At 70.8% G+C, this 55,762-nt stretch carries 54 protein-coding genes (2 of these 54 running past the window's edge); 23 read left to right on the top strand and 31 right to left on the bottom strand.

The genetic code is table 11. The annotated features are described in order from the left end of the window. Positions 1-239: the 5' end (the start) of an aminotransferase class V-fold PLP-dependent enzyme gene (locus tag AUV07_RS14125; RefSeq protein WP_062637085.1), read on the bottom strand. It extends 997 nt beyond the left edge of the window; the window shows 239 of its 1,236 coding nt (coding positions 1-239); the start codon lies at positions 237-239; the stop codon falls past the left edge of the window. A gap of 166 nt (positions 240-405) precedes the next feature. Between AUV07_RS14125 and AUV07_RS14120 the strand changes: the two genes are divergently transcribed. After that, positions 406-1,083, top strand: coding sequence for a FadR/GntR family transcriptional regulator (locus tag AUV07_RS14120; protein WP_062637084.1), 678 nt, complete (start codon positions 406-408; stop codon positions 1,081-1,083). 104 nt (positions 1,084-1,187) lie between these two features. Here the strand turns inward: AUV07_RS14120 and AUV07_RS14115 are convergent, their stop codons facing one another. The 5 genes from AUV07_RS14115 to AUV07_RS14095 are packed head-to-tail and all read right to left on the bottom strand — an operon-like array spanning position 1,188 to position 5,000. Beyond that, positions 1,188-1,703 carry a glycine cleavage system protein R gene (locus tag AUV07_RS14115; protein WP_062637081.1) on the bottom strand — a complete coding sequence of 172 codons (516 nt, stop codon included), beginning with the start codon at positions 1,701-1,703 and terminating at the stop codon, positions 1,188-1,190. Positions 1,704-1,723: 20 nt separating this feature from the next. Then, on the bottom strand, positions 1,724-2,782 hold the full coding sequence (locus AUV07_RS14110; protein ID WP_062637079.1) for a PLP-dependent cysteine synthase family protein: 1,059 nt from the start codon (positions 2,780-2,782) through the stop codon (positions 1,724-1,726). Between the two features lie 24 nt (positions 2,783-2,806). Further along, positions 2,807-3,619, bottom strand: a complete 813-nt coding sequence (locus tag AUV07_RS14105; RefSeq protein ID WP_025105364.1) for a GntR family transcriptional regulator — start codon at positions 3,617-3,619, stop codon at positions 2,807-2,809. Next, the gene (gene rbsD, locus AUV07_RS14100) at positions 3,619-4,023 is read right to left on the bottom strand and encodes a D-ribose pyranase (RefSeq protein ID WP_062637077.1); all 405 of its coding nucleotides are present in this window, start codon (positions 4,021-4,023) and stop codon (positions 3,619-3,621) included. The genes AUV07_RS14105 and rbsD overlap by 1 nt, the downstream gene beginning before the upstream one ends. A gap of 14 nt (positions 4,024-4,037) precedes the next feature. After that, positions 4,038-5,000 (bottom strand): ribokinase, encoded by a 963-nt coding sequence (locus AUV07_RS14095; RefSeq protein WP_062637075.1) that lies wholly within the window; start codon positions 4,998-5,000, stop codon positions 4,038-4,040. A 118-nt stretch (positions 5,001-5,118) separates the two neighbouring features. On the opposite strand from AUV07_RS14095, the gene AUV07_RS14090 reads away from it, so the two are divergent. Next, positions 5,119-5,781, top strand: a complete 663-nt coding sequence (locus AUV07_RS14090; protein WP_062637073.1) for a transaldolase family protein — start codon at positions 5,119-5,121, stop codon at positions 5,779-5,781. 4 nt (positions 5,782-5,785) lie between these two features. On the opposite strand, the gene AUV07_RS14085 is transcribed toward AUV07_RS14090, so the two are convergent. Continuing rightward, positions 5,786-6,463, bottom strand: a complete 678-nt coding sequence (locus AUV07_RS14085) for a FadR/GntR family transcriptional regulator (RefSeq protein WP_025105368.1) — start codon at positions 6,461-6,463, stop codon at positions 5,786-5,788. A gap of 47 nt (positions 6,464-6,510) precedes the next feature. On the opposite strand from AUV07_RS14085, the gene AUV07_RS14080 reads away from it, so the two are divergent. Then, positions 6,511-7,410, top strand: a complete 900-nt coding sequence (locus AUV07_RS14080) for an amidohydrolase family protein (protein WP_082802977.1) — start codon at positions 6,511-6,513, stop codon at positions 7,408-7,410. Between the two features lie 427 nt (positions 7,411-7,837). Here the strand turns inward: AUV07_RS14080 and AUV07_RS14075 are convergent, their stop codons facing one another. Together AUV07_RS14075 and AUV07_RS14070 are read right to left on the bottom strand one after the other, a co-directional pair. Next, complete coding sequence (locus AUV07_RS14075; RefSeq protein WP_062637071.1) at positions 7,838-8,635, bottom strand: SDR family NAD(P)-dependent oxidoreductase; 798 nt, start codon at positions 8,633-8,635, stop codon at positions 7,838-7,840. Beyond that, positions 8,632-9,492 carry a fumarylacetoacetate hydrolase family protein gene (locus tag AUV07_RS14070; protein ID WP_062637069.1) on the bottom strand — a complete coding sequence of 287 codons (861 nt, stop codon included), beginning with the start codon at positions 9,490-9,492 and terminating at the stop codon, positions 8,632-8,634. The genes AUV07_RS14075 and AUV07_RS14070 overlap by 4 nt, the downstream gene beginning before the upstream one ends. Before the next feature lie 123 nt (positions 9,493-9,615). Between AUV07_RS14070 and AUV07_RS14065 the strand changes: the two genes are divergently transcribed. Genes AUV07_RS14065 through AUV07_RS14055 form a run of 3 tightly spaced genes read left to right on the top strand, consistent with a single transcriptional unit; the run spans position 9,616 to position 12,311 of the window. Further along, positions 9,616-10,911: an L-fuconate dehydratase gene (locus tag AUV07_RS14065; RefSeq protein WP_062637224.1), complete on the top strand. Its 1,296-nt coding sequence runs from the start codon at positions 9,616-9,618 to the stop codon at positions 10,909-10,911. Continuing rightward, positions 10,898-11,866, top strand: coding sequence for an aldo/keto reductase (locus tag AUV07_RS14060; protein WP_062637067.1), 969 nt, complete (start codon positions 10,898-10,900; stop codon positions 11,864-11,866). Before AUV07_RS14065 ends, AUV07_RS14060 begins: the two co-directional genes overlap by 14 nt. Positions 11,867-11,891: 25 nt before the next feature. Next, positions 11,892-12,311, top strand: a complete 420-nt coding sequence (locus AUV07_RS14055; RefSeq protein ID WP_025105374.1) for an RbsD/FucU family protein — start codon at positions 11,892-11,894, stop codon at positions 12,309-12,311. A gap of 9 nt (positions 12,312-12,320) precedes the next feature. Here the strand turns inward: AUV07_RS14055 and AUV07_RS14050 are convergent, their stop codons facing one another. Next, a complete protein-coding gene (locus AUV07_RS14050) occupies positions 12,321-13,322 on the bottom strand; it encodes a LacI family DNA-binding transcriptional regulator (RefSeq protein ID WP_062637065.1) in 1,002 nt (333 codons plus the stop codon). Between the two features lie 186 nt (positions 13,323-13,508). On the opposite strand from AUV07_RS14050, the gene AUV07_RS14045 reads away from it, so the two are divergent. The 4 genes from AUV07_RS14045 to AUV07_RS14030 all read left to right on the top strand — a co-directional run bounded on the left by AUV07_RS14045 (position 13,509) and on the right by AUV07_RS14030 (position 18,230). Further along, positions 13,509-14,378 carry a sugar phosphate isomerase/epimerase family protein gene (locus tag AUV07_RS14045; RefSeq protein ID WP_062637063.1) on the top strand — a complete coding sequence of 290 codons (870 nt, stop codon included), beginning with the start codon at positions 13,509-13,511 and terminating at the stop codon, positions 14,376-14,378. A gap of 179 nt (positions 14,379-14,557) precedes the next feature. Further along, positions 14,558-16,060, top strand: a complete 1,503-nt coding sequence (locus AUV07_RS14040) for a sugar ABC transporter ATP-binding protein (protein ID WP_025105377.1) — start codon at positions 14,558-14,560, stop codon at positions 16,058-16,060. Further along, positions 16,060-17,094 carry an ABC transporter permease gene (locus AUV07_RS14035; protein ID WP_025105378.1) on the top strand — a complete coding sequence of 345 codons (1,035 nt, stop codon included), beginning with the start codon at positions 16,060-16,062 and terminating at the stop codon, positions 17,092-17,094. The genes AUV07_RS14040 and AUV07_RS14035 overlap by 1 nt, the downstream gene beginning before the upstream one ends. Before the next feature lie 134 nt (positions 17,095-17,228). Beyond that, positions 17,229-18,230 (top strand): ABC transporter substrate-binding protein, encoded by a 1,002-nt coding sequence (locus AUV07_RS14030; RefSeq protein ID WP_025105379.1) that lies wholly within the window; start codon positions 17,229-17,231, stop codon positions 18,228-18,230. A 537-nt stretch (positions 18,231-18,767) separates the two neighbouring features. On the opposite strand, the gene AUV07_RS14025 is transcribed toward AUV07_RS14030, so the two are convergent. From AUV07_RS14025 to AUV07_RS13995, 7 genes are all read right to left on the bottom strand, one after another. Continuing rightward, positions 18,768-19,064, bottom strand: coding sequence for a putative quinol monooxygenase (locus AUV07_RS14025; protein WP_025105380.1), 297 nt, complete (start codon positions 19,062-19,064; stop codon positions 18,768-18,770). Positions 19,065-19,087: 23 nt separating this feature from the next. Beyond that, positions 19,088-20,056: a phosphotriesterase family protein gene (locus AUV07_RS14020; RefSeq protein ID WP_062637061.1), complete on the bottom strand. Its 969-nt coding sequence runs from the start codon at positions 20,054-20,056 to the stop codon at positions 19,088-19,090. Then, on the bottom strand, positions 20,056-21,006 hold the full coding sequence (locus AUV07_RS14015; RefSeq protein ID WP_062637059.1) for a shikimate dehydrogenase family protein: 951 nt from the start codon (positions 21,004-21,006) through the stop codon (positions 20,056-20,058). The genes AUV07_RS14020 and AUV07_RS14015 overlap by 1 nt, the downstream gene beginning before the upstream one ends. Continuing rightward, positions 21,003-21,980, bottom strand: a complete 978-nt coding sequence (locus AUV07_RS14010; protein ID WP_231868280.1) for a phosphoglycerate dehydrogenase — start codon at positions 21,978-21,980, stop codon at positions 21,003-21,005. The genes AUV07_RS14015 and AUV07_RS14010 overlap by 4 nt, the downstream gene beginning before the upstream one ends. Further along, positions 21,980-23,470: a xylulokinase gene (gene xylB, locus AUV07_RS14005; RefSeq protein WP_062637057.1), complete on the bottom strand. Its 1,491-nt coding sequence runs from the start codon at positions 23,468-23,470 to the stop codon at positions 21,980-21,982. The genes AUV07_RS14010 and xylB overlap by 1 nt, the downstream gene beginning before the upstream one ends. A 9-nt stretch (positions 23,471-23,479) precedes the next feature. Beyond that, a complete protein-coding gene (locus AUV07_RS14000; protein WP_025105385.1) occupies positions 23,480-24,055 on the bottom strand; it encodes a glucose-6-phosphate isomerase family protein in 576 nt (191 codons plus the stop codon). Positions 24,056-24,178: 123 nt separating this feature from the next. Beyond that, on the bottom strand, positions 24,179-25,153 hold the full coding sequence (locus tag AUV07_RS13995; protein WP_062637055.1) for an acetylxylan esterase: 975 nt from the start codon (positions 25,151-25,153) through the stop codon (positions 24,179-24,181). A gap of 80 nt (positions 25,154-25,233) precedes the next feature. On the opposite strand from AUV07_RS13995, the gene AUV07_RS13990 reads away from it, so the two are divergent. Next, positions 25,234-26,043, top strand: a complete 810-nt coding sequence (locus tag AUV07_RS13990) for a DeoR/GlpR family DNA-binding transcription regulator (RefSeq protein ID WP_062637053.1) — start codon at positions 25,234-25,236, stop codon at positions 26,041-26,043. 11 nt (positions 26,044-26,054) lie between these two features. On the opposite strand, the gene AUV07_RS13985 is transcribed toward AUV07_RS13990, so the two are convergent. From AUV07_RS13985 to AUV07_RS13960, 6 genes are all read right to left on the bottom strand, one after another. Then, positions 26,055-26,942 carry a LacI family DNA-binding transcriptional regulator gene (locus tag AUV07_RS13985; protein ID WP_231868279.1) on the bottom strand — a complete coding sequence of 296 codons (888 nt, stop codon included), beginning with the start codon at positions 26,940-26,942 and terminating at the stop codon, positions 26,055-26,057. A 68-nt stretch (positions 26,943-27,010) separates the two neighbouring features. Beyond that, positions 27,011-29,272 (bottom strand): FAD-dependent oxidoreductase, encoded by a 2,262-nt coding sequence (locus AUV07_RS13980; protein ID WP_062637051.1) that lies wholly within the window; start codon positions 29,270-29,272, stop codon positions 27,011-27,013. A gap of 37 nt (positions 29,273-29,309) precedes the next feature. Beyond that, positions 29,310-31,115, bottom strand: a complete 1,806-nt coding sequence (locus tag AUV07_RS13975) for a BNR-4 repeat-containing protein (RefSeq protein ID WP_062637049.1) — start codon at positions 31,113-31,115, stop codon at positions 29,310-29,312. A gap of 11 nt (positions 31,116-31,126) precedes the next feature. Then, the gene (locus AUV07_RS13970; RefSeq protein ID WP_062637048.1) at positions 31,127-32,452 is read right to left on the bottom strand and encodes an extracellular solute-binding protein; all 1,326 of its coding nucleotides are present in this window, start codon (positions 32,450-32,452) and stop codon (positions 31,127-31,129) included. A 50-nt stretch (positions 32,453-32,502) separates the two neighbouring features. After that, positions 32,503-33,408: a carbohydrate ABC transporter permease gene (locus AUV07_RS13965; protein ID WP_025105392.1), complete on the bottom strand. Its 906-nt coding sequence runs from the start codon at positions 33,406-33,408 to the stop codon at positions 32,503-32,505. After that, complete coding sequence (locus AUV07_RS13960) at positions 33,405-34,259, bottom strand: carbohydrate ABC transporter permease (RefSeq protein WP_174235390.1); 855 nt, start codon at positions 34,257-34,259, stop codon at positions 33,405-33,407. The genes AUV07_RS13965 and AUV07_RS13960 overlap by 4 nt, the downstream gene beginning before the upstream one ends. Positions 34,260-34,505: 246 nt before the next feature. On the opposite strand from AUV07_RS13960, the gene AUV07_RS17675 reads away from it, so the two are divergent. From AUV07_RS17675 to AUV07_RS13925, 7 genes are all read left to right on the top strand, one after another. Then, positions 34,506-34,949, top strand: coding sequence for a hypothetical protein (locus AUV07_RS17675; RefSeq protein WP_062637046.1), 444 nt, complete (start codon positions 34,506-34,508; stop codon positions 34,947-34,949). A gap of 262 nt (positions 34,950-35,211) precedes the next feature. Further along, positions 35,212-35,967 carry a DUF2599 domain-containing protein gene (locus AUV07_RS13950; RefSeq protein ID WP_157524086.1) on the top strand — a complete coding sequence of 252 codons (756 nt, stop codon included), beginning with the start codon at positions 35,212-35,214 and terminating at the stop codon, positions 35,965-35,967. Between the two features lie 55 nt (positions 35,968-36,022). Continuing rightward, entirely contained in the window at positions 36,023-36,343 is a 321-nt protein-coding gene (locus tag AUV07_RS13945; protein ID WP_082802974.1) for a PadR family transcriptional regulator, read from the top strand. A 50-nt stretch (positions 36,344-36,393) separates the two neighbouring features. Beyond that, positions 36,394-37,023, top strand: a complete 630-nt coding sequence (locus AUV07_RS13940; protein ID WP_157524084.1) for a hypothetical protein — start codon at positions 36,394-36,396, stop codon at positions 37,021-37,023. Between the two features lie 139 nt (positions 37,024-37,162). Beyond that, entirely contained in the window at positions 37,163-41,236 is a 4,074-nt protein-coding gene (locus AUV07_RS13935) for an Ig-like domain-containing protein (RefSeq protein ID WP_062637040.1), read from the top strand. Next, positions 41,227-41,832, top strand: coding sequence for an SGNH/GDSL hydrolase family protein (locus AUV07_RS13930; RefSeq protein WP_062637039.1), 606 nt, complete (start codon positions 41,227-41,229; stop codon positions 41,830-41,832). Before AUV07_RS13935 ends, AUV07_RS13930 begins: the two co-directional genes overlap by 10 nt. A 19-nt stretch (positions 41,833-41,851) precedes the next feature. After that, positions 41,852-42,502, top strand: coding sequence for a GntR family transcriptional regulator (locus AUV07_RS13925; protein WP_060922931.1), 651 nt, complete (start codon positions 41,852-41,854; stop codon positions 42,500-42,502). Positions 42,503-42,693: 191 nt separating this feature from the next. Here the strand turns inward: AUV07_RS13925 and AUV07_RS13920 are convergent, their stop codons facing one another. The 8 genes from AUV07_RS13920 to AUV07_RS13885 form a co-directional block, all read right to left on the bottom strand. Then, positions 42,694-43,503, bottom strand: a complete 810-nt coding sequence (locus tag AUV07_RS13920; RefSeq protein ID WP_062637036.1) for an amidohydrolase family protein — start codon at positions 43,501-43,503, stop codon at positions 42,694-42,696. 21 nt (positions 43,504-43,524) lie between these two features. Then, a complete protein-coding gene (locus tag AUV07_RS13915; protein WP_062637035.1) occupies positions 43,525-44,469 on the bottom strand; it encodes an aldo/keto reductase in 945 nt (314 codons plus the stop codon). Continuing rightward, on the bottom strand, positions 44,439-45,221 hold the full coding sequence (locus AUV07_RS13910; protein ID WP_062637033.1) for a dimethylmenaquinone methyltransferase: 783 nt from the start codon (positions 45,219-45,221) through the stop codon (positions 44,439-44,441). Before AUV07_RS13910 ends, AUV07_RS13915 begins: the two co-directional genes overlap by 31 nt. Beyond that, positions 45,218-47,134, bottom strand: a complete 1,917-nt coding sequence (locus AUV07_RS13905; RefSeq protein WP_062637030.1) for a hypothetical protein — start codon at positions 47,132-47,134, stop codon at positions 45,218-45,220. The genes AUV07_RS13910 and AUV07_RS13905 overlap by 4 nt, the downstream gene beginning before the upstream one ends. Continuing rightward, positions 47,131-47,985, bottom strand: coding sequence for a carbohydrate ABC transporter permease (locus tag AUV07_RS13900; RefSeq protein WP_017204137.1), 855 nt, complete (start codon positions 47,983-47,985; stop codon positions 47,131-47,133). Before AUV07_RS13900 ends, AUV07_RS13905 begins: the two co-directional genes overlap by 4 nt. Continuing rightward, entirely contained in the window at positions 47,985-48,968 is a 984-nt protein-coding gene (locus AUV07_RS13895) for a carbohydrate ABC transporter permease (protein ID WP_231868278.1), read from the bottom strand. Before AUV07_RS13895 ends, AUV07_RS13900 begins: the two co-directional genes overlap by 1 nt. A gap of 99 nt (positions 48,969-49,067) precedes the next feature. Further along, positions 49,068-50,336 (bottom strand): ABC transporter substrate-binding protein, encoded by a 1,269-nt coding sequence (locus AUV07_RS13890; protein ID WP_062637025.1) that lies wholly within the window; start codon positions 50,334-50,336, stop codon positions 49,068-49,070. A gap of 140 nt (positions 50,337-50,476) precedes the next feature. Beyond that, on the bottom strand, positions 50,477-51,013 hold the full coding sequence (locus AUV07_RS13885; RefSeq protein ID WP_062637024.1) for a CGNR zinc finger domain-containing protein: 537 nt from the start codon (positions 51,011-51,013) through the stop codon (positions 50,477-50,479). Positions 51,014-51,051: 38 nt separating this feature from the next. Between AUV07_RS13885 and AUV07_RS13880 the strand changes: the two genes are divergently transcribed. From AUV07_RS13880 to AUV07_RS13860, 5 genes are all read left to right on the top strand, one after another. Beyond that, positions 51,052-51,996, top strand: a complete 945-nt coding sequence (locus AUV07_RS13880) for an EamA family transporter (protein WP_062637022.1) — start codon at positions 51,052-51,054, stop codon at positions 51,994-51,996. Between the two features lie 192 nt (positions 51,997-52,188). Continuing rightward, on the top strand, positions 52,189-52,854 hold the full coding sequence (locus AUV07_RS13875) for a GntR family transcriptional regulator (protein WP_082802973.1): 666 nt from the start codon (positions 52,189-52,191) through the stop codon (positions 52,852-52,854). Next, positions 52,851-54,377 (top strand): MmgE/PrpD family protein, encoded by a 1,527-nt coding sequence (locus tag AUV07_RS13870; RefSeq protein ID WP_062637020.1) that lies wholly within the window; start codon positions 52,851-52,853, stop codon positions 54,375-54,377. Before AUV07_RS13875 ends, AUV07_RS13870 begins: the two co-directional genes overlap by 4 nt. Before the next feature lie 143 nt (positions 54,378-54,520). Next, a complete protein-coding gene (gene prpB / locus AUV07_RS13865; protein ID WP_062637018.1) occupies positions 54,521-55,429 on the top strand; it encodes a methylisocitrate lyase in 909 nt (302 codons plus the stop codon). A gap of 77 nt (positions 55,430-55,506) precedes the next feature. Further along, positions 55,507-55,762: the 5' end (the start) of a bifunctional 2-methylcitrate synthase/citrate synthase gene (locus AUV07_RS13860; protein WP_062637016.1), read on the top strand. 878 nt of this gene lie beyond the right edge of the window; 256 of the gene's 1,134 nt are visible here — the first part of the coding sequence; the start codon lies at positions 55,507-55,509; the stop codon falls past the right edge of the window.

The raw sequence follows: 55,762 nt of genomic DNA, 5'->3' as shown, positions 1-55,762 counted from the left end.
ACGAACGGAGCCGTCCGCTGCCTCGCCTCCTGCACGCGCTCCGCGATCCGAGGGAACCACTCCACGGGGCTCAGGTCGGCACGGCGGCGCAGGGCGTCCTGGTGGGCGACCACCACCGACGGCACCGCCCCGAACGACCCGTGGTTCAGGTGGATCACGGTCGGGTCGAGGGGCCAGGCGTCGCGCGCCCGCAGGCCGGAGTTCAGCGTGAGCGGAGCGGGGAACTGCGGAGCGGGCATCGGACCTCATCGGTGAGTGGGGGCGAGTTGTTGCACAACTTTGCCACACGCCTTCGCTTTTGGCTACGAAACCGAGAAGATGAAACATAGTTGTCATACGAGTTTGCGACGCCCGGGGCGTCCGACAGACTTCACGAGGGGTGGGGGAGTGGCAGAGAGGATGACGATGAGCGCACTCGACACGGCGCTGCACGGCCTGCGGGCTCTCATCGCCGACGGTGCCCTGCGCCCCGGCGATCGGCTGCCGAGCGAGGGGGAGCTGTGCGAACGGCTCGGTGTCTCGCGCGGGTCGCTGCGCGAAGCCATCCGGACCCTCGCCGCACTGGGCGTGCTGGAGACGCGGCACGGTTCCGGCAGCTACGTCAGCGAGCTCCGCGCGGCCGACCTCATCGGCAGTCTCTCTCTCACGGTCGGATTGCTGCCGATGGCCGGGGTGCTGGAGCTGACGGAGCTCCGACGGGTGCTCGAGCCCCATGCGGCGGCGCTCGCCGCGGCCCGGATCGACGAGGACACGGTCGCTGCGCTCGACGTGGTGCTCACGGAGATCGAGTCGACGACGGATTTCGAGGCGCAGTCCCGCCTCGACCACGAGTTCCACATGGCCATCTCGTCGGTCGCGGGCAACGAGGCCCTGACGAGCCTGATCGACGTGCTGCGTTCCCGCTCCCGTGCCTACCGGATCTCCGACCCGGAGGATGCCGCGGAGCTCAAGATCCACTCCGACGCCGGCCACCGCGCGATCCTCCGCGGCCTCGCCGCCGCGGATCCGGTCGCTGCCTCGGCCGCCGCGTCCGCTCACGTCGCCTACACCGAGTACTGGGTGCGGCGGTACTCCGGCCTCTGACTCCTGGTTTCCCGGCCGAGCCACCCTCTTTCGTGCGCCCCGGCCCTATTCGGCCGTCCGGAAGGGGGTGGGCGGCACCGAAGGGGGCGGGATGGCGAACGGGGTCAGCCGAGGTTGATGTCGACCTGGATCTCGGACGCGAGGCGCTCCAGGTCGGCACGCAGGGCGTCGAGGTCGACCGTCGGCGGGACCTTCGCGATCACCGAGGCCTCGAACAGCCGCCCGCCGGCCATCGCGGCCTCCCGGGTCTCGGTCGTGAGCTCCTCGATGCTCAGGGCATGCGCGTTCAGCACCGCCGAGACCTCGCGCACGATGCCGGGGCGGTCGTTGCCGAGCACCTGCATCACGAGCAGCTGCTCCTCGTCCTCGGACGGCCCTGGCGTGCCGGTGAGCACCGAGAGCGTGAGCAGCCCCTGCCCCTGGATCCCCCGGAGCGCGGTCTCGAGCTCCCCCGTGCGCTCCGTCGGCACGGACACCTCGATGACACCCGCGAACGTGCCGGCGAGCTCGGCGAGGGAGCTGTTCTCCCAGTTGCCGCCATGGGCATCGACGACATCGGCGACGGCGGCCACGAGGCCCGGACGATCGGCACCCGCGACAGTGAGGATGAGTGTGGTCATGGGGTCAGCGTAACCCGGGATCAGTCCGCCCAGACCCCGGTCTCCAGGAACCGCTCCAATCGCGCACGGTGCGGGGCGAGGTCCCACCCCTGCTGCGCGACCCACTCGTCCGAGTAGTACGTGCCGGCGTACCGCACACCGCTGTCGCAGATCAGGGTCACGACGCTGCCGGTCTCGCCCGCGGCACGCATCCGGGCGATGAGCTGGAACGCGCCGTAGAGGTTCGTGCCGGTGGAGCCGCCCGCCCAGTGCAGGGTGCGCTCGCGGAGGAGCCGGATCGCGGCGATGGAGCCCGCGTCCGGGACCTGGATCATCTCGTCGATCACGGACGGCACGAACGAGGCCTCCACCCGCGGACGCCCGATGCCCTCGATGCGACTCGGGCGTCCGGCCGGCGGGTCGACCGTGCCCGCCCAGCCGTCGTAGAAGGCCGAGCCCTCGGGGTCAACGACCGCGATCCGGGTGTCATGGCGGCGGTACTTCACGTACCGGCCGAACGTGGCGCTGGTGCCGCCGGTGCCGGCGCCCGTGACGATCCAGCGCGGGATCGGATGCCGCTCCTGGGCGAGCTGACCGAACACACTGTCGGCGATGTTGTTGTTGCCGCGCCAGTCGGTCGCACGCTCCGCGTAGGTGAACTGGTCGAGGTAGTGCCCGGTGCAGTCCGCCGCCAGGCGCTGCGCCTCGGGTGACATGTCCTCCGCGCGATCCACGAAATGGCAGGTGCCGCCGTAGAACTCGATGAGGTCGATCTTCTCCTGCACCGTTGATCGGGGCACGACCGTGATGAACTTCAGCCCCAGCATCCGGGCGAAGTAGGCCTCCGACACCGCGGTCGACCCGCTCGACGACTCCACGAGGGTCGTGTCCTCGCGGATGCGCCCGTTGACGAGTCCGTACAGGATGAGGGAGCGCGCGAGGCGGTGCTTGAGGGAGCCGGTCGGGTGCACCGACTCGTCCTTGAGGTAGAGGTCGATGCCCCACTCCGGCGGCAGCGGGAACAGGTGCAGGTGCGTGTCGGCGCTGCGGTTGGCATCGGCTTCCAGCAGGGCGATCGCGGTGCTGGTCCAGTCGCTCATGTCCTCGAGCGTACCGGCCCGAGGTCAGCCCACCGTGCCCGCGGGGGAGGCGCCGCCCGATCCGTCCACGTGCATCAGCGACGCCTGGGACTGCTCCTGCTGGAGCTGGAACTCGAAGCGCGAGCGGTCGCCCCGGTGGTACGCGATGAAGTACTCGATCGGCAGCCCGTCCTCGCTGCGGCTGATGCTGCGCAGGCGGAGGAGGGCGGAGCCGGCGCTCACGCCGAGATGCTGAGCCTGCTCGTGCGTGGCGACCGTCGCCTCGGCGGAGCGGACGCCGTGCGTGGCGATGATGCCGTGGTCGGCGAGCAGCCGGTACAGCGACGCCTCGGTGAGGTCGGCGCCGAGCGTCACCGCTCCCACCGCCTCCGGCATCCACGTGGTTGAGAGCGACCAGGGCTCGCCGTCGACGTGCCGCAGTCGCTCCAGCACGATCACCGGCGATCCGACCGGCACCTCCAGGGCCAGGGCGACCTCCTCGTCGGCGACGGTCTGCTCGTGCCGGAGGACGTCGCTGTGCACGTGGCCGCCGCGCCGCTCGACGTCGTCGTACAGCCCGACGAGCGTGTGTACGAGACTCTCGCTCGTGCGCGGGCGGGAGACGAAGGTGCCCTTGCCCTTCACACGCTCGACGAGTCCCTCGTGCTCGAGCTGGGCAAGCGCCTGGCGCACGACCGTGCGGGAGATGCCGTAGCGCTCGCACAGCCGGTGCTCGCCGGGGAGGGGATCGCCCGGCTGCAGACCGTCGCGGGCGATGCCGTCGATGATGAGCTGCCGGAGCTGGTCGTACATCGGCGCCGCGCTGTGGCGGTCGATCGCATCCTCGATCAGAGACATCAGTACGCCACCCCCGCGTGCAGGATCACGTTCGCGTACGGGGTGAACTCCCCCGAGCGCACGAAGGCACGGGCGGCGTGCGTGCGCTGCTTGAACTCGACGTGCGGGACGAGCTCGATCTCGAACCTTGCGTCGGCGAAGCGCTCGCGCAGGGCGTCGAGCACCTCCGGGCTCTTCTCGGCGACCTCGGCCGACACCGTCGCCCCCTCGACCACGAGCTCCGCGAGCACCGTGTCGAGCACGTCGAGGAACGCGGGAGCGCCGGGACGGTAGGCGAGGTCGATGCGCTCGGATCCCGGCGGGATCGGCAGCCCGGCGTCGGTCACGACGATCAGATCGGTGTGCCCGGTCTCGCTGATGACGCGGGAGAGCGCCGGGTTGATCGTGGTCGAGGTCTTGCGCATCGTGTGCTCCTGGTTCAGTTCGCGACGGGGGCCGCGGTGCGCGCGGCGAGGAAGGCCTCGACGTCGGCGCGGTGGGGGAGGCTCGGTGAGGCCCCCTGCTTCGTGACGGTGAGGGCGCCCGCGGCGGTCGCCAGCCGCACCGCATCGGTGAGGGCGGCTCCGCTCGCGAGCGCGGCACCGAGGTAGCCGGCGTAGGCGTCGCCCGCGGCGGTGGTGTCGACGGCCTCCACGGGGAACGGCGGGACGACGGTGGCGCCCTCGGCGGTGACGACGCACGACCCCTGCCCGGCCAGGGTGATGACCGCGGCGCCCACGCCCTGCTCCAGGAACCAGTGCCCGGCGCGTTCGGCGGAGACGGCGTCGGTCACCTCGATGCCGCTGATGAGCGACGCCTCGGTCTCGTTCGGGGTGACGATGTCGATGCTCCGCCAGATCTCCGGCGCCAGCTCCGCCGCCGGCGCCGGATCGAGGATCACGGTCATCCCGTGCTCGCGACCGCGCGCGGTGATGTGAGCGGTCAGGGCGGACGGGGTCTCGAGCTGGGTGAGCAGGACGGAGGTCGTCGGGGCGAGAGCCGCGAGGGCTTCGTCGATCTGCGCCGTGCTGAGGGCGGCGTTGGCGAGCGGCACCATGACGATGTCGTTCTGCGCGGAGGCGTCGACGCGGATGTGCGCGATGCCGGTCGGGCCCGGCACGGTGCGCAGGTGCGCGAGGTCGACGCCGGCCGCGGTGAGCCCTTCCACCACGAGGTCGTGGAACAGGTCGTCGCCGACGCACCCGACGAAGCTCGTGCGGGCTCCGGAGCGCCCGGCCGCGACGGCCTGGTTCGCGCCCTTGCCGCCGAGCATCAGCGTGAACTCGTCGCCGAGGATGGTCTCGCCGCGGGCGGGGAGCCGCTGGGAGAAGGTCGTGACGTCGGCCGTCACGCTGCCGACGATGACGACGCCGGAGCGGTCGCCGGGGTGTGCGGGTGTCATCTCGCTCCTGATCCTCCTCGACAGCGCGGGGCCCCCGGTCTTTGACAAGGTTCGGGAGCTGTCATTACATTAGCCGAAGCCCCACCTGTAACGACAGGTTGCCCGCGAGGAGACCCCGATGACCGCGATCGCGCCCCGCCTGTACGTCGACAGCGCCGACACCGACCGCGTCTCGCGGCTGCTCTCCGCCGGGGTGGTGCAGGGCGTCACGACGAACCCCACGATCCTCGAGCGCGGCGGGCGGACGGCGGCGGAGATCCCCGACCTCTACGCCCGCTGGGTGGACGAGGGTGCACGGGAGGTCTTCTTCCAGACGTGGGGTGGCGACACGGCCTCCTTCCTCCGGAACGCGGAGGGCATCCGCGCCCTCGGCGACCGGGTGGCGGTCAAGGTGCCCGCGACCGCAGCGGGTTTCGCGGCGGCCTCGGCCCTCGTCCGCGACGGGGCCACGGTCCTCGTCACGGCGGTCTACTCCGTCGCGCAGGCGCTCGCGTGCGCCTCGATCGGCGCCCAGTACATCGCGCCCTACCTCGGACGCATGCGCGACGCGGGCATGGACGGCGACGCGCTCATCGCCCGGATGCAGGAGATGTGCGCGGGCAGCGGCTCCAATGTGCTCGCCGCGTCCCTGCGCTCGGCCGACGACATCACGGGGCTGCGCGCGGCCGGGGTGCCCTACTTCACCGCTGCGCCCGACGTGCTCGACCAGCTGCTGTTCCACGAGGTGAGCGACAGCTCGGCGGCGGAGTTCGACGCCGCGATGCAGCGCCTCGGGGCCTGACGGCTCAGGCCGACGCGGCCTGCCGCAGCCACCGCTCGACACCGGCGATGTGGGCCGTGGCGAGGGAGGTCGCCAGCGCCGAGTCGCGCTGGGCGATGGCATCGGCGATGGCGCGGTGCTCCGACAGAGTGCGCTCCACGGCGCCGCCCTCCGTGAGACCCCGCCACACGCGCGCCCGGACCGTCTGGCTGCTCAGGTGCTCGATGAGGCTCGCGAGGTAGGCGTTGCCCGCCATGCCCACGATCTCGCGGTGGAAGCGGATGTCGTGGTCGACGAGCTCCTCGATCCCGACGGACGCGTCGACGGCCTCCACCTCCTCCTGCAGGGCCGCGATCGCCTCGTCCGTGCCGAGGGTCGCCGCGAGACCGGTGGCCTGCGATTCGAGCATCCGGCGGACGGCGAACATCTCCAGCATCGAGTCGTCGTCGTGCATGTCCACGACGAAGGCGATCGCCTCCAGCAGCAGGTGCGGCTCCAGGCTCGTGACGTAGGTGCCGTCGCCGCGGCGTACGTCGAGCACGCGGATGACCTCCAGTGCCTTGACCGCCTCGCGCATGGAGTTGCGGGAGAGGCCGAGGCGCTCGGACAGCTCCTTCTCCGGGGGCAGGCGATCGCCGGGGGCCAGTTCGCCCGACACGATCATCGCCTTGATCTTCTCGATCGCCTCGTCCGTCACTGCCATGGCGCTCATCCTCGCACAACATCCGATGTCTGCGGCAGGATGGGGACATGCGCATCCTCGACTCGCACCTGCACCTGTGGGACCCGGAGGCTCTCGAGTACACGTGGCTGGAGGGTCCGCTCGCGGGGCGCTTCGGCGCTCTCGAGCTCGACCGTGCGCGGGGGGACCGGGCCACGGACGAGCGGGCAGTGTTCGTGCAGGCCGAGACCGCCGAGGACGACTTCCTCGCGGAGGTGCGGTGGGTGGCCGGGCAGGCGGAGCGCCTCGGGGTGGTCGGCATCGTGGCCGGCGCCCGTCTCGACCGCGGGACCGATACCACGGTGCACCTGGAGAGCCTCACCGCCGAGCCCCTGGTGGTCGGGGTGCGTCACCTCCTGCAGGGGGAGCCGGACGGCCTGATGCTCTCGTCGGCGTTCATCACCGGAGCCCGGGAGGTCGCGGCGCACGGGTGGACCTTCGACGCGTGCGTGCGTGCCGCGCAACTCCCGGACCTCGCACGACTGTCCGGCGCGATCCCCGAGCTGCGGATCGTGCTCGACCACCTGGGTAAGCCGGAGGTCGGGACGGCTTCGGCTCCGCGCACGCCCTCTGTGGAGTGGGAGCGGGACCTCGCCGAACTCGCGCGACACCCCGGGGTGTTCTGCAAGGTGTCCGGACTGCCCGCGGAAGCCGGAGGGGACTGGAGCCTCGCGCAGCTCGAACCCTTCCTCGACACCGCGGCCGACGTCTTCGGTCCCGAGCGCCTGATGTGGGGGAGCGACTGGCCCGTGTCGGCGGTCGGCTCCGCGGAGCATGACGGCACGCACGCTCCCGCCGACGGTGCACCGGTGTATCAGCCGTCCGCCCGCAGCCGCTGGGCCGACGCCGTGGCGACGTGGGCCTCCTCCCGCGGCATCGATCACGACGCCCTCTTCCACGCCACCGCCACCTCCGTCTACTCCCTCTAACCCCCCCCGCCCTCCTACGCGGGGGAGTGCGATATGCCACCTCCGGAGCCGCGTCCGGGCCCGTTTCTGATCCCGGCCGGATGGGTGCCGTGCCGCTCACGGTCGTCCCTCCGGGGCGCCTCGGGGCGTGCGAGATGGGAAACGCTCCGCGGCCGCCGCATCGAGGAGCGATTCTGATCCCGCCCGCGCGGCGAGGCAGCGTGCGGGACGCGAAAGGAGCCTGCGGGGCGGGGTGGAGGAGCGATTCTGATCCCGAAGGGTGGGGCGGGCAGAAGCGTGGGGCGTGCGGGATGAGAAAGGGGCGTGCGGGGCGGGGCGGGGGAGCGGAATTGATCCCGGCTGGGGACGGAACGGGGCGGAACGGCGGGACGGGACGGGGACGGCCCGGGGTCTCGCGGGGAGACACCGGGCCGTCGGGAAGATCGGGTCACTCGGGGCGGAGGCGGAGCTGCGCCATCCCGCCGTCGACCTCGATGAAGGTGCCCGTGGTGGAGCCCGCGGCGGGACTCACGAGGTAGGCCACCGCGGCGGCGACCTCGTCCGGGCTCACCAGGCGTCCGTGGGGCTGTCGTGCCTCCAACGCGGCCCGCTCGGCGGCGGGGTCGGACGCGGAGTCGAGCAGTCGTCCGACCCACGGCGTGTCTGCCGTGCCGGGGTTGACCGCATTGACGCGGATGCCCTCGCGCAGGTGGTCGGCGGCCATCGCGCGGGTCAGAGCCGACACGGCGCCCTTCGACGCGGAGTACAGCGCCCGCTGCGGGAGCCCGGTGGTCGAGGCGATCGAGGCCGTGTTGCACACCGCGGCGGCCGGGGACTTCCGGAGCCACGGCAGTGCCGCCGACGTCACACGCGCGATGCCGGTGACGTTGATGGAGAGGACGCGGGCCCACTCGTCGTCGTCGTTCGCGGCGATGTCGCCCTGTGCGCCGATGCCGGCGTTGTTGACGACGATGTCGATGCGGCCGAAGCGCTCGGCGACGGCGGCGACGGCGGCGTCCACGCTCGCGCGGTCGGAGACGTCGGCGGTGAACGCGGCGAAGCGCTCGTCGGCGTGCGTGGTGTCGCGGTCGAGGACCGCGACGGTGACGCCGTCCGCCTGCAGACGGTCGGCGATCGCCGCGCCGATGCCGGAGGCGCCACCGGTGACGATGGCCACGAGTCCTTCCGTGCCGCCGTCGGGTCCCTGAGCCTGTCGAAGGGGTCCCTGAGCCTGTCGAAGGGTCACTTCTCTGCCTCCCATGCGATGAAGTCCTGGCGCTGGCGGCCGAGGCCGTCGATCTCGATCTCGACCACGTCGCCCGCCGCCAGGTAGGGGTACTTGCCGGACAGGGCCACGCCCTGCGGGGTGCCGGTGAGGATCAGGTCACCGGGCTCGAGCGTCACGTACTGCGACAGGTGGTGCACGATCTGCTCGACCGTGAAGATCATGTCGCTCGTGTTCGAGTCCTGCCGCGGCTCGCCGTTCACGAAGCTGCGGAGGCCGAGCGCCTGGTGGTCGACCTCGTCCGGCGTGACCAGCCACGGACCCGTGGGGTTGAAGCCGAAGGCGATCTTGCCCTTCGACCACTGCCCGCCGGAGACCGCCATCTGGAAGTCGCGCTCCGACACGTCGTTCGCGGCGACGAAGCCGGCGACGTGCGCCATCGACTCCTCCGGGGAGTCGAGGTACGCGGTGCGGGTGCCGATGACGATGCCGAGCTCGACCTCCCAGTCGGTCTTCTCGCTCCCGCGCGGGATCGTCACGGCGTCGTTCGGGCCGACGACGGTGTTGGGGGTCTTGAGGAAGATGATGGGGATGGTCGGCGGCTCCGACCCCGACTCCGCGGCGTGGGCGGCGTAGTTCATCCCGATGCAGATCACCGCGCTCGGGCGGGCGATCGGGGCGCCGATGCGCATCGTCGCGGCGTCCGGCAGCTCGGAGAGCTCCCCGGCGTCGCGGGCGGCGGCGACGCGGGCGACGAAGTCCCCCGCAAGGAAGTCGCCGTTGACATCGGATGTCACCGGGCGGAGGTCGAGGTAGCGGTCACCCTCCAGGAGGACGGGGATCTCCGCCCCCGGGGTGCCGAGCCGCGCGAACTTCATGATTCTCCTGATCGTTCGGGAGGCCGCTGCTCAGCGGCCGGTCTCGTTGACAGTATAGACATCGGATGTTTACACTCCAAGAGATCCGCGCGGAAGAACGACCCGCGCATGGAGAGGAACCCCGTGAGCCGTATCGTCGCCCTCGACACCACCGACATCCGCTTCCCCACGTCGCTGAGCCTGGACGGCTCCGACGCGATGAACCCGGACCCCGACTACTCCGCCGCGTACGTCGTCGTCCGCACGGACGCCGGCGACGGCATCGAGGGGCACGCCTTCGTCTTCACGATCGGCCGCGGCAACGACGTGCAGGTCGCCGCCATCGACGCGCTCGCCGGGCACCTCGTCGGGCGTGAGATCGAGCCGCTGCTCGACGACATGGGCGGCACGTTCCGCGAGATCATCGGCGACTCGCAGCTCCGCTGGCTGGGCCCGGAGAAGGGCGTCATGCACATGGCCATCGGCGCGGTCGTCAACGCGCTGTGGGACGTCAAGGCCAAGCGCGCGGGCCTGCCGCTCTGGCAGCTGCTCGCCAGGATGACCCCGGAGGAGCTCGTCGACCTCGTCGACTTCCGCTACCTCACCAACGCCCTCACCCGCGAGGAGGCGCTGGAGATCCTGCGCGCCGCGGAGCCCGGCCGGGCCGAGCGCGAGCAGCAGCTCCTCGCCACCGGCTACCCCGGCTACACGACGAGCCCCGGCTGGCTCGGCTACTCCGACGAGAAGCTCGAGCGCCTCGCCCGCGAGGCCATGGCCGACGGCTTCACGCAGATCAAGCTCAAGGTGGGCGCCGACCTGCAGGACGACATCCGCCGCTTCCGCAAGGCGCGCGAGGTGTGCGGACCGGACTTCCCCATCGCGATTGACGCGAACCAGCGCTGGGAGGTGTCCGAGGCGATCGAGTGGGTGAACGCGCTCGCCGAGTTCCACCCCGCCTGGATCGAGGAGCCCACGAGCCCCGACGACATCCTCGGCCACGCCGAGATCGCCCGCGGCGTCGCGCCCATCCGTGTCGCCACCGGTGAGCACGCGCAGAACCGGATGATCTTCAAGCAGCTGCTCCAGGCCGACGCGATCTCGGTCATGCAGATCGACGCCGTCCGCGTCGCGGGGGTCAACGAGAACATCGCCAACCTGCTGCTCGCGGCGAAGTTCGACGTGCCGGTGTGCCCGCATGCCGGCGGCGTCGGGCTGTGCGAGGCCGTGCAGCATCTGTCGATGTTCGACTTCGTCGCCGTCTCCGGCACCCGCGAGGGCCGCCTGATCGAGTTCGTCGACCACCTGCACGAGCACTTCGTCGTGCCGACCGACATCCAGGGCGGCTCCTACATGGCTCCCACCGCTCCGGGCACGGGCATGGAGATGAAGGCCGACAGCATCGCGGAGTACACCTGGACGGGTGCGCATGTCCACGCCTGACCGCCTGACCGTCCCGACCCTCGGCTACGGTGCCGCGAACGTCGGCAACCTCTTCCGTGAGCTGTCCGACGACGACGCGTGGGCCGTGTTGGACGCGGCCTGGGAGAGCGGCATCCGCTTCTACGACACCGCTCCGCACTACGGCCTCGGGCTGTCCGAGCGTCGCCTCGGAGCCTTCCTGCGGACCAAGCCGCGGGACGAGTACGTGCTCTCGACCAAGGTCGGCCGGCTGCTGCGCCCGAACCCCGACCACGCCGGCGGCCTCGACACCGCGAACGACTTCCACGTGCCGGACGACCTGCAGCGCGTGTGGGACTTCTCGGCGGACGGCATCCGGACGAGCCTGGACGAGTCCCGCGAGCGGCTCGGCATCGAGCGCATCGACCTCCTGTACCTGCACGACCCGGAGCGGCACGACCTCGACCTCGCGCTCGCCGAGGCCCTTCCCGCCCTCGAGCAGCTGCGCGCGGACGGCGAGGTGACCGCGATCGGCATCGGGTCGATGGTGTCGGAGGCTCTGGCGGCATCCGTGCGCTCCGCCGACCTCGACCTCGTGATGGTGGCCGGCCGGTACACGCTGCTGGAGCAGCCCGCCGCCGTCGACGTGCTGCCCGCGTGCCGCGAGACCGGGACGGGGATCGTCGCGGCGTCGGTGTTCAACTCCGGGCTCCTCGCGGCGAACGAGCCGCGTCGGGACGGCCGCTACGAGTACGGACAGCTCCCCGACGAGCTGTGGGACCGCCTCGTGCGCATCGCCGCAGTGTGCGCCGATCACGACGTGCCCCTGCCGGCTGCGGCGATCCGGTTCCCGCTCCAGTCCGACGTGGTGCGCTCCGTGGTGGTCGGTGGCAGTCGCCCGGCGCAGCTCCGGCAGAACGCGGAGTACGCTGCCCGGGAGATCCCGTCGGCCCTGTGGGAGAACCTCGCGGCCGAGGGCCTGATCCCCGCCTCCTGACCTCCATCCACCGAGAGGAGCCGCCGTGCTCGAAGGAATCCACCCGCTGCTGACCGGGGAGCTGCTGCTGCATCTCGACCGGATGGGGCACTCCGACGCCGTGGTCGTCGCCGACGCGCACTTCCCGGCCTGGGGTCTCGGGGCGCGCGTGGTCGATCTTCCCGGCACCACCACGCCCGAGGTCGTCGCGGCCATCCGCAGCGTGCTGCCGCTCGACGACGCGCCGGGCATCGATCTGATGACCTCGGCCGACGGCGAGGTGCTGGACGTGCAGCGCGAACTCATGGCCGCCGCCGGCACGGAACTCGACACCACGCGCTTCGTCGAGCGCTTCGCGTACTACGAGGTGGCGAAGGAGGCGTACCTGATGGTGCGCACGGGAGAGACGCGCAAGTACGGCAATGCACTCCTCCGGAAGGGTGTGGTCGGCCACCCCTCGGCCTGACCCGGGGGTTCAGCGCCCGACGGTCGACTCCCGCACGATGAGCTCGGCGGGGAACGGCGTGGGCGCCGGAGGCGCGGCGGTCGGATCGGCGAGGAGCTGCAGCAGCGCGGCCCCGGCGGCGCGACCGATCTCGTAGCCGGGCTGCCGGATGCTCGTCAGCGGCACCACGCCCTGGTGTGCGGCGGCCACGTCGTCGAACCCGACGAGGGCGATCTCCTCCGGCACCCGGATGCCGTGGCGGAGCAGCTGTGTCAGCACGCCGAGGGCCACCCCGTCGTTCGCGGCGAAGACCGCGTCCGGGCGCTCCTCCGCGGGCAGCTCCGCCAGGTGCGCCCCGGCCCGGAGGCCGTCTTCGGTCGTGAGATGCTCGACGTCGAGGACGGAGATGTGGGCGTCGGTCCCCGCCACCGCGTCGCGCAGCCCGGCGAGGCGATCGTTCGACTGGCTCACCGTCGGGGCTCCGAGGAACAGGATGCGGCGACGGCCGAGGGAGAGCAGGTGCTCCCCGGCCAGCCGTCCGCCGCCGCGGTCGTCGAAGGTGACCGCGGCGACGGAGGGCGAATCCCGGATGGGGCCGACGACCACCGCGCGGATCCCGCGGGTCGCGAGCTGTTCCAGCCGTGGCACGACATCGCCGCGCGGGTAGATGACGATGCCCTGCACCCGGTGGGCCTCGAACATGTCGATGTTCTGCTCCTCGCGGGCGGCATCCCGCGCGCTGTCGCTGAAGAAGAGCGACCAGCCACCCTCGCGGGCCACGTCGTCGACGCCGCGGGAGAGGTCGTTGAAGTACGGCAGCCAGGCGTCGAGGAGGATGAGGGCGAGGGCTTTGCTCGACCCGGCGCGGAGCTGACGAGCCGATTCGTTCGGCACGAAGCCGAGCTCGGCGATCGCCGCCCGCACGCGCTCGCGGCTGGCGGCGCCGAGGACGTGCGGGTGATTGAGGTAGTTCGACACGGTCGACGCCGAGACCCCCGCGAGAGCCGCGACATCCTTCACGCTCGCGGGCATGGTCCTCCTTCGGCGATGGGACCGCAGGCGCGGCCGGACGAGGCCCAGGCTAGCGGAGGACTTGTAACGTGCCAAGAAAGTTCTTGACACCCCGGCGGAGGGCGACGTAGCGTGACTCGCACATCGGACTTGTAACGTGCCAAGTCCACGCGGCGACGGTGCCGGACACCCGCCGGAGGAGCGCTCATGAACATCGGCTGCCACGGACTCGTCTGGACGGGGACCTTCGACGCGGACGGCATCCGGCTCGCGGTCGAGAAGACGAAGCAGGCGGGCTTCGACCTCATCGAGTTCCCGCTTATGGACCCGTTCTCGTTCGACGTCGCCGCCGCCCAGGCCGCCCTCGCGGAGCACGGACTCGCGGTCAGCGCCTCGCTCGGGCTCTCCGACGAGACCGACATCACGAGCAGTGACCCCACCGTGGTCGCCGCGGGCGAGGCACTCCTGCTCCGCGCGGTCGACGTGCTCGCCGAGCTGGGCGGTACGCACTTCTGCGGGGTGATCTACAGCGCGATGAAGAAGTACATGGATCCGGTCACGCCCGAGGGTCTCGCATCGAGCCGTCGCACGATCGCCCGGGTGGCCGACCACGCCGCCGAGCGGGGGGTCTCGGTCTCGCTCGAGGTCGTCAACCGCTACGAGACCAACGTGCTGAACACCGCACGGCAGGCGCTGGCGTACCTCGGCGAGGTCGACCGCCCGAACCTCGGGATCCACCTGGACACGTACCACATGAACATCGAGGAGTCGGATATGTTCGCGCCGGTGCTCGATGCGGCTCCCGCCCTGCGGTACGTGCACATCGGCGAGAGCCACCGCGGCTATCTCGGCACCGGGACGGTCGACTTCGACGCGTTCTTCAAGGCGCTCGGGCGCATCGGCTACGACGGCCCCATCGTGTTCGAGTCGTTCTCCTCGGCGGTGGTGGCGCCCGACCTCAGCCGCATGCTCGGCATCTGGCGCAACCTCTGGACCGACAACGACGAGCTGAGTACGCACGCGAACACCTACATCCGCGACAAGCTCGTCGCGGTGGACTCGATCCGCCTCCACTGACGCCCGGGCGGCGGTTCGAGACCAAGATGTTATTACAGGTCTTCCCTCGCCGCCGATCGTTAGATACATTTAGATACAACTTGCACTGACCCGGGTGCAAGTCGCAGAATTGATCCGATGTTTACGGCGGAACGGTCCGCCGCAATCGCGACAGAACCTTCAAGGAAGCAGGTGAGCGCATGAGTGGACCCATCCTGAGGGTCGAGGGGATCAGCAAGGGATTCCCCGGTGTCCAGGCGCTGAAGGACGTGCATCTCGAGGTGCGCGCCGGCGAGGTGCTCGTGCTCGTGGGTGAGAACGGTGCCGGCAAGTCCACCCTGATGAAGATCCTCTCCGGGATCTACACCAAGGACGAGGGCACGATCACGTTCGAGGGGCAGGAGGTCGAGCTCACCAGCCCGCTGCAGGCGCAGGAGCTGGGGATCACGATCATCCACCAGGAGCTCAACCTGATGCCCGACCTCACGGTCGCGCAGAACATCTACGTCGGCCGCGAGCCCACGACGGGCCCGTTCCTGTCGGAGCGGAAGCTCAACCGGCAGACGGCCGAGCTGCTGCAGCGTCTCGACATCCACCTCGACCCCCGCCAGCGCGTGGGCGAGCTGACGGTGGCCGAGCAGCAGATGGTCGAGATCGCCAAGGCGCTGTCCTTCAACGCCAAGGTCCTCATCATGGACGAGCCGACGTCGGCCCTCACCGACAGCGAGGTCGAGACCCTCTTCGTCCTCATCGAGCAGCTCAAGGCCCGTGGCACCGGCATCGTGTACATCTCGCACCGCATGGACGAGCTGCGCCGCCTGGCGGACCGGGTGACCGTGCTCCGCGACGGCACATACATCGGATCACTCGACAAGTCCGAGATCACGATCCCGACGATCATCGAGATGATGGTCGGCCGCGTGATCGACGAGGGCACCCGCCCGCAGGCGCGGGAGCACCTCAACGACCCCATCGTGCTCGACGTGCAGGGGCTCTCCACGCGGAAGCTCCTCAAGGACGTGTCGTTCCAGCTGCACAAGGGTGAGATCCTCGGATTCGCCGGCCTCATGGGCGCCGGCCGCACCGAGACCGCCCGTGCCGTCATCGGCGCGGACCACCGCGACGGCGGCACGATCACGATCGGCGGGCGCACCGTCCGCATCGCGCAGCCCGCGGACGCGGTCAAGCACGGCGTCGGCTACCTCTCCGAGGACCGCAAGCTGCTCGGCCTCATGCTCGAGCAGGACGTCACCTTCAACACCGTGCTCGCGTCGCTCGGCTCCTACGCCAACGGCATCGGCTGGATGGGCGACAGCAAGGCCAAGAATCGCACCAAGGAGTACGTCCAGCAGCTGCGGGTGAAGACCCCGTCGGTCAACCAGGTCGTCAAGCTCCTCTCCGGAGGGAACCAGCAGAAGGTCGTCATCGCCCGGTGGCTGATGCGCGACTGCGACATCCTCATCTTCGACGAGCCGACGCGAGGCATCGATGTCGGCGCGAAGGAGGAGATCTACCGCCTCATGCAGCAGCTCGCCGACGCGGGCAAGTCCATCATCGTCATCTCGTCGGAGCTCCCCGAGATCCTCCGGGTCGCGAACCGCATCGCCGTGTTCGCGAACGGTCGCATCACCGGGACGCTCCGCAACGAGGAAGCCAGCCAGGAGAAGATCATGCAACTCGCAGCCCACGGGGAGGAAGACTGATGAGCACCCCACAGCAGTCCGGATCGTCGACGACGACGATCATCCAGACGGCCGTCAACGAGGACACCGACAAGCGCGACGTCGCCGGGTTCCTCAAGCGGCAGTTCCAGCAGTCGCTCGCGTTCGGCACCCTGATCGTCCTGGTCATCTTCTTCTCGATCGCCAGCCCGAACTTCTTCACCTTCAGCAACATCGCCACCGTGCTGCTGTCGACCGCGGTCATCGGCATCCTCGCCCTCGGCACGACGTTCGTCATCATCACGGGCGGCATCGACCTGTCGATCGGCACCGGCATGGCGCTCTGCGCCGTGATGACCGGCGTCCTCATCACCAACCTCGGCCTGCCGGTGTGGGTGGGCGTGCTCGGCGGCATCGCGACCGGTGTGCTCATGGGGCTGGTGAACGGCGTCAACATCACGTTCCTGCGACTGCCTCCGTTCATCGCGACGCTGGCCATGATGATGATCGCCGGCGGCCTCGCCCTCGTGATCTCGAACGTCGCGCCGATCTACTTCTCGACCTCGGCTCCCGACTTCAAGAAGATCGCGCTCGGCGTGCTCATCCCCGGCATCCCGAACGCGGTGCTCATCACCGCGGCCCTCGCGATCGTCGCCTGGCTCGTGCTCTCGAAGACGCTGCTCGGCCGGTACACCTTCGCGATCGGATCGAACGAGGAGGCCACGCGCCTCTCCGGCGTCAACACCCGCCGCTGGACGATCCTCATCTACATGTTCGCCGGCGCCTTCACCGGCATCGCGGGCATCGTGATCGCCGCCCGCCTCGACTCGGCCCAGCCGCAGATCGGCACCGGCTACGAGCTGCAGGCCATCGCGGCCGTGATCATCGGCGGCACCTCGCTGCTCGGCGGCCGCGGCTCGATCCTCGGCACCGTGATCGGTGCGCTCATCATGAGCGTCCTCGTCAACGGCCTCCGGATCATGTCGATCCAGCCCGAGTGGCAGAACATCGTCGTCGGCGTCGTCGTCCTGCTGGCCGTCTTCCTCGACTCGCTGCGCAACCGCCAGCGGACCTGAGACACGGCGGCGGCGAAACCCGTGCCCGCCGCCGTCCCCGGCTCCGGCCGGACCCCGCGGAACCCTCCGCACAGGCACCACGAATGTCCACCCGCCGGTCCTGGCCGGCACCCACACAGAACAACGGAGTTTCCATGAAATTCGGCAAGAAGACCGCATTCGCGGCACTCGTGGCCGCATCCGCGCTCGTGTTCGCCGGCTGTGCCGGCGGCGGCGACGTGATCGAAGAGGGCTCGGGCGGCGACACCGGCAGCGGCGACGGCGAGATGTACATCGCCATGGTCTCGAAGGGCTTCCAGCACCAGTTCTGGCAGGCCGTCAAGAAGGGCGCGGAGGAGAAGGCCCAGGAGCTGGGTGTCAAGATCACCTTCGAGGGCCCGGCCGCCGAGACCGAGATCGCGCAGCAGCTCGAGATGCTGACCGCCGCGATCGACAAGAACCCGGACGCCATCGCCTACGCCGCCCTCGACCCCGAGGCGTGCGTCGCCCCGCTCGAGCAGGCGAAGTCGAAGGACATCCCCGTCGTCTACTTCGACGCTCCGTGCAACGGCGACGTCGGACTCAGCCTCTCCGCGACGGACAGCAAGGTCGCCGGCGCGCTGGCGGCCGAGCACATGGCCGAGCTGATCGGCGGCGAGGGCGAGGTCGCCATCGTCGGCCACTCGCAGATCAACTCGACCGGTGTCGAGCGTCGCGACGGCTTCGTCGAGAAGATCGAGGCGGACTACCCCGACATCGAGATCGTCGACATCCAGTACGGTGACGGCGACCACCTGAAGTCGGCCGACATCGCCAAGACGCTCATCGCGGCCCACCCCGACCTCAAGGGCATCTACGGCACCAACGAGGGTTCGGCCATCGGCGTCGTGAACGCCGTGAACGAGCTCGGCCTCGAGAAGGGCAAGATCACCATCGTCGGCTTCGACTCCGGTGCGGCCCAGATCAACGCCATCAAGGACGGCACCATGGCCGGCGCCATCACGCAGGACCCGATCGGCATCGGCGCCCAGGTCGTGCAGGCGGCCTACGACGCGGCCAACGGGGACGACGTCGAGGAGTTCTACGACACCGGTTCCTACTGGTACGACAAGAACAACATCGAGGACGACAAGATCGCCGCGGTCCTCTACGAGTGACCCGCACGACGGAGCCCCTCGCCTTCGGGCGGGGGGCTTCGTCGTGTCCGGGGGGACTCCGGTCCGTGGTCCGTGGTCCGACTGCACGATCCCGAGGCGGCTGCACGACCGGATCCCCGGGTTCCTCGTGCACCCGTGTCGGGATCGTGCAGATGAACCGGGTCCGGGGTCGGGGAGGTCTGGGGTCTGGGGTCTGGGTCTGGGCCTGGGGTGGGACCGAGGGTGGGACGGAAGCACGACGCGGGGACTGATGTGTGGCCGGATGGGCGGTTCGGTCGTGCCGTCGTGACAGGGGCGTGCAAGTGAAACCGGATGGTCGAGTGGAGCCGTTCGGCACGGGGGACGGTCAGCCCGAGGGGACAGTCAGCCCGGGGGGCGGGGGCACGACGAGGGACGGATGCACGACGAGGGACGGATGCACGACGAGGGGAGGGGGGCACGGCGGGAGGCCGGAGTGGGCGTTCGAGCGTCGCGGGGTCGTGCAGGTGAAACGGCGAGACGGAGGAGACGGAGACGGAGGGGGCAGACGGGGTGGGGTCAGAGGGGGCGGAGGAACGTGAGGATCGAGGTGGGCTCGACGATGAGTTCCTGCAGGGCGGCGTTGAAGGGGACGCCGGCGGGCGCGTGCAGGTGGGCCTGGAAGGCGTCCTCGTCGCGGTAGACCTCGTAGACGAAGAAGCGGTCAGGGTCGTCGACGAGGCGGTGGGCGTCGAAGACGATGTTGCCCTCCTCGGCGCGGACGACCTCGGCGAAGTCCCGCAGCAGCGCGGCGACCCGGTCGGCGGCTCCGGGCTGCGCGGTGAAGACGGCGTGGAGGACGGTGGGTTCGGGCATGACGACTCCTCGGTTTCGGGTGGTCAGGAGTGGAGGGCCAGGAAGCGCGCGGGGGTCGTCACGAGCATCCGGTGCACGGCGTCGTCACCCACGGCCTCGCGGAGCCGGGGGAGGTAGCGGTCGCCGAGGTAGGCGAGTCCCGGCATGCCGCCGTAGGCGATGTACCGGGTGCGCCGGGCGACGTCGCCCCCGAGCAGGATCCGGTCACCGGCCCCTCGCTCCACCACGGCGACCGTGAGGGCCAGCAGCTCGGCGTCGGAGCGGGTGCGCGGGCGGGCGAAGCCGTCATACCCGAGGTGTGCGCCGCGCTCGGCCAACGCGACGTGCAGACCGGGATCGGGATCGCGGTCGGCGTGGGCCAGCACGACGCGATCTGCCGGCACCCCCTCGGCCGCCAGCAGGTCGAGGACCTCGTGGGCGGCGGTGCCGAACTCCAGATGCACCATGACGGGGGCTCCGGTCTCCCGGTGCGCCTGAGCGACGGCGACGAGGGTCGTGCGCTCGAACGGACTGAGGCGCCAGTAGTCGGCCCCGCCCTTGAGCATGCCGGCGCGGACGGGCTGCCCGTCAGGCCCCGCCGCGAGAGGCACGTCGGGCGTCTCGAACACCGCGGCGTCGTCCGCCGGCATCCCCCGCGTGAGGTCGGACACGAACAGGGCGGCGAGACGGTCCGCGCCCCACACCTGCATCGGATGATCGGGGCCGTAGTGGGCCTCGCGGTGCCGACCCGTCGTGGCGACCACGTGCAGTCCGGTCGCGGCGCTGATGCGGGCGACGGCGGCGGGGTCTCGACCGAGGCCGAACGGGGTGGCGTCGACCATGGCCTCGAAGCCGCTCGCCCGCAGCAGACCGGCCTCCTCGCCGGACGCGGCCTCGTCGTCGAGCTCGTCCCCGACCAGCAGCGGCGACACCTGGAAGAGGTGCTCGTGGTAGTCCACGCGCCCGAGCCGCGACGGGTCGAGGTCGCCGAGGACGGTCCGCACGGCGGGCATCAGCGCACCGACTCCGCGGCCTCCGCGAGGCGCTCCACGGTCTCGGGCGTGAGGTCGAGGTCGAACACGTCCGCCACGACCTGCGACCAGCCGTGGATGAAGTACCGCCAGCCGTCGACCACGTGCAGGCCGCGGTCGTCCTCCTGTGCCTCGGCCTGGTGCAGGAACTCCAGCGAGCCGCGGTAGTTGAACTCCCACACGTACGCGCCCTCGGGGAACACGACGGCGTCGGTCAGCGGGGAGCCGGGGCGGTCCTTGCCGAGCCCGGTGGCGTTCGCGATGACCGATCCCGCGGGCGCAGCGGCGACCAGGGCGTCGGCCTCCTCCGGCGTCTCGGTGACGACGTAGCGGAGCAGTCCCTCGGGGGTGCCGTGCTGGCGGTGCACCTCGCGGAGGTGGTCGAGCTTGTCCTGCGTGCGCGCGGTGACGGTGATGAGGGCCGGGGTATCCTCCCGCTCGGCGAGGGCCCAGCTCAGCGCGGTGCCCGATCCGCCCGCACCCAGGATCACGACCTCGGCACCGGTGCGCGCGAAGTGGTCGGCGGGGAGGAAGTCGCGCAGCGCCAGGTCGACCGTGATCGGGTCCTTCGCGCGGCCGGACAGCGTGGACCCGCGCTTGGCGATGCTGGAGATCTCGGCGCAGGACACGGCGAACGGGTCGAGCTCGTCGAACAGGTCGGACGCCGCCGCGTACACGTTCATCTTGTGCGTGGTGACCAGCGCGCCGCGGTGGTGCGGGTCGTCGCGGATCTGCTCGACCATGGCGCGGTACTGGGCGGGGTCGGCATCCATCGGCAGATCGTGGCCCACGAGGGTCCGGGTGGGGAGGCCGAGGATGTCGGCCCACAGCGGGAACACCTTCATGATCGACGAGGAGGCGGTGGTGACGCCGACGAAGCCCATGTAGTCGGCGGTGGCGGACGGTGCGGCGGACGTCGCGGCGGTGGTCATCGGTTCTCCTCGGGAGCGGACGCGGGCAGGGGCACGGGGTGGGCGGGGTCGGCGCCGCGGAGGACGGCGAGCACATCCGCGAGCGACAGCTCTCCCATGTTGTCGACGGCCTGGGTGGTCTGGGCGCCGAGGTGCGGGGTGACGATGACGCGGTCGGCGAGAGCCGAGTCGAGCAGGGGACTGTCGTGCGCGGCGGTGTCGCCGTCGAGAGTGTCGGCGGCGTAACCCGAGAGGGTGCCGTCACGCAGCGCGTCCGCCACGGCCTGCTCGTCCACGAGGTCGCCGCGGGCGGTGTTGACGAGCACAGTGCCGGGTCGCATCCCGGCGAGGCGGTCGGCGTCGACGAGGCGCTGCCCGCCGGGGGCGTGCAGGGTGATCACGTCGGCGGTGCGGAACAGGTCGTCGAGGCCGAGGGGGTCGGCGCCGTGGTCCCGCACGAGGTCGGCGGGGAGGAACGGGTCGGAGGCGAGCAGCCGCGGACCGAACCCGCTCAGTCGCCGCGCGACCCCCTGGCCGATCCGCCCGAAGCCGACGATGCCGACGGTCGCGGCGCCGAGCTCCCGTCCGCGGCGCACGCTCCAGTCGCCGGTCCGCACGCGGCGGTCGCCGTCCGGGATGGTGCGCAGGGCGGCGAGCATGAGGCCGACCGCGTGGTCGGCGACCGCATCCGCGTTCGCGCCGGGGGTGTTCGTGACCGGGATGCCGCGGTCGCGCGCCGCCGCGAGGTCCACCGCCTCCGTGCCGACCCCGTAGCGCGCCACGACCTTGAGCTTCGGGCCGGCAGCGAGGTGCGCGTGGGTGACCGGTCCGGTGCCGGCGATCCAGGCGTCGGCACCGTGCAGCAGCACGCGCAGCTCGTCGAGGTCGTGATGGGCGGGGCCGCGGAGGATGCGGTGTCCGGCCTGCGCGGCGCGCCCGACCAGGTCGAGGTCGCCGTCCGAGAAGGAGCGGCTCGTCACGAGGATGACGCCCATCAGTGCGGCCTTCCGGCGAACCACGGTGCGAGGGCCGCGTACGCGTCGGTGAAGCGGGCGTGGCGCTCGGCGTAGACCGCATGCCGGGACGGGTCGGGCGTGAACTCGGCGGTGACCTCGCTGAGCGCCCGCGCGGCGGAGAAGTCGGTGAGGCCGAGGCCGACGGCTCCCGTGACCGCGGCACCGAGGCTGTTCGCCTCCTCCACGATCGTGCGGCGTCGCACCGGCACGCCCCACACGTCGGCGAGGACGGCGAGGTAGACGTCGCTCTGCGCCCCGCCGCCGACCGCGTCGATGCGGTCGATCGTCGCGCCGGCCTCGCGGAACGCCTGGATGCAGGTGAGGAGGTTGAACGCCGTCCCCTCCAGGACCGCGCGCACGAGGTGGGCCCGCCCGTGGTGGCGGGCGAGACCGACGAAGGCCCCGCGCGCATCCGGGTCCCACAGCGGGGAGCGCTCGCCGAGCAGGTAGGGGAGGAAGTAGAGGTCGTCGGTGTCGATGTCGTTCGCGGCCTCGGCGACGAGGCGCCCCGTCTCCGGGTGCGCCGGGTCGACGGAGAGGGCTTCGGCGATCCATTGCACCGAGGCGCCGCCGGCCTGCATGGTCGCGGTCGGCACGAACGACGCGGGCACGACGTTGTCGAACGTGAAGGTGCGCATCGCGGGGTCGTGCAGCGGGGCGTCGGCCGCGAAGGAGATCCACGAGGAGGTGCCGAGGCACACGTAGGCGCCGTCCTCCGGGGCCACGACGCCGGAGCCGACCGCGGCGAGCGGTCCGTCGCCCCCGCCCATCACGACCTGGACGCCGGTGTGCAGCCCGAGCGCCTCGGCCGCGGCGGGCGTGAGCGGGCCCGCGATCTGCGTCGACTCCAGGATCTCGGGGAAGAGGGCGGGATCGAGCCGCGCGGCCGCGAGGATCTCCGGCGACCACGTGCCCGCGACCTGGTCGTAGGCGTTGGTGCCCGAGGCGTCCGAGCGGTCCGTGGCGAGGCGCCCGGTCAGCCGCAGCACGATGAAGTCCTTGGCGACGCACACCCGGCGCACGCGCTGCCACACCGCGGGTTCGTTGTCGCGCACCCACATGATCTTCTCGAGGGAGTAGGTGGGGTTCAGACGGTGGCCGAGGATCCCGTAGGCGCGCTCGGCGCCGACCGCCGCCTCGAGCTCGCGCTGCTGGGCGCCGGCGCGGGTGTCGGCCCAGATGATCGCGGGCCGCGCGGGCTCGCCGTCGGCGTTGAGCAGCACGGCGCCCATCATCTGCCCGCTGACCACGAGGCCGGCGACCTCGGCGGCGGCGGTGCCGGTGCGCGAGAGGAGGTCGCGGGTCGCCGTGACGACCGCGTGCCACCAGTCCGCCGGGTCCTGCTCGGCGACGCCGCCGGCCGCGAAGTGGGCCGGGTACGGCACGGTGACCGCGGCGATCAGACGACCGTCGTCGTGGTGCAGGGACGCCTTGTTCCCGGTGGTGCCGAGGTCGTGGGCGATGATCATGGCCGGAGCCTATTCCGCGTAGGGGCGCAGGTCGACGCCGGACTCCGCGCGGAACGCCCGCGAGCCCATGCCGTGCTCCAGCACCCAGCCGTAGTCGTGGCCGGCGCCTCCCGGGTACACCGCGAGGAAGGAGTACGGCTCGTCCCCCGTGTTCACGGAGCGGTGCGCCCAGCCCGGCGGGATGTAGCCGATGGTGCCGGGGAGCATGTCGAGCCACTCGGTGCGCTCGCCGTCGAACATGAGCAGTCCGCCGCGGCCGTGCAGCGCGAGGTAGATCTCGCCCTGGTGGTCGGGGTGCTGGTGGCCCTTCGTCATCCAGAGCTCGCCGCCCGTGTCGCCGGGCATGATCGTGGTGATCGACTGCGGCAGCTCCCGCTCGATCTCGGGGACCGGGGAGCTGACGACCGTGTAGACGATCGGGTCCTCGCCCGCGGCGGCGGCCGCCCAGGCGTCGTGGTCGCGGAACAGGCCCTCGAGGTCGGACATCCGCCGGGTCAAGGTGGGGCCTTCGGGGGAGAGGGTGAGCTTCTCGGCGTCGAAGGCGATCGCCATCGGGGAGATCGGCGGGGTCTGGTACTCGGGCATCCATGCTCCTCGAAACGGGTGCTGCGTCGTCGCGCAACCTGTAATGACAAGCTCACTGTACCTGTTATGACAGGTTGCGTCCAGTGCTCTCCTGCGCGGAGGAGGACGCGCGCGCGACGGTCGTCAGCCGGCGAGCACACGCTCCAGGTGCTCGCGTCCGCCGCGGATGGCGCCCGCCGTCACGTCCGCCGACCCCGGGTACTCGGCGTGACCGGCGGGGAGGACGGCCAGGTCGAGGTCGCGGGCCCCGGCGGCGACCGCGAACTGCCCCTGCGGCGGCACGTACTGGTCCCACAGGGCCGCCTCCACCCGGACCGGCACCGCTGAGAAGCCGATCGCGGTGGAGGAGTCGAACCAGCGCAGCACCTCGCGGGCCTCGGGGTGCCGCCGGACGTGCTGACGCACGGTCTCCCCGCTCCCCAGGCATGGCACCGCCAGCCGCTCGTCGTACTGGCCGAAGCTGGGCACGATGAGGGTGGCCCCCACGAACCGGTCGTCCCACGGCAGGGCGAGCGCGCCGATGCCGCCGCCGAAGCTCTCCCCGACGTAGTAGAGAGGAAGCGCCCCGACGACCGAGACGAGGACGTCGGCCGCCAGCCACAGGTCGCGGGCGCAGAGGCCGAGCACGTAGCGCTCCGGATCGTCGATGCCCGCGAGCACGTGCTCCGGGGTCGGCTCGGGCGCTCCGATCCCCGCGTTCAGCACGCCGAGCCCGCGGGCCACGGGATAGATCGCCGCGACGTCGTCCGGCACCCGGGCGAGATCGACCGCGTCGCGACCACCGTAGCCGTGGCCGTGCACGACGCCCGCGCGGGGAGGGCCGTCGAGGGGCTCGACCACCCAGGCCCGCAGCCGCACACCGTCGACGCCGGCATGCTCGACGACGGACACCCGACGGCCCTGCTCCTCGGAGGTGGAGAGGACCACGGGGGCCGCGTCCACCGCGGCGGCCTCGCGCCGCCAGCGCCGCCAGCGGTCGGCGAAACCGGGGGGCGCGGGCACGGGGCGGACCGCGCGGAGGTCGGCTTCGGTGCGGCCGTAGCTGCCGTCGAACGCGGCATCGGGGAACCAGGTGGCGTAGGGCTCGGGGAAGGTCATGCGGGCTGAGGGATCCTGTTCCGGGAGTGGGGCGGGCGGGGGTGCATGGCAGACTGGAGGCTCCATCGGAAGGAGACCGCGTGCTGGTCACGGAACGACGCGAGCGCATCCTCGCCCTGACCCGCGATCGCGGTACCGCGTCCATCGGCGAGCTCGCGGCCACGCTGCAGGTGAGCGAGATGACCGTGCGGCGCGACATCGATCAGCTGGCCGAGGAGGGCGCGGTCGAGCGCATCCGTGGCGGCGTGCGGGCGCGGGGCCTCCAGCGTCTGGTTCCGGCTCCGGCGGCCTCGGCCGAACGGCGGGCGATCGTCGCGGCGGCCGCGGATCTCGTGGAGCCCGGCATGGCGGTCGGCATCTCCGGCGGACCCACGGCCCTGGCACTCGCGCGGGAGCTCGTGCGCGTCCCCGAGCTCACGATCGTCACGAACGCCCTGCCGGTCTCCGACCTGTTCTCGCCGCCGGATCGCGCCGACGCTCCGTACACGCAGACGGTCGTGCTCACCGGGGGCGTGCGCACGCCCTCGCAGGCCCTCGTCGGGCCGGTCGCGGTCCGCGCCCTGGAGCACCTGCACTGCGATCTCGTGTTCCTCGACGCCCACGGCCTCGACGAGCAGGCCGGCATCACGACCATGAACCTGCTGGAGGCCGAGACCAACCGGGCGCTCATGGCTGCGGGGCGGGAGGTCGTCGTCCTCGCCGAGCACACCCGCTGGGGCGTGGTCGGACTCACGACCGTGGCCGACCTCAGCGACATCGACCGCCTCGTCACCGACGACGGCCTCGACGACGGCGCACGGGAGCTGCTCGCGGCCCACGTCGGCACCCTGCACGTCGCGGCGCGCGACGGCGGCGACGAGCGTGCGCTCGCGACGGCCCTCGCGGACTGAGTCCGCCGCCGTCATCGGGCCGTGCTCGCCCGCGGGATCAGCCGGGCGCCGACCGTCACGTGCCGCACCGGGAGATCGGCTCCCGGCGGCGCGGCGATCTGCCGTTCGAGCTCCGTGAACGCCGCGTCCACCAGGCGGGCGTGGTCGGGGGCGATGGTGCTGAGGGCGGGCACGGCGAAGCGCGCGGCCCGGATGTCGTCGATGCCGACGACGGCGACGTCTCCCGGAACGCTCCGCCCCTGGGCCTGGAGAGCGGCCAGTGCACCGAGGGCGACCGAGTCGTTCGAGCAGACGATGCCGTCGAGATCGGGGATCGCGGAGGCCATGGCGCCCGCCACGCGCTCGCCCTCCTCGGCCGTGAAGGCGTCGACCTGCGCGGTGAGGGCGGGGTCGGCGGGGATCCCGGCGGCCGCCAGGGCCTCCAGGTACCCGGCGTGCCGACGGTCGGCGGCGTCCGAGGGACGGGCGTCGCGGCGTCCGACGAAGCCGATGCGGCGGCAGCCGACCGCGAGCAGGTGCTCGGTGGCGGTGTAGGCGGCGGCGCGGTTGTCGATCGTGACGTGCGTGAACGGGCTCACCTGGATGTGTTCGCCCAGCAGCACGAGCGGCCCGGGGGAGGTGCGGCGCGTGAGGTCGGCGACCGTGAGCGAGCGCGGGATGTGGATGAGCCCGTCGATGGGCGGCAGGCCGACGCCGTTGGCGACGTCGATCTCGCGGCTGTGGTCGCCCTCGGTCTGCACGATGAGCACCGCCAGGCCCCGGTCGTCGGCGCCGCGGACGATGCGCGAGCCGAGCTCCGCGAAGTACGGCTCCTCCAGATGCGGCACCGCGAGCGCGATGAGTCCCGTGCGGGTGGCCCGCGCGACGGGGAGCACGCGGCCGCCGGGCGAGGTGGTCACCTGCGGCCTCCTGGAGGGACGACGGTCTCCGCCGGGACGACGGATGCCCTTCACGTTAGCGCTCTCCGTCACGATTGCACTCGGAACGCGATCACGCGTGCCTCCGCGACGCCGTTCGTCCGCTCCACCACGAGGCGGGCGGCCGTGAGGGCGCCGAGGTCCTCCGGCAGCGGATGCACCCGCAGGCGATGGCGGTTGTCGCGCTCCTCCGCCACGGTGCGCCACTCCTCGGAACCCGCCTGCTGCACCTCGACCCGGTAGTCGCGCACGAGCTGGGGCAGCACCTCGTCGGGGCTGCGGTGGTGGTGCAGGGTGTTGAGCTCGAGGTCCACGTCGTCGTCGAACACCAGGCGGATCTCGGAGGCCGTGACGGGCTGCTCCCAGTCCAGGCGCAGCCACTGCGGGCCCTCGGCCTCCGGGGCGGACGCCCACAGGTGCGGACCGCCGAACGGGCGGTTGTACCCGGAGACGGCGCGCTCCGGCGCGACGGCCTCGGAGCGCGGGCTCGTGCGGAACGCGGGCACCCGTCCGCGCAGCGGCTTGGTCGGCCACTGCACGAGGAGACCGTCGCGGTCGACCTGCACGTTCCGGTCGTCGTTGTCGACCCGGTGCACGAGGGTGAGCACCCCTGGTGGGAGCTCGTCGGCGAGCTGCACCTGCACCTGCGGGTTCGCGCGGAGCACGATGATCGCGTTCTGCGGGTCCTCCGGGGCGAAAGGCGTCTCCGCCCGCACCCAGGACGGACCACCGGCGGGGACGTCGATCACGGTGCGGTGCTCGAGCACCGCGGGCACGATGTTCTGCGGGCGGCCCGTGGACCAGACCTCCACCGTGACCTGCGTGTCGGCCTCGGCGCCGAGCAGCAGCTCGGTCGTGTCGAGGCGCGGGTGCACGGGGACGACGATGCCGAGGTCGTCCGTCAGGGTGTGCGGGGTCACCGCGGCCACGGTGCTCTCCGGTGTGCCGATCGTGCGCAGGGTGCTGGACGCGGTGACGGCGGCGGTGCGGGCCAGGTCGGAGGGATCCTCGTTCGCGACTCCGATGAGGGAGGCGTCGGCGCGGAGCAGCGTCTGCCGGAGCTCCGCACGATGGTGCTCGTACAGCTCCCGGGGCGTGGCGTCGTGCGCGTAGCAGAGGGCGGCGGCGGTGCCCGCGGCCTCACCCATCGCCGCGCACGTGGCCATCACTCGGGCGGCACCGAAGGCGATATGCGTGGCCGAGATGTCGCGGCCCGCCATGAGCAGGTTGTCGACGTTGACGGAGTAGAGCGAGCGGAACGGGATCTCGAAGACGCCGTCCGAGAAGCGCTGCACCGCGCCCGCCCCCGTCGCGTACATCCCCTCGGCGGGGTGGAGGTCGATGGACCAGCCGCCGAACGCGACGCCGTCGTCGAACGACGTCTGCTCGAGGATGTCCTGCTGGCGCAGCGTGTAGTCGCCGATGAAGCGGCGGTACTCGCGCTTGCCGGGGATGTTGCCGATCCACTCCAGGGTCAGGTTGTCGGCGTCGAACTCGCCGGAGTTCTTGATGTGATCCCAGATGCCGAGGATCACCGACCGCAGCTCGTCGCGGATCGCCTCGTTGTCGTCGACGATGTCGAGCGTGCCGCCCCACTCGATCCACCAGTAGTGCGCGCCGCTGTCGCCGCTGCGGATGATGCGCGACGAGGGGATCGGGGTGGTCGAGATGTCCTTCGCGCTCTCCGGCGCGACGTACTTCACCGGGTGCCCGAGATCCTTCGTATAGAAGAGGAGCGTCGAGCCGAGGAACTCGCGCACGGGCTGCTCGGGCGCCCAGTCCTCGCCGAACTCGCTGCGGCTCTCCTTGCCCAGTCGGTGCCGGGCGCCGACGAGTCGCCCGACCAGGCCGTCTCCGGTGCAGTCGAGGAAGAGCGGCCCGCGGAAGACGGTGCGGATCTCCGAGCCCATCGTCCAGCCGGTGACCGACCGGACCCGACGGGCGTCGTCGGGTCCGGTGGCCTCGGCCTCGAGCACCTCCGTGTTGAGGAACAGCGTGAGGTTGGGCTCGCGGCGCACGATGTCGAGCACCACGTCATCCCAGTACACGGGGTTGCCCTCGGGGTTGCGGAACTGGTTCTCCCGGTACATCTCGCCGATGATCCCGGTCTCCCGCGCCCACCGCTGGTTGCCGTGGGCGGTCGCTCCGCACACCCAGACCCTCACCTCCGAGGAGGAGTTGCCGCCGAGCACCGGCCGGTTGTTGATCAGCACGGTACGTCGGCCGAGGCGGGCGGCCGCGACGGCGGCGCTCACTCCGGCGAGGCCGCCGCCGACGACGATGATGTCGGCTTCGACGGTCTGGGTGCGCATGGGGATGGGTTCCTTTCGGGAGGGGGGATGATGCCGCTCAGCGCGCGGCGATCGCTTCGATCTCGTAGACGCGGGCGACGTCGGTGGCGGAGTCGGACGGGTCGGTGATGACGAGGCGCACGGCATCGGCCGTCCGCCCCTGGGCGTCGACCACGACCGTCGTCTGTGTGTTGCCGGTGACGGTGCCGACCGTGACCCAGCCGCTCGCGGTGCGCAGCTGGACGGTGAAGTCCCGCAGCACGGAGGTCTGCGGCGGGCCGACCGTGTATCCGCTGCGGACCCGGACGACGTCCAGCGGCGCGGCCTGGTCCCACTCGACCGTGATGGTCGGCTGGGTGTCGGAGGCCGCCGAGATCCACCGGCTCGCATCCGTGCAGCCGCCGTCGATCGCCTTCTCCGGGCCGGTGTCGGCGCGGAGCTGGGACGAGGCGGTCGCGGTGCCGCCGAGCGCCAGGTTCTCGCCGCCGGCGTCGCCCCGGAGGGAGGCGACGATGGCGGGGAGGGTGGTCGCCCCCGGCTGCCCGTCGCGCGGGATCTCGGCGTGCCGCAGCGTGCCGCCGCTGGGAACGGCGGGGGCGCTGAGGTAGACGATGTCGGTGCCGTCCGTGCGGGTCGCCGCGCGGAGGCGCTGCTGGCCCACGACCGGATCGCCCACGGTGTCGGCGGTCCATCCGGAGGCCCCGGCGGTCAGCAGCACCGTCTGGCTGCGGGTGATGCCGCAGTCCTGCACCGACACCACGGCGTAGACGCGGGTCTCCCCGCCGGCGGTGGTGGTGTCGAGCGCCGCGATGGTCTGCACGCCGCCACCGAGGGCGTCCGTGTCCACGAGGGTCTCGCTCGTCCAGGCGGAGCCGGTCCAGGTCGCCCACCGCACGTCGAAGGCGTTCTCGGTCTCGTCCGCGTACCGGTAGGTCACGCCCACGAGCTCGCCGTCGGCGAGGGCCATCTTCGCGGTCTGCACCGCGGGCACGGCGTCGCCGATGGCCTCGCCAGGCTCGTAGCCGCGCCACACGACGGCGCCGGGGGTGTCCGGGCGGATCGGGGTCGGCAGCGCCTGCCCGGCGACGTCGCGGAAGCCGCCTGCGGCCGGGTCGTACACCGCGTAGGAGCCGAGGTGGCGGTAGGGGTCAGCGGGCCACGGGCCCCACTCCCACAGCACGTGCACCTTGCCGCTGGCATCGACCTCGAGGTCGTCCGGGTAGAAGGAGTGGTTCACGGCGGCGGCGATCGTCGTCTCGCGGCTCCACGTCCCGGCCACGGGGTCGTAGTGGTACAGCACCCCGTCGCGGCGAGCCTGCGGGTCGGCGCCGATGCGCACCATGAGCCAGATGTCGCCGTCGGCTCCCTGCGCCGTGACCGGGTAGGAGACCGCGGCCCCGGCGTCGGGCATCTCCGCGCTCACGTCGACGAGCGAGGTCGCGTCGTAGGGCGCGGTGGAGCGGAAGTACTTCCACGGCTCGTGGTGCATCGAGACGAACGCGTGGATGTATCCGTCGCCGTCGATCGCGATGGACGGCTGGTTGTGGCCGTTGTCGTCCGCGTACTCGGCGCAGGCCCCGGTCGCCAGCCGCAGGCAGCCCGAGGTCCACGTGCCGTCGGCGGCGCGGACGGCGAGGTTCACCTGATGCTTCGCGGCCACCGAGCCGGGCACGTTGTAGGCGAAGTACGTCTCGTCGCCGTCGACGACGAGCGGGTTCCACCAGCCGGACTGGTTGGAGCTGTCGACCGTGACCGGGACGGTCTCGACGTCGGGGGTCGCGGCGGCGGCCGGAGCGGGCACGGCGAGGACGAGTGCGGCGAGGGCGGCGGCAGCGGTGGCGCCGACCTTCGAGCGGAGGGTCATGGCGATGCTCCTCAGCCCAGCAGCTTCTGTGCGTCGTCGCCGGCCTGCGCCATCGCATCCTTGGCGCTCTGCTGGCCCACGAGGACGGCCTGCACGCGGTCGGCGATCACCGTCTCGATCTGGGCGTACTGCGGGTACTGCCAGAACGGGTTGGTGGTGGCGGTCGCCGTGATCTTCTCGGCGAAGCGCGAGCCGAACGCGTCGGACGCCACCTCCTTCGAGGCCTGGGCCTCTTCGGTCACGGGCGGCAGGCCGCGCAGCTCGTAGTCGCCGAGCACCGCCTTCAGGTCGCTCGTGGCCCACTGGCCGAAGTCTGCGGCCGTGCGGGTGCTGTCGCCGGAGCCACCGCCGACGATGGCGATGGCACCGCCCCAGACGAGGGCGCGCGGGGTGTCGCCCTTCTTCAGCACCGGCCGGGACTCGGGCACGAGCTTGGAGGCGAGGTCGGGATCCGGCGAGTCCTTCGTGACGGACGCGCGACCGACGGGGGCGTCGTCGTAGATGGCGGCGCGGCCCTGGGCGAACAGCGAGCGGGCGTCGAAGCGATCGACGTCGGCGGCGATGAGCCCCTGGTCGTACAGAGACTTGTACCAGGTGACCGCCTCGATGCTGGCGTCGTCGCCGATCGTGACCTTCCCGTCCTTGACGAGGTCGCTGCCGAACGTCTGCATCCAGATGAGGACGTCCTTGAGCTGGGCGGCCTTGGTCGAAGCGGCGTAGGGGATGAGGCCGCCGCCGAGGGCCTTGAGCTTCTTCAGCGCCGCCTCGAAGTCGTCGACGGTCGTCGGGAACGTGGAGATCCCCGCCTTCGTCAGCAGCTCGGAGTTCGTGATGAGGCCGATCGCGCCGATGGTCCAGGGGAAGGCGTACTGCTTCCCGTCGAGCTGCGTGGCCTCCAGGCTCGAGGCCGTGTACCCGCGCCCCTTCGTGAGCGCCGAGACGTCCTCCAGCTTCCCGAGCGCGGCCAGCGAGGCGAGCCAGGCGACGTCGACGTGCGCGGCGCCGGTGAACTGCCCGCCGCGCACCTGCAGCATGAGCTGCTTGAAGTACTCGTTGTAGGGGAAGGAGACCTCGGTGATGCCGACGTCGTTGGTCTTCTTGTAGCCGTCGAGCAGCGCGCGGGTGGCCGGGGCGGCGGCCTCCTCGGTGAGCGACCAGCTGGAGAAGGAGAAGTCGGTGGCGGTGAAGTCGCCCGCGCCGAGCCCGGCGCCGGGGGAGGAGGACGGACTGCCGCTGCCGCCGCCGCTCGGCATGCAACCGGCGAGGAGGAGGCCGGCGGCGCCGAGCCCGGCGAACTGCAGCAGCTGGCGACGGGAGACGGTGGTGTTCTCGGACATGGGGGTGCTCTCTCTTCTTCGAGGGACTGCGGATGAGGGGGTGGTGCGGGTCAGCCCTTGACCGCGCCGGCGGTGAGTCCGCCGACGAGGAAGCGCTGCAGGGCGATGAACGCGATGGCCACGGGGAGCGAGACCACGAGCGAAGCCGCCATGAGCTCCGGCCAGGCGGTGGACGCCTCGCCGATGAACGTGTTGACGAGGCCGGGCGGCAGGGTCTGCTTATCGGGACCGGCGAGGGTGAGGGCGAAGATGAAGTCGTTCCAGCCCCGGACGAACGCGAACAGTCCCGCGGCGATGAGGCCGGGCGCGGCCAGCGGCAGCACGATCGAGTGGATGATGCGGAGGCGGGAGGCACCGTCGACGCGGGCGGCCTCGATGAGCTCGTCCGGGATCGTGTCGAAGAAGCCCTTCAGCATCCACACGCACAGCGGCAGCGTGAACGTCGTGAACGACAGCACGAGCGCCGTGTAGGTGTTGAGCAGGCCGTAGGCCGAGAACACCGCGTAGAGGGTGATGAGCAGCAGCGCCTGCGGGAACATCTGCGAGGCCAGGACGAAGTACATGAGGCTGCGGCGGCCGCGGTAGCGGAACTTCGAGAACGCGTAGCCCATGTACGCCGACACCAGGACCGAGAGGATCGCGGTGATGACGGAGACCACGATGCTGTTGCGGAGGTAGCCGAACAGGGCCGGGTTGTTCGCGAGCGCGGCGTAGGCCTCGAACGTGATCTCGGTGGGGAACAGCTTCGGCGGGTAGCTGAACACCTCGGTGCGCGGGGTGAGCGAGGTCGCGAGCAGCCAGTACACGGGCAGCAGGGCGAACCCGCCGAACACGACGACGGCGATCCAGGCGCTCACGGTGGAGGCGCGGCGGTCGGCACGGTGGCGCCGACGGCGGGGCGCGGCGGGTGGGGCGGAGACGGCGGCCACCGTCTCTTCGGTCAGCACGGCGGTCATCGCTTCTCTCCCTTCTCGGACAGGCGGACGTAGACGACGACGAGCGCCATCAGCAGGATCATCCAGAGCAGGCCGATCGCCCCGGCGTGGCCGAGGTCGAAGCCGTCGAACGCGGTCTCGTAGACGGCGGTCGCGAACGTCTGGGTGGAGCCGGCGGGACCGCCGCCGGTGAGGACGTAGATGATGTCGAAGTGCTGGAAGTTCCAGATGAACTCCAGCAGGATCACGAGGCCGATGATGCCGCTCATCTGCGGGACCGTGATGGAGAAGAAGCGGCGGATGGTGCCGGCGCCGTCGATCTCGGCGGCCTCGTGGAGCTCGATCGGCACGGTCTGCAGGCCGGCGAGGAGCATGACCATCATCCAGGGGAACGACTGCCAGGTCTTCGCGACGATCACGGCGATCATGGCGGTGGTGGGGTTCGCGAGCCACGCCTGCGGGGAGTCGATGAGGCCCACGGTCTCCAGGGCCGCGTTGAGCACGCCGTAGTTGGCGTTGAAGATCCACATCCACAGGAACGACACGACCACGCCGGGGATCAGCCACGGGATGAGCATGAGGCCGCGGAGCACCTTGGCGCCGCGGATGCGCGTGTTCAGGGCGAGGGCGAGGCCGAAGCCGATCACGAACGGCGCGATGGTCGTGCCGAGGGTGAAGACGAGCGTCTGGGTGAGGAGCGGGAAGAACTCACCTGTCAGCACGTCGACGATGTTCTGGAAGCCGACGAACTCGCGGCCGGGCTCGACGAGGCTCTGCTTGTAGAACGCGGTGATGAGGGCCGTGATCAGCGGGTACACGACGACGGCGGCGAGGAGCGCGAGGCCGGGAGCCGTGAGGAGGAGCGCGAACATCCCGTCCGAGAGGCGACGGGGCCGGCGACCTGTTCCTATCTGTGAGGAAATGGTCTGTTCTGTCATCTAGGTCATCCTTGGCCTGGGGTGATGTGTCCGCACTCTCGCGGTGCGGTCTCGGGCTTCCTCAGTATTTCCGGCAGATTACAGCGGCGTCAACTGGAGAGCGCAATAGTCAGAAAGTGGTGGAAAGTGGTTTGTTTTGTGAACTGATTCCCTGGGAGTAGCCCTCGGTACGATCACGACATGGGGTTCTCACTGCTCGGCCTGGCGGTGAGTCTCGCGATCTTCCTGCCGAACCTGCTGCTGATCCCCTTCCCGCCGAGACCGAAGCTCGAGAGCCCGGCGGTGCCCCGAGTACTCCTGGTGTTCGAGAGGGCAGGGCAGGCGCTCTGCATGACGGTCCCTGCGATCACGGCGGCCGGCCCGATCGCGTGGGCGTGGGCGGTGCCGGTGGCGCTGGCGGTGCTCGCGTACGGGGCCCTCTGGATCCGCTACCTCCGCCGCGGCCGGCCCGGGTCGGCGCTGTTCGACACCGTCCTCGGCATCCCGGTCCCGATGGCCCTCGCGCCGGTGGCCGCCTTCCTCGGCGCAGCTGCTTGGCTGCAGAACCCGTGGATCGCACTCGCCGCGATCGTCCTCGCTGTCGGGCACATCCCGACCTCCCTCCTCGCGGCCCGGGAGGACTAGCGCCGGCAGCTCCGAGAGTCGCCGATTCCTCCTGGGGAGTGGGCGATCACGACATCCTGAATCGGTGAGGCCTGGAGCGGAGCCCCTGGTCAAGGGGTCGCTCAAGGGGAGCATTTTTTACGGTGAACTGGATTTTTTCACAGTTAACCCTCGTGGCGATCGCGCGTCATAGTCGGAGGGTTGCGAGGCGAGCCGCACCTCGTAAGGGAAGGGCGCGCATGTCTCGCCAGTAGTAGGGGAAGTCGCGCTCGCGGACGATCAGGTGAAGGCGCTTGAGGGAAATGTGCTCATCGTCGATAGTGCTACCGGCGCGGTTTCCGTGACGTTACCGGTCTCGTCGAATGCGGACTCCGCTCTCATCGAGGGGGTGCCGGTCCTGTCGGACGGCGAATCGAGCGACATCGTTCCTGTGACTCTGGAGGATGGCTCAGTCGCGATCCACTCGGTAATGAATGATGCGAGCGCCCCCACCTCCTACCGGTATACGTTCAACATGGATGCCGGAACACGGCTTGTGCTGGATGAGAAGGACGGCTCGGTCGTTGCTTTGAACGCGGAGGGAGTTCCGGACTTTTTTGTGGCTGCGCCCTGGGCCACTGACGCGAACGGCCACCCCGTTTCCACTTCCTACACTGTCGAGGGCGATGCTTTGGTCCAGCACGTCCAGGTCGATCCGTCGACCGCGTTCCCCGTGGTTGCCGATCCATGGCTCGGAATCGACCTCGTGAGCAGTTTCTACTGGAGCTACATTGCGAACAATGGCTACAAGCTGAACGTCAATCCCACCCCTTTTGCTCGAACCATCACGGGCGCGCTCGCGTATCAGGCTGTCGGTGAAGCAGGCTGGAGCGAGCTCTACAACAAGATGCCCTCGACGCAGCGGCCGCGTATGAATGCCTCCGCGAAGGGGCAGTACATCTGCCACATGGGATTCGCCGGGTTCGATGCGCAGTGGAATCTCGAAACGTGGAAGCCCGCGAAGAGCGCAGCGAGGTGGATTGCTTCAGGCTGCAACTAGCGCTCCGAGGCATATTCTCGTTGACAGGAATGTATCCGCTTCTTAGGCTCCGGGTATGACAGAGATGACGTCGTTGCAGTTCGACATCCTCACGTCGCTGACGTCCGCGCGGCGCCACGGCTATGGAGTGGTCGCGCAGATCAGAGAGACATCGGGTCGACCGCCGGGCGTCGCCACTGTGTACGCCGCGCTCGCCAAGCTGGAACGTCGGGGGCTTGTGGAGCCGGCCGGTGACGAGATCGTGGATGGGCGCGTCCGTCGCTATTACTCGATCACGTCCGCGGGATCGACAGAACTCAAGACCCAGGCGCGTCTGATGGCCGTGAGGTCCGAGACGGCTCTTCGTGCGCTGAGCGGTCGAGAGTCCCTCGCATGAGCACCGGTGGCGACGGCGCGAACATTGGCACTGAGCGGGTGCTGCGCGACATGCTCACGGAGGCGCATCTCGATCACCCCGAGCGTCGGTGGAAGGAGGAGGTCATCGCGTCGATGTTCCGGGGGCGGTGGTCGATGGCGATCGGGGTTGCGCTTCTCTGCGTCGGTGTCGCTGTTGCGAGCGCATCCTTTCTGCTGAGCGCTGCATTCACCGAGACAGGCGCCGCGTGGGGGCGGATCGGCCTCACGGGGGTCGTTCCCGCCCTCGCCATCGTTTCGCTGGGTCTCGCAGCCCAGGCGTCATCGCGCGTCTTGAAGGCCCCGTGGTTGGCGGTCGTTCTCGGGGTGGCCGGATCGGTTGCGACGAGCATTGTGTGCGAGTTCTGGTACGTCGGCGTCGCCGCCGGGCAGCTACTCATGGCCCCACTCCTCGCCGTCGCCTGTGCCGCGGTGGCGCTCAACGGGATGGCAGTGGCTGTGCTCATCCGTCCCCTTCTCCGACAGCTTTCTCTGGTGAGCGCAGTCGCCGTCGGCGTCATTGTCGTCGTGTTCGGCGGTGCCGCGTTCCTGCTGTTCGTCCTCCCGATCCTGACCACGGTGTTCATCGCGCTGGGGGCCCTGACGGCGGTCATCCTCCTCCATCGCGCCGAACGTCATGTTGCCGCCGCCGCGATGCACTGAGGTCGCCCACTGAGTCCGCGGATCCGAAACGATCAGTATCGATCCTTGCTACTCGATTATCGATTGGCTACGGTCGGAGCAGCCGCTCCCGCGGCGCCGCGCGCATCGGCCGTGCGGGAAGCGACAGTTCGGAGACGCGATGAAGCGTGTACTGGCAAGCCTGACCCTGGCGGCGGTGTTCGGATCCGCCCTCGCTGCGGCGGTCCCGTCGGCGGCTGCGGCCGCGGACGATGACGCCCTCTACCTCGCGCCGGGAGGTGACGACGCGGCCTCCGGCACGATCGACGACCCCCTCGCGACGCTGGAAGGCGCCCGCGACCGGATTCGCGCGCTGAAGGCGGATTCCGCGCTCCCGGACGACGGCCTCACGGTGTACCTCCGGGAGGGCACGTACCCCCGCTCGGCGTCGTTCGAGATCGGCGCGCAGGACTCGGGCACTGCCGACGCCCCCATCACCTACCGCTCGTACCCGGGGGAGACCGCCACCCTCACCGGCGGTCGCGAGCTGCCGCGCGACCAGTTCGCCGCGGTCGACGACGCGGCGGTGACCGACCGCATCATCGACCCGGCTGCCCGCGACCGTGTCGTCGGGATCGACCTCGCCGACCTCGGCATCACCGACTACGGTCAGCTCAGCCGCCACGGCTACTGGAAGGCCAACGACGTCAGCACCACCCCGCCCATGGAGCTGTTCATCGACGGCCAGGGCATGACCCTCGCGCGCTGGCCCAACGCCGACGCGGCCACCCCGACCGTGCAGATGGGCGACATCATCGACGCCGGGCCGGACCGCAACGACGCCGACCTGCAGGAGCGCGGCGGCACGTTCAGCTACGGCTACGACCGTCCGAAGCACTGGACCCAGGCCGAGGACGTGTGGCTGGACGGCATCTTCGGCTACAGCTGGGAGTGGTCGTACAACAAGATCGAGAGCATCGACACCGAGGCGAAGACCATCACCCTCCGCTACGGCGAGATGTCCGGGATCATGAAGAGCTGGTTCCCCGACTTCCACTTCGCGCAGAACCTGCTGGAGGAGCTCGACGCCCCCGGCGAGTACTACATCGACCGTGACGCCGGGAAGCTGTACCTCATCCCGAACGCGGCCTTCACGTCCGGCCGCGGCGCCGTGACGGTCACGACGCTCGACGAGCCGATGCTGCGCGCCGACGGGGCCTCCTACGTGAACTTCGACGACCTCGTGATGGAGTACGGACGCGCGACGGCCGCGGTCATCCTCGGGGGCTCGCACGTGACGATCTCGCACAGCGACATCCGCAACTTCACCGACGGCGGCGTGCTCATCAACTCGCCAGGGCGCTACACCTACGACGGCATCCCGGTGAACCGCGGCGGCCGCGACCACGCCGTCACCGACAGCCGGCTCACGCACGTCGGCGGCGTCGGCGTGGTGCTCCAGGGCGGCGACAAGACGACGCTCGAACCCGGCCGCAACCGGGTCGAGAACTCCGAGATCGCGGACTTCGCGTACTACCACAAGGCCTACAACCCCGGCGTGATGTTCGACGGCGTCGGCAACATCGCCAGGGACAACGAGATCCACGACGCTCCGCACCCCGGGATCATCGTGCACGGCAACGACCACCTGTTCGAACGCAACGAGGTGTACGACGTCTGCAAGCAGTTCCACGACCTCGGTGCGATCTACATGAACTCCGGCAAGACCCCGCAGCAGCGCGGTCACGTGTTCCGGGAGAACTACTTCCACGACATCGGCGTCGGCATGGCGGGCGTCGAGGGCATCTACGCCGACAACTTCACGTGGGATCTCACGATCGAGAAGAACGTGTTCGTGAACATGGGCAACGGCGCGATCAAGAGCGGCTCGGCCGACTACATCGAGGCACGCAACAACGTCTTCGTCGACGCCTACGCCCCGTACGACAACTACGAGCAGTGGATGGGCAACCAGGAGGGCAACGTCGTCGACCGCGACTACATGCCGGCCTGGGAGAAGGTGTTCGCCGACAACAACGACTTCGTCGGCACGCCGTATCTGACGAAGTACCCCGAGCTCGCGCACTTCTTCGAGGACGACCACTACTTCCCGAACCACAGCACGTTCGCGGAGAACGTCGTGTGGAACCCGAACCGGGCTCGGATGGCCGGCGTCAACGAGCACGGCGCGAAGGACGGGAAGAACCTCCTGAACTACGAGGACAACTGGGTGGCCGACGCCGACCCCGGCTTCGTGGACGCCGCGAACGGCGACTACACGCTGAAGGCCGATGCGGCCGTGTTCGACCAGATCCCGGGCTTCGAGGCCATCGCCTTCGGCGAGATCGGGGTCGACGGCGCGATCGGGCAGACGCAGCAGCCGCAGGCCATCCCGCTCGAGGACATCGCGTTCGACAGCGACACGCTCACGATCGACGCGGGCGACGAGGTGCGCGTGCGCGCCGTGCCGCTGCCCTGGAACGCCGACGACGCCGCGGTGACCTACGCCTCGGCCGACACCGCCGTCGCCACCGTCAACGACAAGGGCGTGGTGCTCGGCATGGGCCCCGGTACGACCACGGTGACGGCGACGGCGAAAGCCGATGCCACCAAGACCGCGACCATCGAGGTGATCGTCGAGGAGGGCGACGGCGTGCTGCACTTCACCGACTTCGAGTCGGGGGCGAACGGCTGGCCGACCGACCCGAACCGCTCCATCCAGGTGGATGCGTCGGGTGACAAGGTGTACCGCATCCTCAAGGGCGCCAACAGCATCCTGCCGCGGGACTTCACCGAGTTCGTGCTCGACTTCGACGTCACGGCGCCGGCCACGACCCCTGCCAACGCGGGACTCATCGTCTACGACCGCAACGGCAAGGGCGGCGGCTACATCCGCTTCCGCCAGGCCGCGGCCGGGCCGACCTGGACGATCTTCGACGACGCCTGGAAGGTCGTCGCCGAGAAGGTCGTGCCGGCGGCACAGGGCCTGACCCCCGGCGAGACCTCGCACGTCCGTATCGCGGTGCAGGACGGGCAGATCCGGATCTCCGTCAACGGGGCGATCGCGCTGGAAGGCGCCGACCCCGGCCCCGGCACGGCCGGCCGGGTCGGGTTCTACGTGGAGAACTACGCCTCGCTCGACTTCGACGACATCGGGTTCTCGCTCTCCGGCGTGCCGGTCACGGGCGTGAGCCTGGACGCCGACGCCGTGGGACTGACCGTGGGGGAGCGGCGGTCCGTCGCGGCTACGGTCGCCCCGGAGGACGCCAGCGACGCCCGGGTCACCTGGACGACCGACGCCCCGGAGGTCGCCACGGTCTCCGGCGGACGCATCGCGGGGGTGACAGCCGGCACGGCGACGATCACCGCGACCTCGGTCGCCGATCCGAGCCTCAGCGACACGGTCACCGTGACCGTGGACGATACCGAGTACCCGACCACTCGCTTGGACGGCCAGCTGAAGGACGGAGCGAACTGGAGCCAGTCCGACCTCATCGCGGTGGACGACACGGGTGTCGTGATCAGCGGTCAGGGCGTGCACGGCTACGAGGCCGAGCGCTTCGGCGACACCCTGCTGCAGTTCGAGGCGGAGTTCGGCGCCTTCGACGGCGGCTGGTACGGCTTCCAGGCGCGCTCCGACCAGACCGGCCTTCCCGCCTGGCAGAACTCCAACACCGGATACCTCGCGGTGATCAAGGAGGACGTGATCGAGTTCCAGAGCTGGACCCCGGGCCAGACCATGCTCGACAGCATCCCCAATACGGTCATCGAGCCGGGCTCCACGCACCGCATCGAGTTCGGGGCCGTCGCCGAGGACGGCGGCACCCGCATCGTGCTCCGGGTCGACGACGTGACCGTGTGGAACATGGTCGACGCCAGGGAGAACCTCCGCATCGGTGCGGACGGCTTCTTCAACGTCTACCACTACGGCAAGACGAACACCCTGGCCGTGCGGCCGACACCGCCGCCCGCGACCGTGACCGGTATCTGCTGGGCGCCCGAAGCCGACCCGAAGACCCGCTACGTGCGCGGCGAGGAGCTCGACGTGGCCGGCATGCTGCTGGGCGTGGACTGGAGCGACGGATCCCGCACCACCCAGCAGGTGACGGCGGACATGGTCAGCGGCTTCGACAGCAGCAAGGTGCGCCCGCACCACACGCTCACCGTGACGTACGCTGGCGCGAGCGTCGAGCTCCCGATCTCGGTGCGACCGAAGCTCAAGAACGACGAACAGGACGTGCCACGATGCGGGTGACCTTCATCGGAGACTCGATCACCGACGCGGGGCGCGATCGCTCCGACCCGGAGTCCTTCGGGGACGGCTATGTGTCGCTCCTCGCCCCCGAGCTGCAGGCCGCGGGGGCCACGGTCCGCAACCTCGGGATCGCGGGGGACCGCGCCCGCGACCTGGCCGCGCGGTGGGACGCGGAGCTGCTGCCCACGGCGCCGGAGCTGCTGACCGTGTACGTCGGCGTGAACGACATGTGGCGGCGGTTCGACAGCGACGACCCGACCTCGGCCGAGGAGTTCGCCGCCACGCTCGGCGACCTCCTCGGCCGCGCGGTGGCCGCGCACGCCCCGCGGCTGATCCTCATGGAGCCGTACTTCCTCCCGGTGACGGAGGAGCAGCGCGCGTGGCTCGACGACCTCGACGGGAAGCGGGCGGCGGTGCGGGCTCTCGCCGCGGAGCGCGGGGCGGCGTTCGTGCCCCTGCACGAGGTGTTCACGGCGGCGGCGGAGCAGTATCCGGTCGTCGAGCTCGCGCCGGACGGTGTGCACCCGACACCCCGCGGATCCGCCCTCATCGCGGATGCCTGGCGCACGGCCGCGTCCATTAGCGATAGTCGATAATGGACGTAGACTGATGGTCATGACGGATGCTCTCGGCACGGCCGGACTGCAGCGCGGACTGCTGTCGGATCAGATCTACGCGCTCATCAAGGCGATGATCAAGGACTCCACGCTGGCTCCCGGCGAGCAGCTCGTGGAGTCGCAGCTCGCCCGGCAGATGCAGGTGAGCCAGGCGCCCGTGCGCGACGCTCTCAAGCGGCTCGCCCACGAGGGTCTCGTGTCGCACGTGCGGCATCAGGGCAACTTCGTCGCGAGCTACTCCGCGGAGGAGGCGGCGCAGGCCAAGGTCGCCCGCGTCGAGCTGGAGGGGCTGGCGGGACGGCTGGCCTGCGGGGCGCTCGACCCTGCTCGCCGCGCCGAGCTCGTCGGCCTCATCGCGCAGATGCATGAGGCGGCGGAGGCGGAAGACCTCGCCCGGTTCCGCGAACTCGACTTCACCTTCCACCGTGCGGTGATCGAGGCCAGCGGCAACGTGTACCTCCCCCGCATGTGGGACCTCCTGGAGCCGAGCCTCCGCGTCATGCACGTGCTCGGCGACCCCACCTTCACGGGGGACTGGCACGAGGTCGCGGACTGGCACAAGGGCCTGCTCGACACCCTGGAGGCCGGCGACGAAGAGGCCGCGTCCGCCCTCTTCCGCGCCCACGCCGCCGGTACCCTCCTCGACTGACCCCCGCGCGAGGTCGCAGTTTCGCACCGAGGTCGCACGCATGACCGGAGTCCCTGCGGCACGGTGAGGATCTGCGACGGGGGTGCGGAAGTGTCCGGGGTGGGGAGTCCCTGCTCGAGGTCGCAGTTTCACACCGAGGTCGCACGGCTGGCCGGAGTCCCTGCGACGCGGGGCGGATCTGCGACGGGGGGCTACGCGGTGAAGGGGGAGAGGCGGTCGGCGGTGCCGGACCAGAATGCTCGAGCCTCGGCCGGGGACAGCGGAGGAAGAGCCCGCCGGGTCGCGGCGAGCACCTCCGCGTAGGTCGTGGTCCGCGTGGACATCGGCCAGTCGCTGCCGTACATCAGCCGTTCCGCGCCGAAGAGGGCGAAGGCGGAGCGCAGCAGTTCCCGCGACTCGTCCACCCCGCGCGCCGCGAGCTCGAGCCCGGAGACCTTCGCCGACACGCCCGGAGCCGACGCGGCCTCGGCGAGGGCGGAGAGCCATGCGCCATCGGCCGTCCGGACGCCGAGGCCGAGGTGGCAGACGACGATCGCGGTGTCGGGGTGCCGTCGGGAGAGGGCGGCCGCGGCGGGCAGCTGATCCGGGCGGATGAGCAGTTCGAGGGTGCGGGCGGTCGCGCCGAGGTGGGCGGCGAGGGCGTCGAGGCCGTCCACATCCGAGAGATCCGCGGCGAACTGCGGCACCGCGGCGCGCACGCCGACCACGGCCGGAGAGAACGCGACCGCCGTGGCGCCGGCGGCTCGTCCCGGCGCGGGGGTGTACTGCAGCACCACGCGTCGCAGGAACGGGTCGCGGGCCGCGGTCGCGGTCAGCCACTCCGCCTCCGCCACCGAGTCCGCCGCCTGCACGGCGATGGCGGAGGAGACGCCGGCGTCGGTCAGCTCCCGTCCGAGACGAGCGGCCGCGGCCTGCCGGGGGAGCCCGAGGTCGTCGCGGAACCACGGGATCGGCACGGCGTCCGCATCCCAGACGTGCACATGGGCGTCGACGATCCGCACGTCAGCTCCCGGGCCGCGCGGTCATGCAGCCTCCGCGTCGAGGGCGTCCCACAGTGCGGCGGGCAGCGCGGCGTCGATGCCGTCCACGAACGCGTCCACCTCGGCGGGGGTGCGCGCCCCGACGACCACCGCATCCGCACCCTGCCGCAGCGGGAACTGCACCGCGGCATCCGCGAGGCGCACGCCGTACGCGGCGCACACGGCCTGCAGGCGCTGTGCCCGCTCCCGGAGCTCCGGGGGTGCCGGCTTGTACTCGAAGAACGGGGAGCCGACCGGGTCGACGAGGATGCCAGAGTTGAACACCGCGGCCGCGAGCACCCCGATGCCTCGGGCCGCCGCGGTCGGCAGCAGCCGGTCCAGGGCGGTGCGGTCGAGCAGCGTGAGCCGACCGGCCTCCATCACCACGTCGAGCGGCGCCTCGGCGACGTAGCGCTCCAGGGGGTCGAGCCGTCCCAGGCCCACGCTGATCGCGCGCACGACCCCTTCGTCGCGCAGCTCGGCGAGGGCCGGAAGCGCCGTCGCGAACGCCGCCTCCACGTCCAGGGGGTCGTGCAGGTGCAGCACGTCCACGCGATCGACACCCATCCGGGCGAGGCTGCCCTCGAGGCTCCTCCGCACGCCGTCCCTGCTGAGGTCGACGACGGAGTCGTGTCCGCTCGCGGCGCCCGCGACGGGGCGGCCGTCCGCATCGACCAGCACCCGGCCGACCTTCGTCGCGATCACGTAGTCGTCCCGCGGCACGCCGCGCAGGGCGAGGCCGAGCTTCCGCTCGCTCTCGCCCGAGCCGTACAGCGGTGCGGTGTCGAAGAAACGGACGTCGCGGGCGAGCGCCGCCTGCACGGTGGCCACCGCGTCGCCGTCGGGCACAGGGGCGAAGAGGTTGCCGATCGGCGCGCACCCGAGTCCGACGTCGTCGCGGGCGGCGACCTCGGGATTCAGCGGACGGAGCTCTGGACGGAACGCCATGCCTCGTACTCCTCGCGGCTGTCGGGGGTCAACGGGTAGTAGTCGCTCAGGCGTGCGCCCTCGTCGAGACGGCGGCGGCTGAACACCTCCCACTCCTCGTGATCGCGCGCGTCGTCCACGACCCGCGGCGCCATGGCCTGCGGCACCACGACAGGGCCGTCGTCGTCCGCGACCACGAGGTCGCCCGGCATGCACAGGGCCCCGCCCACCGCGACGGGCACGTCGTACGCCCACGGCACGAGCTCCGACTGCGAGGCGTAGTGCGGGGTCGTGCCCGTCGACCACACCGGGATCCCGAGCTCGCGGATGCGGCCGGCGTCGCGGATGCGGCCGTCCACGACGATCCCCGCCCCGCCCTTGCGCGCGAAGTAGCGCGCCAGGATGTCGCCGATGCACCCGGAGAACCGGCTGCCGTACGCCTGGATCACCAGCACGTCGCCGGGCTGCACGGCCTCGAGCACGTGCCACAGGGCGGTGTGCCGCTCGGCGTACTCCTGGCCGTCGCCCGAGGCCATGTCCTCGCGCTGCGGCATGAACTGCAGGGTCAGCGCCGAGCCGACGACGCGCTGGCCGAGGCTCAGCGGCTCCGGTCCGTCGATGTAGCTGCGGCGGATCCCGAGTCCGTGCAGCTTGGCGCACGCGGTGGCGGAGGAGATCGCGTCGAAGGAGTCGACCACCTCGCGCGAGGGCCGCTGGTAGGCCCCACCCCGCACGGGCAGGGCGAAGTCGGGTCGGATCAGATCGGCGCTCATGCGTCTCCTTCAGGGAACAGGTGGCGCGGCGATCCGGTCGCACGCGCGATGGTCAGGTCGAGGTCGGCGGTGTGCGCCGGGGGCAGGGCCACCACGAGGTCGTCGTCCACGTCGAAAGTCGTGGTGACGGTCGGGGCGTCCGGGGCCGTGTACGTGCCCGAGGCGCCGGGCCAGAAGCCGGGCTCCTCGCCGGAGGCCGTGACCCGCACGATCCGGTCGAGGCCGAAGCGCCCGCCGCGCAGCCGCACGGTGCGGGTGTGCACGGCAGAGGTGTTCACGAGCTGCACGCCGATGCCGTCGTCGTCGAGACGGTGCACGAGCGCGGCGACGTCCTCCGGGAGTCCGGGCCGCGCGCGGTCGACGTCCTCGTAGCGGAGCGCCGTGAAACCGAGCCCGCCGTTGTAGAGCACCTGCGGCGCCCCGCCGACGAGCTGGGTCAGCACCTCCGTCACCACCGGGTTCACGCGCTGCCAGAAGTGCAGGTGCGCGGCGTCGGGGTCGCGGGCGTCGGCGAGCATCATCGCGGCACGACGTGCCACCTGGCCGAGCGCCATCTCCAGCGCCCGCACCGGATAGTCGGGCAGGTCGCCAGAGAGGTACGCGAACCAGCCGGCCTCGTGACCCGCCTCCTCCTTGTCGCGGAACGGCGCGACGAGGTCGGCGGAGGAGGGGAGGCCGGCGATCGCCGTCTCCAGCCGCTCCCGGTCGGACGACCGCCGCGACCACCACCACAGCCACAGGGGGAGGTCGAGCTGCAGCGGACCGTAGTCGAACCAGCCGTCCGCGCCGTGGCGGTAGGGGACCAGCAGAGCGGGCTCGGTGGCAGCGGCGCCGAGCCGGGCCATCCACCCGCCGCGCAGGCTGTACGTGGACTCCGCGACGCTGCCCGTGCGCGCCTCGGCGAGCACGGTGTCGAGCATGGTGCGCACGAGGTCGAGGGCGCCGTCGTCGCCCGTGACGAGCGCGTGGTTCAGGGCACCGATCAGAGCGCTCATGCCGACGGAGTGCAGCCCGTGCGGCCAGGCCCAGCCGTAGTGGCCGCCCCACCAGCGGCCGTCGTGGAGGGAGCCGACGGTGCCGTCCGGACCGACGTTGTCGGGGAGCAGCCCGCCGGCCGCGCGCGCACGCCAGCCGTCGACGTACCGGCGGATCCAGGCGGCCGCCTCCTCGTCACCGTCGTAGAGCCAGCGGTTCGCGGCGAGGGAGGTCGCGGCGAGGTTCACGGCGATATCGCCGGCTGCCCGGCGCTGCATCTCCTCCGCCATCCGCTGGGCATGGGCGGGGTCGGCGAGGTCGTCCCAGGAGGCGATGCCGTCCAGGCCGTGCAGCGGCAGACCGTAGGGGCGCATCTCGTTGCGGTCGGCGGTGTACGGCACGATCTTCTCGTCGAGACCCTCGCGGGCACCCAGAGCGCCGTTGTGCGGCGAGCGGATCATGTTGCGCTCGGCGTCGTAGTTGCCCTGTGCGGGGTCGGTGAAGAGGGCCGCGAACCGGGCGGCGCGCGCGGCGAACGCGGAGTCGGCCGGGTCGGCGGCGCAGATGCCGGCGAGGAACAGCAGCGACTCGCCCTGATGGAACCAGTCGTAGCCGTTGTCGTACTCCTCGGTGAGCATGCCCGCCTCGGCGAGCTGCACGGTCACGCCCTCCCAGTGCCGCTTGGCGTCGGCGAGCACCTCGTCGGAGCCGCCGAGCAGGTAGAACGCGGGCCAGTTGAAGAAGGGCTCGTACAGGTCGTCGACGCCGTCGCGGTCGATGAACTCGGCGACGCCGCGGAGGCGGCCGTCCGGCAGCGTGTAGCGGTCGCGGAAGAGGCGGCGGGCCTCCTCGACCTCGGCGAAGAGCCGGCGCTGCAGCACGGCCCAGGCCGGGATCGCACGCAGCGGACGGGTGAGCGGAGTCTCCGGCACGGTCATCCCTTCGTCGCTCCGGCGACCAGGCCGCCGATGATGTGGCGCTGCATCACGATGAAGAACACCATCGCGGGCAGCACGGCCAGCAGAAGGGTCGGGAACACCTGTGTGTAGTCGGTCGAGAACTGTCCGACCGCCGCGTAGACGCCGGTGGTGACCGTGTAGATCCCGGAGCTCGGCCCGAGGATGATCTGCGGACTCACGAAGTCGTTCCACACGCCGATCGAGTTGAGCACCACGACCGTCGCGACGACGGGCTTCATGATCGGGAAGATGCACGCCCAGAACGCGCGGATGGGCCCGGCGCCGTCCAGGGACGCCGCCTCGTCGATGTCACGCGGCACGCTGCGGAGGTAGGCCGTGAACAGGAAGATCGTCACCGGCAGGGTCGCCGCCGTCTCGAAGAGGATGAACCCGGGGATCGTGTTGATGAGCCCGAGCACCCGCAGCACGAAGACCACGGGGATCAGCGTCACCTGACCGGGGATGAAGAGCCCGGAGACGAAGAGGAGCAGCAGTCCCAGGTGCCACTTCGACCGCCCGCGGGCGATGACGTAGGCGACGGGCGCGGCGAGGGCGATGCAGCACAGGTTCACGAGCACGACGAACAGCAGTGTGATGCCGTACGCGGCGATCACGTTGAACTTGCTGCTCGTGATCGCGGCCCACAGGTAGTCGAACGTGAACATCTGCGGCGTGATCAGCAGCGGGTTCTCGATGATGTCGGCCTGCGGTTTGAACGCGTTGATCAGCATCGTGTACATCGGGATCAGCATCGTGATCGCGACGACGCCGAGGACGATCCACCGGATCGTGCTGACGGCGAGGGCCGGGCGGTTGCGGGTCTGCTTCATCAGTCGGTCGCCTTCTGCTCGGCGCGGCGTCGCACCAGCGTGACGGCGAGGCCGACGACCGCGGTGACGATGAGGAGGATCATGGACTGCGCGGCGCCGAAGCCGAGGGCCGAGTTCGCGAAGGAGTCCTTGAGGATCTGGTAGACGATGGTCTGCGTCGAGCCGGCAGGTCCGCCGTCGGTGAGCGACAGCACCACGTCGTACGCCTTGAGGAGCCCGACGAGGGTGAGCACGAGGTTCACGGTGAAGACGGGCGCGATGAGAGGCAGCGTGATGGACCGGAACTGCTGCCACCGCGAGGCGCCGTCCACGGTCGCCGCCTCGTAGTACTCCGCGGGGACGGACTTGATGCCGGCGAGGAACAGGATCATGTTGAAGCCGAAGTGCGACCACACGATCGTGAAGATCACGCTCGCCTTGGCGAAGGTCGGGTCCGTGAGGAACGGCATCGCCGGGAGGCCGAGCGTGCTGAGCAGACCGTTGACGGCGCCGGTGGGGGAGAGCATCGCCGACCAGAGGAAGCCGATGATGAGGGCGCTGATCACGTACGGGTAGAAGAAGATCGTGCGCAGGATCGTGTTCGAGCGGCCGGGCCCGGAGATGAGCGCGGCGATCGCGAGTCCGATGGCGTTGCAGAGGATCGTGCCGACCACCGCGATGACGCCCGTGAAGATCGCGGCCTGCGTCGAGCGCGGGCTGCGGAACGCCTTGATGTAGTTGTCCCAGCCGATGAAGTTGAAGTTGAGGCTGTAGCCGTTCCAGTCGGTGAAGCTGAGCACCGCCGCGAGGATCATCGGGATGACGAACATCGCGAGGAAGACCGCGACGGCCGGGCCGCCCATGAGGATGCCGGGGATCCGGTTCCGCCACTGCTGCAGCGCCGTGCGGCGGCGCGGGGCGGGGGGCGAGCTCATCGGCGTCGATGGTCCTGTCGGGGTGGCGGCGGCGGCCGGAGGCGGCGCGGTCGTGGTGGGCGGAGTCATGGCGGCACTCTCGTTCTCGGTGGCGCGTTCGGGGGGAGGCGCTGGGGCAGCGCCGGGACGGCGCCCGGGACGGATGTCGCGTCCCGGGCGCCGCGAGGGTCAACCGGCGTTGGCGGCGAACCAGTCGTCCATGGCCTGCAGCACCTGGTCGGCGGGTGCGCCGCCGAGCAGGGCCTGGGCCTGCGTGTTGATCTCGCCGGAGTAGCCGTCGGGGAGCGTGCGCTCGCCGTAGCCGCCGCCGGTGGGCGTGTAGGCCTCGGCCGGGGTGTCGGCCACGATCTGCAGCAGCTCCTCGCCGAGCGGCGTCATGTCGTACTCGTAGCCGTCGCGGAAGTTGCCGTCGACCGCGAGCTGGTCGCTCACCGCGGTCTGGTCGGTGGTGAGGAACTCGATGAGCTTCGCCGCCGCGTCCTGATTCTTGCTCGCCTTGAGGATCGAGTACGGGCTGGCGATGTTGGCGCCCATCGCGGGCTGCTCGTCGGCGCTCATGGCGGGGGCGCGGAAGACGCCGATGTCCGCGGAGTCGGCGGCCTTCGCCTGCGTGCCGGCGAACCAGCTGCCCATCGAGTACACCGCCGTCTTGCCCGAGAGGAAGGCCTGCTCGGCGTCCGGGTACTTGATGCCCAGGGCGTCGCCGGGGATGTAGCCCTCGGACACCCAGTCCGCGTAGGTCTCGACCGCATCGCCGTAGGTCTCGCTGAAGGTGACGTCGCCTGCCGAGATGTCCTGGAACCACTCCGGGTCCTCGGCGATGATGGTCGGCAGTCCCAGCGCCTGCAGGGTGTGGCTCGTCATCCAGTCGCCGCCGGTCTGGACGGGCGTCCACCCGGCGTCCTTGAGCTTGCCGAGGGCCTCGGTGAGCTCGTCGACCGTGGTCGGCACCTCCGTGATCCCCGCCTCCTCGAACGCCGTCTTGTTGTAGAAGAAGAGGCTCTGCAGCTGCACGCCGATGCCGGCCATGTAGTTCTTGCCGTCGATCGAGTACTGGTCGGCGAGCGGACCGGACGACGCCCACTCGTACTGCGAGAGGTCGACGAGCTCGGGAGCGAGCTTGGTGGTGGGGGCGATGGACTGCACGACGTCGGGAGCGTCGCCGGCGGCCAGCAGGCGCGGCACGGCGGCTTCGACGCCCTCCGCACCCGGGTTCTGGATGACGACGTCGATGTTCGGGTTGGCGTCCTCGAACGGCGCGACGAGGTCGTTCCAGAACTCCTCGGTCAGGTTCGGGGTGACGTTCACGAGCATGCGCACGGTGACGTCGCCGCCGGCGTCACCGCCGTCGTCGCCGGCGGTGGTCGAGCAGCCGGCGATGGCGAGGGCGGACACCGCCGCGATGCCGGCGAGGGGGAGGACTCGGGCCTTGATCATCGTTGATCCTTTCCTGATGCATGAGGGAGGGCCGCTCGCGACATTACACTAATCGATAATCGTTTGTGAAGAGCGGGCAGCATCGAACCCGCTCGGACCGCATTCCGGTCTGCGGCCTCCGAGCGGGGCGCGCGGCGCGGTCAGCCGGCGGCGCGGCGGGCGCGGTACGCCGCCACGGCGTTGCGATTGGCGCAGCTCGTCGAGCAGTAGCGCTTGGAGCGGTTGCGGGAGAGGTCGAGGGCGATCGCCTGGCATGTCCCGTCCGCGCAGACGGTGAGGCGAGAGCCCTCGTCCGTGCGGATGACGTCGATCAGGGCCATCGCCGTCTCCACGAGCACCCGTTCGGCGAGCGGGCGTTCGTCGGCGAGCCCGTGCAGGTGCCAGTCCAGCTCGCCGTGGCGGACGAGGCGAGGGGTCAGGCGCACCTCGGCGAGGGCGGCGTTGACATGCGCGGCCATCTCGTCGCGCGGAGCGAGCAGCATGGCGCGGAGGCGCGGCCGCAGAGCGCGGAGGTCGTCGAGCTCCACCGTGTCCCCGTCGACCCGTCCCGTGTACGGGAACACCCGAAGGAAGGCCTTCTCGTCGTCGATGTCGACCAGGGTGTCCGGGTCCTCCGCCGAGTTCGCGAGCCAGACCGCTGCGCGCAGCGCATCCTCCGTGTCATCGGTGAAGACCATGTTGACAGCTTACTCCCGCCGGCGTAGCGTCATCCCTCATGAGCACCGTGGCTGATGACACTCCGCGGACCCGGACCGGGGTGCGCCTCGGCCTGCCGCTCGCTGTCGCCGCCGCCTTCGCGTTCGGCTCCTCCGGGGCCTGGGCGCGCGGACTCATCGATGCGGGGTGGACGCCGGGGGCCGCCGTCACGGTGCGGGTCTGGGTCGCGGCGCTCGTGCTGCTCGTCCCCACGGTCCTCGCGCTTCGCGGGCGGTGGCGTGCTCTCCGGCAGAACGCGGGGATGGTCGCCGCCTACGGCCTCCTCGCCGTCGCGGCCACCCAGCTCTGCTACTTCCAGGCCGTGGCGCTGATGGACGTCGGGATCGCGCTGCTCATCGAGTACACCGCCCCGGTCGCGGTGCTCCTTTGGCTCTGGCTGCGCCGGGGCGAGCGGCCCACGCGGCGCAGCATCCTCGGTGCCGTCATCGCCTTCGTCGGGCTCGTCCTCATGCTCGACATCCTCACCGGGGCGCAGGTGGACGTCGTCGGTGTCCTCTGGGCGCTCGGGGCGATGGTGGGGGCCGCGAGCTACTTCGTGCTGTCCGCCCGGGCCGACACCGGGATCCCGCCGATCGCCCTCGCGGGCAGCGGGCTGCTGCTCGGTGCCGTGGGTCTGAGCCTCGCCGCGCTCATCGGCGTGCTCCCGTTCGCGTGGACGACCGCCGACGTCCTCTACCGGTTCGGCGCGGTGCCGTGGTTCGTGCCGGTCCTCGCGATCGGCGTGATCGCCACGGCCCTCGCGTACGTGCTCGGCATCGTCTCGACGCGGATGCTCGGCTCCCGGCTGGCCTCGTTCGTCGCGCTCGCCGAGGTCGTGGCGGCCCTGCTCTTCGGCTGGCTCCTGCTCGGCCAGCTCCCCGGCCCGCTGCAGGCCCTCGGGGGCGTGCTCGTGCTCGCCGGCGTGGTCGTGGTCAAACTGGGCGAGCCCCGTCCTGCCGCCTGAGCCCACTCGCGCGCACAACATCGGAGATCGGAGCCGACACGCCGGCCTCCGGCCTCGCGGTGCCGCGTGTCCCGGCCGATCTCCGAAGCTGTGCCCGGACGAGGAAGGGGGCGGGGGAGGCTATGTATACGAATGGACCGCTCGCGCCCGAGAAGTCGACCGAGTGGGGCTGTTTATGTATACACTGGCGGAATGGTCCTCCCTGTCGAGCGCACGTCCATGGGCGATCGTGCCTATGCGGCGCTCCTCGACGGCATCCAGTCCGGGGAGCTGCCGGCCGGTTTCGTGCTCGGCGAGGTGGAGCAGGCCGAGCGCCTGGGTGTGAGCCGGACGCCGCTGCGGGAGGCTCTGCGTCGCCTGGCCGCCGACGGTCTGGTCGTGCAGCAGTCGCCCCGCGTCACCGTCGTCGCCGACCTCGACGCCGACGACATCCGGTCCCTGTTCGAGATCCGCCGCGCGCTGGAGGAGACCTCCGCCCGGCTCGCCGCCGTCCGGGGTGACGCCGACCGGTTCGCCGCGCTCGCCGCCGAGTTCGCGCACGTGGACCTCACCAGGGCCGAGGGGCGTGACGCCTACTACGCCCTGATCGCGCGATTCGATACGGCCCTCGACGACGCGGTCGCCAACGACTACATCGCTGCGGCGCTGCGCACGGTCCGCACCCACCTCGTCCGCGTGCGGCGCATGGCGCGGGACAAGCCCGCCCGGCTCGCCGCCTCCGCCGCCGAGCACCGCACGATCGCCGAGGCGCTCGCCGCCCGCGACGGCGACCTCGCCGCCCATGCCACGCACGTGCACCTGCACAACGCGCTCACCGGCATCCTCGACTCCCTCCCCGACAGCGAAGGACACTCATGACCGTCACCCACCACGTCCGCGTGCACGCCAGCTCCGAGAACCTCGCACGCGAGGACCAGCTCGCGTGGAAGATCGCCGAGGTCGCGGTCGACCAGGTCGAGGTCGAGCAGCCCGTCGTCGACATGATCATCAACCGCATCATCGACAACGCCGCCGTCGCCGCCGCCTCTCTCACCCGCGCGCCGATCATCGCCGCCCGCGCGCAGGCGTTCAGCCACCCCGTCTCGACGGGCGGGGCCGGCGCCAACCTGTTCGGAACGCCGCTCGACCGCCGCACCAGCCCGGAGTGGGCGGCCTGGGCGAACGGCGTGGCGGTGCGCGAGCTCGATTACCACGACACGTTTCTCGCCGCCGAGTACTCGCACCCGGGCGACAACATCCCGCCGATCCTCGCGGTCGCGCAGCACACCGGCAAGGACGGCCGCGCGCTCGTGCGCGGCATCGCCACCGGCTACGAGATCCAGATGGACCTCGTGCGCGCGGTCTGCCTGCACAAGCACAAGATCGATCACGTCGCGCACCTCGGCCCGTCCGCCGCCGCCGGCATCGGAACGCTGCTGGGCCTCGACGTCGAGACGATCTACCAGGCGGTCGGCCAGGCGCTGCACACCACGACCGCCACGCGTCAGAGCCGCAAGGGCGAGATCTCCACCTGGAAGGCGCACGCCCCGGCCTTCGCCGGGAAGATGGCCGTCGAGGCGGTCGACCGGGCGATGCGCGGACAGACGAGCCCGGCACCGATCTACGAAGGCGAGGACGGCGTGATCGCCTGGATGCTCGACGGGAAGGACGCGGCCTACGAGGTGCCGCTGCCCGCCGCCGGTGAGCCCAAGCGCGCGATCCTCGACTCGTACACGAAGGAGCACTCCGCGGAGTACCAGGCGCAGGCGTGGATCGACCTCGCCCGCAAGCTCGGCACCGCGAATCCGGCCCTCCGCGACCCCGCGAACATCGCGTCGATCGTGCTGCACACCAGCCACCACACGCACTATGTGATCGGCTCGGGCGCGAACGACCCCCAGAAGTACGACCCGATGGCCTCCCGCGAGACCCTCGACCACTCCATCCCGTACATCTTCGCGGTGGCGCTGCAGGACGGCGGCTGGCACCACGTCGACTCCTACACGCCGGAGCGCGCCGGCCGCGCCGACACCGTCGCGCTGTGGCACAAGATCACCACGGCCGAGGACGCGGAATGGACCCGCCGCTACCACTCGGAGGACCCGGACGAGAAGGCCTTCGGCGGTCGCGTCGAGATCCGCCTCACCGACGGCTCGACCGTGGTCGACGAGATCGCCGTCGCCGACGCCCACCCCCTCGGCGCGCGCCCGTTCGCGCGGGAGAACTACATCGCCAAGTTCCGCCTGCTCGCGGAGCCCGTGCTCGAGCCCGCCGAGATCGAGCGGTTCCTCGAGCTCGTGCAGCGCCTGCCCGAGCTCACGGCCGCCGAGGTCGCCGAGCTCTCGATCGTCGCGATGCCGGGTCTGCTCGACGACGCCGACGCCCCGACGGGCCTGTTCTGATGCCCTTCGACAGGCTCAGGGACCCAGTCCACTGGGTTGCTGAGCCTGTCGAAGCACCGCTGAGCCTGTCGAAGCGCCGCTGGGTTGCTGAGCTTGTCGAAGCATGCTGAGCCTGTCGAAGCACGATCACGAAGGAGCAACTGATGCTGTACTCCACCACGACGCCCGCCGAGAAGCGGCGGCTGTTCCGGGAGCGGCTCGCCTCGGGGGAGCTGCTGCGGTTCCCCGGCGCGTTCAACCCGCTGAGCGCCCGGCTCATCGAGGAGAAGGGGTTCGAGGGCGTCTACATCTCGGGCGCCGTGCTCTCCGCGGACCTCGGGCTGCCGGACATCGGCCTCACCACGCTCACCGAGGTCGCCGGGCGCGCGAAGCAGATCGCCCGCATGACCGAGCTGCCCGCGATCGTCGACGCCGACACCGGCTTCGGTGAGCCGATGAACGTCGCCCGCACGATCCAGGAGCTCGAAGACGCGGGCCTCGCCGGCACCCACATCGAGGACCAGATCAACCCGAAGCGCTGCGGACACCTCGACGGCAAGGCCGTGGTGGACGAGGATACCGCGATCAAGCGGATCCGCGCGGCCGCCGATGCCCGCCGTGACGAGAACTTCCTGATCATGGCGCGCACCGACATCCGCGCGATCGAGGGGCTGGACGCGGCGATCGACCGGGCCAAGGCGCTCGTCGACGCGGGGGCGGACGCGATCTTCCCCGAGGCGATGCGCACGATCGGCGAGTTCGAAGCCATGGCCGCGGCGCTGGACGTGCCGATCCTCGCGAACATGACCGAGTTCGGCAAGAGCGAGCTGTTCTCCGTCGACGCTCTCCGTGATGCGGGGGTGCGCATGGTCATCTGGCCGGTGTCGCTGCTGCGGATCGCGATGGGGGCGGCGGGCCGTGCGCTCGATACGCTGAACGACGAGGGGCACCTGACCTCGAAGCTCGGGGAGATGCAGCACCGCGCCGACCTCTACGAGCTGATCGACTACGAGTCGTACAACCGTTTCGACTCCGGCGTCTTCAACTTCACACTCGACAACACCGGTCGCTGAGCGCAGCGAAGCGGACACACGACGCGGTTGCTGAGCGAGGAGCGCAGCGACGAGTCGAAGTACACGAAGGAGTGGCCATGACCGAGCCGGACATCAAGAAGGGCCTCGCGGGGGTCGTCGTCGACACGACGGCGATCTCGAAGGTCAACCCCGAGACGAACAGCCTGCTCTACCGCGGCTATCCCGTGCAGGAGCTCGCGGACACGCAGTCCTTCGAGGCTGTGGCGTACCTGCTGTGGAACGGCGAGCTGCCGACGGGCGACGAGCTCGCCGCATTCCGGCTGGAGGAGCGGAAGCACCGCGCCCTGGCCGACAATGTGAAGGCCGCCATCG

It is taken from the genome of Microbacterium sp. CH1, assembly GCF_001595495.1.
Classification (GTDB): Bacteria; Actinomycetota; Actinomycetes; order Actinomycetales; family Microbacteriaceae; genus Microbacterium.
The sequence above is the reverse complement of the archived record's forward strand: the minus strand, read 5'-3'. Positions and strand labels throughout refer to the sequence as shown.

What these genes read in the sequence shown, in the direction of transcription:
- AUV07_RS14080 (WP_082802977.1), top strand. Translation starts at nt 6,511, where the DNA reads ATGCGCATCCTCGACTCGCACCTGCACCTGTGGGACCCGGAGGCTCTC.
- AUV07_RS13885 (WP_062637024.1), bottom strand. Translation starts at nt 51,013, where the DNA reads ATGGTCTTCACCGATGACACGGAGGATGCGCTGCGCGCAGCGGTCTGG.
- AUV07_RS14095 (WP_062637075.1), bottom strand. Translation starts at nt 5,000, where the DNA reads ATGACACCCGCACACCCCGGCGACCGCTCCGGCGTCGTCATCGTCGGC.
- AUV07_RS14110 (WP_062637079.1), bottom strand. Translation starts at nt 2,782, where the DNA reads ATGAGCGACTGGACCAGCACCGCGATCGCCCTGCTGGAAGCCGATGCC.
- AUV07_RS14030 (WP_025105379.1), top strand. Translation starts at nt 17,229, where the DNA reads ATGAAATTCGGCAAGAAGACCGCATTCGCGGCACTCGTGGCCGCATCC.
- AUV07_RS13935 (WP_062637040.1), top strand. Translation starts at nt 37,163, where the DNA reads ATGAAGCGTGTACTGGCAAGCCTGACCCTGGCGGCGGTGTTCGGATCC.
- AUV07_RS13970 (WP_062637048.1), bottom strand. Translation starts at nt 32,452, where the DNA reads ATGTCCGAGAACACCACCGTCTCCCGTCGCCAGCTGCTGCAGTTCGCC.
- AUV07_RS14020 (WP_062637061.1), bottom strand. Translation starts at nt 20,056, where the DNA reads ATGCCCGCCGTGCGGACCGTCCTCGGCGACCTCGACCCGTCGCGGCTC.
- AUV07_RS13895 (WP_231868278.1), bottom strand. Translation starts at nt 48,968, where the DNA reads ATGACTCCGCCCACCACGACCGCGCCGCCTCCGGCCGCCGCCGCCACC.
- AUV07_RS13945 (WP_082802974.1), top strand. Translation starts at nt 36,023, where the DNA reads ATGACAGAGATGACGTCGTTGCAGTTCGACATCCTCACGTCGCTGACG.
- AUV07_RS17675 (WP_062637046.1), top strand. Translation starts at nt 34,506, where the DNA reads ATGGGGTTCTCACTGCTCGGCCTGGCGGTGAGTCTCGCGATCTTCCTG.
- AUV07_RS13905 (WP_062637030.1), bottom strand. Translation starts at nt 47,134, where the DNA reads ATGACCGTGCCGGAGACTCCGCTCACCCGTCCGCTGCGTGCGATCCCG.
- AUV07_RS14040 (WP_025105377.1), top strand. Translation starts at nt 14,558, where the DNA reads ATGAGTGGACCCATCCTGAGGGTCGAGGGGATCAGCAAGGGATTCCCC.
- AUV07_RS13995 (WP_062637055.1), bottom strand. Translation starts at nt 25,153, where the DNA reads ATGACCTTCCCCGAGCCCTACGCCACCTGGTTCCCCGATGCCGCGTTC.
- AUV07_RS13870 (WP_062637020.1), top strand. Translation starts at nt 52,851, where the DNA reads ATGACCGTCACCCACCACGTCCGCGTGCACGCCAGCTCCGAGAACCTC.
- prpB (WP_062637018.1), top strand. Translation starts at nt 54,521, where the DNA reads ATGCTGTACTCCACCACGACGCCCGCCGAGAAGCGGCGGCTGTTCCGG.
- AUV07_RS14050 (WP_062637065.1), bottom strand. Translation starts at nt 13,322, where the DNA reads ATGCCCGCGAGCGTGAAGGATGTCGCGGCTCTCGCGGGGGTCTCGGCG.
- AUV07_RS13875 (WP_082802973.1), top strand. Translation starts at nt 52,189, where the DNA reads ATGGTCCTCCCTGTCGAGCGCACGTCCATGGGCGATCGTGCCTATGCG.
- AUV07_RS13880 (WP_062637022.1), top strand. Translation starts at nt 51,052, where the DNA reads ATGAGCACCGTGGCTGATGACACTCCGCGGACCCGGACCGGGGTGCGC.
- AUV07_RS13890 (WP_062637025.1), bottom strand. Translation starts at nt 50,336, where the DNA reads ATGATCAAGGCCCGAGTCCTCCCCCTCGCCGGCATCGCGGCGGTGTCC.
- AUV07_RS14045 (WP_062637063.1), top strand. Translation starts at nt 13,509, where the DNA reads ATGAACATCGGCTGCCACGGACTCGTCTGGACGGGGACCTTCGACGCG.
- AUV07_RS13930 (WP_062637039.1), top strand. Translation starts at nt 41,227, where the DNA reads ATGCGGGTGACCTTCATCGGAGACTCGATCACCGACGCGGGGCGCGAT.
- AUV07_RS14025 (WP_025105380.1), bottom strand. Translation starts at nt 19,064, where the DNA reads ATGCCCGAACCCACCGTCCTCCACGCCGTCTTCACCGCGCAGCCCGGA.
- AUV07_RS14010 (WP_231868280.1), bottom strand. Translation starts at nt 21,980, where the DNA reads ATGGGCGTCATCCTCGTGACGAGCCGCTCCTTCTCGGACGGCGACCTC.
- AUV07_RS14000 (WP_025105385.1), bottom strand. Translation starts at nt 24,055, where the DNA reads ATGCCCGAGTACCAGACCCCGCCGATCTCCCCGATGGCGATCGCCTTC.
- AUV07_RS14015 (WP_062637059.1), bottom strand. Translation starts at nt 21,006, where the DNA reads ATGACCACCGCCGCGACGTCCGCCGCACCGTCCGCCACCGCCGACTAC.
- AUV07_RS13960 (WP_174235390.1), bottom strand. Translation starts at nt 34,259, where the DNA reads ATGTTCGCGCTCCTCCTCACGGCTCCCGGCCTCGCGCTCCTCGCCGCC.
- AUV07_RS13980 (WP_062637051.1), bottom strand. Translation starts at nt 29,272, where the DNA reads ATGCGCACCCAGACCGTCGAAGCCGACATCATCGTCGTCGGCGGCGGC.
- AUV07_RS14120 (WP_062637084.1), top strand. Translation starts at nt 406, where the DNA reads ATGAGCGCACTCGACACGGCGCTGCACGGCCTGCGGGCTCTCATCGCC.
- AUV07_RS13965 (WP_025105392.1), bottom strand. Translation starts at nt 33,408, where the DNA reads ATGACCGCCGTGCTGACCGAAGAGACGGTGGCCGCCGTCTCCGCCCCA.
- AUV07_RS14105 (WP_025105364.1), bottom strand. Translation starts at nt 3,619, where the DNA reads ATGTCTCTGATCGAGGATGCGATCGACCGCCACAGCGCGGCGCCGATG.
- AUV07_RS13925 (WP_060922931.1), top strand. Translation starts at nt 41,852, where the DNA reads ATGACGGATGCTCTCGGCACGGCCGGACTGCAGCGCGGACTGCTGTCG.
- AUV07_RS13975 (WP_062637049.1), bottom strand. Translation starts at nt 31,115, where the DNA reads ATGACCCTCCGCTCGAAGGTCGGCGCCACCGCTGCCGCCGCCCTCGCC.
- AUV07_RS14085 (WP_025105368.1), bottom strand. Translation starts at nt 6,463, where the DNA reads ATGGCAGTGACGGACGAGGCGATCGAGAAGATCAAGGCGATGATCGTG.
- AUV07_RS14060 (WP_062637067.1), top strand. Translation starts at nt 10,898, where the DNA reads ATGTCCACGCCTGACCGCCTGACCGTCCCGACCCTCGGCTACGGTGCC.
- AUV07_RS13915 (WP_062637035.1), bottom strand. Translation starts at nt 44,469, where the DNA reads ATGGCGTTCCGTCCAGAGCTCCGTCCGCTGAATCCCGAGGTCGCCGCC.
- AUV07_RS13900 (WP_017204137.1), bottom strand. Translation starts at nt 47,985, where the DNA reads ATGAAGCAGACCCGCAACCGCCCGGCCCTCGCCGTCAGCACGATCCGG.
- AUV07_RS14115 (WP_062637081.1), bottom strand. Translation starts at nt 1,703, where the DNA reads ATGACCACACTCATCCTCACTGTCGCGGGTGCCGATCGTCCGGGCCTC.
- AUV07_RS14090 (WP_062637073.1), top strand. Translation starts at nt 5,119, where the DNA reads ATGACCGCGATCGCGCCCCGCCTGTACGTCGACAGCGCCGACACCGAC.
- AUV07_RS13910 (WP_062637033.1), bottom strand. Translation starts at nt 45,221, where the DNA reads ATGAGCGCCGATCTGATCCGACCCGACTTCGCCCTGCCCGTGCGGGGT.
- rbsD (WP_062637077.1), bottom strand. Translation starts at nt 4,023, where the DNA reads ATGCGCAAGACCTCGACCACGATCAACCCGGCGCTCTCCCGCGTCATC.
- AUV07_RS14035 (WP_025105378.1), top strand. Translation starts at nt 16,060, where the DNA reads ATGAGCACCCCACAGCAGTCCGGATCGTCGACGACGACGATCATCCAG.
- AUV07_RS13940 (WP_157524084.1), top strand. Translation starts at nt 36,394, where the DNA reads ATGCTCACGGAGGCGCATCTCGATCACCCCGAGCGTCGGTGGAAGGAG.
- AUV07_RS14070 (WP_062637069.1), bottom strand. Translation starts at nt 9,492, where the DNA reads ATGAAGTTCGCGCGGCTCGGCACCCCGGGGGCGGAGATCCCCGTCCTC.
- xylB (WP_062637057.1), bottom strand. Translation starts at nt 23,470, where the DNA reads ATGATCATCGCCCACGACCTCGGCACCACCGGGAACAAGGCGTCCCTG.